This window comes from Haliea sp. (assembly GCF_040222615.1).
Lineage (GTDB): Bacteria > Pseudomonadota > Gammaproteobacteria > Pseudomonadales > Halieaceae > Haliea.
Genome location: NZ_JAVKCQ010000048.1, coordinates 1 through 43,979, shown reverse-complemented (window position 1 = coordinate 43,979; position 43,979 = coordinate 1). Strand labels below are relative to the sequence as shown.

Annotated in this window: 41 protein-coding genes and 3 tRNA genes; 16 read left to right on the top strand and 28 right to left on the bottom strand. The window is 62.2% G+C overall.

What is annotated here, in order from left to right:
* From RJQ10_RS04530 to RJQ10_RS04490, 9 genes are all read right to left on the bottom strand, one after another.
* Nucleotides 1–702 (bottom strand): amine dehydrogenase large subunit (locus RJQ10_RS04530; RefSeq protein WP_350144057.1); only part of this gene is annotated, 702 nt, incomplete at its 3' end.
* 16 nt (nucleotides 703–718) lie between these two features.
* On the bottom strand, nucleotides 719–2,140 hold the full coding sequence (locus RJQ10_RS04525; RefSeq protein ID WP_350144055.1) for an aldehyde dehydrogenase family protein: 1,422 nt from the start codon (nucleotides 2,138–2,140) through the stop codon (nucleotides 719–721).
* A 26-nt stretch (nucleotides 2,141–2,166) separates the two neighbouring features.
* The gene (locus RJQ10_RS04520) at nucleotides 2,167–4,362 is read right to left on the bottom strand and encodes a TonB-dependent receptor (protein WP_350144053.1); all 2,196 of its coding nucleotides are present in this window, start codon (nucleotides 4,360–4,362) and stop codon (nucleotides 2,167–2,169) included.
* A gap of 274 nt (nucleotides 4,363–4,636) precedes the next feature.
* Entirely contained in the window at nucleotides 4,637–5,593 is a 957-nt protein-coding gene (locus tag RJQ10_RS04515) for an AraC-like ligand-binding domain-containing protein (RefSeq protein ID WP_350144051.1), read from the bottom strand.
* Nucleotides 5,594–5,630: 37 nt separating this feature from the next.
* Nucleotides 5,631–7,199: a sodium:solute symporter family transporter gene (locus RJQ10_RS04510; protein WP_350144049.1), complete on the bottom strand. Its 1,569-nt coding sequence runs from the start codon at nucleotides 7,197–7,199 to the stop codon at nucleotides 5,631–5,633.
* Entirely contained in the window at nucleotides 7,200–7,460 is a 261-nt protein-coding gene (locus tag RJQ10_RS04505) for a DUF485 domain-containing protein (RefSeq protein ID WP_350144047.1), read from the bottom strand.
* 98 nt (nucleotides 7,461–7,558) lie between these two features.
* Entirely contained in the window at nucleotides 7,559–9,007 is a 1,449-nt protein-coding gene (locus RJQ10_RS04500) for a coniferyl aldehyde dehydrogenase (protein ID WP_350144045.1), read from the bottom strand.
* A complete protein-coding gene (locus RJQ10_RS04495) occupies nucleotides 9,004–10,668 on the bottom strand; it encodes a GMC family oxidoreductase (protein ID WP_350144043.1) in 1,665 nt (554 codons plus the stop codon). Before RJQ10_RS04495 ends, RJQ10_RS04500 begins: the two co-directional genes overlap by 4 nt.
* 4 nt (nucleotides 10,669–10,672) lie before the next feature.
* The gene (locus tag RJQ10_RS04490; RefSeq protein ID WP_350144041.1) at nucleotides 10,673–11,911 is read right to left on the bottom strand and encodes a cytochrome P450; all 1,239 of its coding nucleotides are present in this window, start codon (nucleotides 11,909–11,911) and stop codon (nucleotides 10,673–10,675) included.
* A 181-nt stretch (nucleotides 11,912–12,092) separates the two neighbouring features.
* On the opposite strand from RJQ10_RS04490, the gene RJQ10_RS04485 reads away from it, so the two are divergent.
* Entirely contained in the window at nucleotides 12,093–14,066 is a 1,974-nt protein-coding gene (locus tag RJQ10_RS04485; protein ID WP_350144039.1) for an LTA synthase family protein, read from the top strand.
* 64 nt (nucleotides 14,067–14,130) lie between these two features.
* Here the strand turns inward: RJQ10_RS04485 and RJQ10_RS04480 are convergent, their stop codons facing one another.
* The gene (locus RJQ10_RS04480) at nucleotides 14,131–14,670 is read right to left on the bottom strand and encodes a manganese efflux pump MntP (RefSeq protein WP_350144037.1); all 540 of its coding nucleotides are present in this window, start codon (nucleotides 14,668–14,670) and stop codon (nucleotides 14,131–14,133) included.
* A gap of 103 nt (nucleotides 14,671–14,773) precedes the next feature.
* Between RJQ10_RS04480 and RJQ10_RS04475 the strand changes: the two genes are divergently transcribed.
* On the top strand, nucleotides 14,774–15,718 hold the full coding sequence (locus RJQ10_RS04475; protein WP_350144036.1) for a DUF1853 family protein: 945 nt from the start codon (nucleotides 14,774–14,776) through the stop codon (nucleotides 15,716–15,718).
* Here RJQ10_RS04475 and RJQ10_RS04470 read toward each other — a convergent pair.
* The 6 genes from RJQ10_RS04470 to RJQ10_RS04445 all read right to left on the bottom strand — a co-directional run bounded on the left by RJQ10_RS04470 (nucleotide 15,715) and on the right by RJQ10_RS04445 (nucleotide 22,161).
* Nucleotides 15,715–17,196: an FAD-dependent oxidoreductase gene (locus RJQ10_RS04470; RefSeq protein WP_350144034.1), complete on the bottom strand. Its 1,482-nt coding sequence runs from the start codon at nucleotides 17,194–17,196 to the stop codon at nucleotides 15,715–15,717. The genes RJQ10_RS04475 and RJQ10_RS04470 overlap by 4 nt on opposite strands.
* 124 nt (nucleotides 17,197–17,320) lie before the next feature.
* The gene (locus RJQ10_RS04465) at nucleotides 17,321–18,256 is read right to left on the bottom strand and encodes a histone deacetylase family protein (RefSeq protein WP_350144032.1); all 936 of its coding nucleotides are present in this window, start codon (nucleotides 18,254–18,256) and stop codon (nucleotides 17,321–17,323) included.
* Nucleotides 18,253–20,103, bottom strand: a complete 1,851-nt coding sequence (locus RJQ10_RS04460; protein WP_350144030.1) for a hypothetical protein — start codon at nucleotides 20,101–20,103, stop codon at nucleotides 18,253–18,255. Before RJQ10_RS04460 ends, RJQ10_RS04465 begins: the two co-directional genes overlap by 4 nt.
* Entirely contained in the window at nucleotides 20,096–20,260 is a 165-nt protein-coding gene (locus RJQ10_RS04455) for a hypothetical protein (RefSeq protein WP_350144028.1), read from the bottom strand. The genes RJQ10_RS04460 and RJQ10_RS04455 overlap by 8 nt, the downstream gene beginning before the upstream one ends.
* Before the next feature lie 108 nt (nucleotides 20,261–20,368).
* Nucleotides 20,369–21,196 carry a M90 family metallopeptidase gene (locus RJQ10_RS04450; RefSeq protein WP_350144026.1) on the bottom strand — a complete coding sequence of 276 codons (828 nt, stop codon included), beginning with the start codon at nucleotides 21,194–21,196 and terminating at the stop codon, nucleotides 20,369–20,371.
* Between the two features lie 32 nt (nucleotides 21,197–21,228).
* Nucleotides 21,229–22,161 (bottom strand): NAD(P)-dependent oxidoreductase, encoded by a 933-nt coding sequence (locus tag RJQ10_RS04445; protein WP_350144024.1) that lies wholly within the window; start codon nucleotides 22,159–22,161, stop codon nucleotides 21,229–21,231.
* A 134-nt stretch (nucleotides 22,162–22,295) separates the two neighbouring features.
* On the opposite strand from RJQ10_RS04445, the gene RJQ10_RS04440 reads away from it, so the two are divergent.
* Genes RJQ10_RS04440 through trxC form a run of 5 tightly spaced genes read left to right on the top strand, consistent with a single transcriptional unit; the run spans nucleotide 22,296 to nucleotide 26,150 of the window.
* Nucleotides 22,296–23,972 carry a M20/M25/M40 family metallo-hydrolase gene (locus RJQ10_RS04440; protein ID WP_350144022.1) on the top strand — a complete coding sequence of 559 codons (1,677 nt, stop codon included), beginning with the start codon at nucleotides 22,296–22,298 and terminating at the stop codon, nucleotides 23,970–23,972.
* Between the two features lie 5 nt (nucleotides 23,973–23,977).
* Nucleotides 23,978–24,376 carry a DUF1761 domain-containing protein gene (locus tag RJQ10_RS04435; RefSeq protein ID WP_350144020.1) on the top strand — a complete coding sequence of 133 codons (399 nt, stop codon included), beginning with the start codon at nucleotides 23,978–23,980 and terminating at the stop codon, nucleotides 24,374–24,376.
* On the top strand, nucleotides 24,373–25,143 hold the full coding sequence (locus RJQ10_RS04430) for an SDR family NAD(P)-dependent oxidoreductase (RefSeq protein WP_350144018.1): 771 nt from the start codon (nucleotides 24,373–24,375) through the stop codon (nucleotides 25,141–25,143). The genes RJQ10_RS04435 and RJQ10_RS04430 overlap by 4 nt, the downstream gene beginning before the upstream one ends.
* A gap of 29 nt (nucleotides 25,144–25,172) precedes the next feature.
* Nucleotides 25,173–25,658 carry a nitroreductase family deazaflavin-dependent oxidoreductase gene (locus RJQ10_RS04425; protein ID WP_350144016.1) on the top strand — a complete coding sequence of 162 codons (486 nt, stop codon included), beginning with the start codon at nucleotides 25,173–25,175 and terminating at the stop codon, nucleotides 25,656–25,658.
* A 42-nt stretch (nucleotides 25,659–25,700) separates the two neighbouring features.
* Nucleotides 25,701–26,150, top strand: a complete 450-nt coding sequence (gene trxC, locus RJQ10_RS04420) for a thioredoxin TrxC (protein ID WP_350144014.1) — start codon at nucleotides 25,701–25,703, stop codon at nucleotides 26,148–26,150.
* A gap of 16 nt (nucleotides 26,151–26,166) precedes the next feature.
* Here trxC and RJQ10_RS04415 read toward each other — a convergent pair whose 3' ends face one another.
* The gene (locus tag RJQ10_RS04415) at nucleotides 26,167–26,421 is read right to left on the bottom strand and encodes a DUF167 domain-containing protein (protein ID WP_350144013.1); all 255 of its coding nucleotides are present in this window, start codon (nucleotides 26,419–26,421) and stop codon (nucleotides 26,167–26,169) included.
* A gap of 204 nt (nucleotides 26,422–26,625) precedes the next feature.
* Between RJQ10_RS04415 and modA the strand changes: the two genes are divergently transcribed.
* The 3 genes from modA to modC are packed head-to-tail and all read left to right on the top strand — an operon-like array spanning nucleotide 26,626 to nucleotide 29,198.
* Nucleotides 26,626–27,381 (top strand): molybdate ABC transporter substrate-binding protein, encoded by a 756-nt coding sequence (gene modA / locus RJQ10_RS04410; protein ID WP_350144011.1) that lies wholly within the window; start codon nucleotides 26,626–26,628, stop codon nucleotides 27,379–27,381.
* Between the two features lie 9 nt (nucleotides 27,382–27,390).
* Nucleotides 27,391–28,074 (top strand): molybdate ABC transporter permease subunit, encoded by a 684-nt coding sequence (gene modB / locus RJQ10_RS04405; RefSeq protein ID WP_350144009.1) that lies wholly within the window; start codon nucleotides 27,391–27,393, stop codon nucleotides 28,072–28,074.
* Nucleotides 28,059–29,198 (top strand): molybdenum ABC transporter ATP-binding protein, encoded by a 1,140-nt coding sequence (modC, locus tag RJQ10_RS04400; protein WP_350144007.1) that lies wholly within the window; start codon nucleotides 28,059–28,061, stop codon nucleotides 29,196–29,198. Before modB ends, modC begins: the two co-directional genes overlap by 16 nt.
* Before the next feature lie 30 nt (nucleotides 29,199–29,228).
* Here the strand turns inward: modC and RJQ10_RS04395 are convergent, their stop codons facing one another.
* The 4 genes from RJQ10_RS04395 to RJQ10_RS04380 are packed head-to-tail and all read right to left on the bottom strand — an operon-like array spanning nucleotide 29,229 to nucleotide 34,020.
* A complete protein-coding gene (locus RJQ10_RS04395) occupies nucleotides 29,229–30,479 on the bottom strand; it encodes a valine--pyruvate transaminase (RefSeq protein ID WP_350144005.1) in 1,251 nt (416 codons plus the stop codon).
* A 23-nt stretch (nucleotides 30,480–30,502) separates the two neighbouring features.
* Complete coding sequence (locus RJQ10_RS04390; protein WP_350144003.1) at nucleotides 30,503–31,732, bottom strand: dihydrolipoamide acetyltransferase family protein; 1,230 nt, start codon at nucleotides 31,730–31,732, stop codon at nucleotides 30,503–30,505.
* 9 nt (nucleotides 31,733–31,741) lie between these two features.
* Nucleotides 31,742–32,764, bottom strand: a complete 1,023-nt coding sequence (locus tag RJQ10_RS04385) for an alpha-ketoacid dehydrogenase subunit beta (protein ID WP_350144001.1) — start codon at nucleotides 32,762–32,764, stop codon at nucleotides 31,742–31,744.
* The gene (locus RJQ10_RS04380; protein ID WP_350143999.1) at nucleotides 32,761–34,020 is read right to left on the bottom strand and encodes a thiamine pyrophosphate-dependent enzyme; all 1,260 of its coding nucleotides are present in this window, start codon (nucleotides 34,018–34,020) and stop codon (nucleotides 32,761–32,763) included. Before RJQ10_RS04380 ends, RJQ10_RS04385 begins: the two co-directional genes overlap by 4 nt.
* A 264-nt stretch (nucleotides 34,021–34,284) precedes the next feature.
* Here RJQ10_RS04380 and RJQ10_RS04375 point away from each other — a divergent pair, with 264 nt between their 5' ends.
* Together RJQ10_RS04375 and RJQ10_RS04370 are read left to right on the top strand one after the other, a co-directional pair.
* Entirely contained in the window at nucleotides 34,285–34,764 is a 480-nt protein-coding gene (locus tag RJQ10_RS04375) for an Lrp/AsnC family transcriptional regulator (protein ID WP_350143997.1), read from the top strand.
* A 977-nt stretch (nucleotides 34,765–35,741) separates the two neighbouring features.
* Nucleotides 35,742–36,920 carry a hypothetical protein gene (locus RJQ10_RS04370; RefSeq protein ID WP_350143995.1) on the top strand — a complete coding sequence of 393 codons (1,179 nt, stop codon included), beginning with the start codon at nucleotides 35,742–35,744 and terminating at the stop codon, nucleotides 36,918–36,920.
* Nucleotides 36,921–36,943: 23 nt separating this feature from the next.
* On the opposite strand, the gene RJQ10_RS04365 is transcribed toward RJQ10_RS04370, so the two are convergent.
* Nucleotides 36,944–38,149 (bottom strand): IS256 family transposase, encoded by a 1,206-nt coding sequence (locus RJQ10_RS04365; protein ID WP_350143993.1) that lies wholly within the window; start codon nucleotides 38,147–38,149, stop codon nucleotides 36,944–36,946.
* A gap of 443 nt (nucleotides 38,150–38,592) precedes the next feature.
* Here RJQ10_RS04365 and RJQ10_RS04360 point away from each other — a divergent pair, with 443 nt between their 5' ends.
* On the top strand, nucleotides 38,593–39,222 hold the full coding sequence (locus tag RJQ10_RS04360; protein WP_350143991.1) for a hypothetical protein: 630 nt from the start codon (nucleotides 38,593–38,595) through the stop codon (nucleotides 39,220–39,222).
* A 254-nt stretch (nucleotides 39,223–39,476) separates the two neighbouring features.
* On the opposite strand, the gene RJQ10_RS04355 is transcribed toward RJQ10_RS04360, so the two are convergent.
* The 6 genes from RJQ10_RS04355 to RJQ10_RS04330 all read right to left on the bottom strand — a co-directional run bounded on the left by RJQ10_RS04355 (nucleotide 39,477) and on the right by RJQ10_RS04330 (nucleotide 43,149).
* Nucleotides 39,477–39,905, bottom strand: coding sequence for a type II toxin-antitoxin system VapC family toxin (locus tag RJQ10_RS04355; RefSeq protein ID WP_350143989.1), 429 nt, complete (start codon nucleotides 39,903–39,905; stop codon nucleotides 39,477–39,479).
* Nucleotides 39,902–40,150, bottom strand: a complete 249-nt coding sequence (locus RJQ10_RS04350; RefSeq protein WP_350143987.1) for a FitA-like ribbon-helix-helix domain-containing protein — start codon at nucleotides 40,148–40,150, stop codon at nucleotides 39,902–39,904. The genes RJQ10_RS04355 and RJQ10_RS04350 overlap by 4 nt, the downstream gene beginning before the upstream one ends.
* A gap of 324 nt (nucleotides 40,151–40,474) precedes the next feature.
* A tRNA-Ser gene (locus RJQ10_RS04345) sits at nucleotides 40,475–40,562 on the bottom strand.
* Between the two features lie 74 nt (nucleotides 40,563–40,636).
* Entirely contained in the window at nucleotides 40,637–41,452 is an 816-nt protein-coding gene (gene queF / locus RJQ10_RS04340) for an NADPH-dependent 7-cyano-7-deazaguanine reductase QueF (protein ID WP_350143985.1), read from the bottom strand.
* 9 nt (nucleotides 41,453–41,461) lie between these two features.
* Nucleotides 41,462–42,235 carry an ABC transporter permease gene (locus tag RJQ10_RS04335; protein WP_350143983.1) on the bottom strand — a complete coding sequence of 258 codons (774 nt, stop codon included), beginning with the start codon at nucleotides 42,233–42,235 and terminating at the stop codon, nucleotides 41,462–41,464.
* Nucleotides 42,232–43,149 carry an ABC transporter ATP-binding protein gene (locus RJQ10_RS04330; protein ID WP_350143981.1) on the bottom strand — a complete coding sequence of 306 codons (918 nt, stop codon included), beginning with the start codon at nucleotides 43,147–43,149 and terminating at the stop codon, nucleotides 42,232–42,234. Before RJQ10_RS04330 ends, RJQ10_RS04335 begins: the two co-directional genes overlap by 4 nt.
* 71 nt (nucleotides 43,150–43,220) lie before the next feature.
* On the opposite strand from RJQ10_RS04330, the gene RJQ10_RS04325 reads away from it, so the two are divergent.
* The 3 genes from RJQ10_RS04325 to RJQ10_RS04315 all read left to right on the top strand — a co-directional run bounded on the left by RJQ10_RS04325 (nucleotide 43,221) and on the right by RJQ10_RS04315 (nucleotide 43,953).
* Complete coding sequence (locus tag RJQ10_RS04325) at nucleotides 43,221–43,598, top strand: PA2817 family protein (protein ID WP_350143979.1); 378 nt, start codon at nucleotides 43,221–43,223, stop codon at nucleotides 43,596–43,598.
* Between the two features lie 82 nt (nucleotides 43,599–43,680).
* Nucleotides 43,681–43,756, top strand: a tRNA-Glu gene (locus RJQ10_RS04320).
* A 121-nt stretch (nucleotides 43,757–43,877) separates the two neighbouring features.
* Nucleotides 43,878–43,953: transfer RNA gene (locus RJQ10_RS04315), tRNA-Gly, on the top strand.
* Nucleotides 43,954–43,979: the final 26 nt, after the last annotated feature.

Here is a 43,979-nt window from a genome sequence, read left to right as displayed (position 1 = left end):
GGAATCGAAAAACGCCTCGGTGCGCACCTGCGCCACCACACTGCCATCCGCCGCCAGTTCCGTGCTCAGGAAGCGACCGTCGGCGCAGAGGGAACTGAAACCGCGCTTGCCGGCTGGGTAGGTCAGGACACAGCCCGGTGTGGCGACTTCACCAATGATCCTGCGCTCCTCCAGGTCCACCAGGGTCACCGACGCAGCCGGGCTGAAGTTGGCAACCGCCAGCCAGCGCTGCTCGTTCAACAATAGCAGCGCATCGCGCTCCGGCAGCCCCATGAAGCGCTTGCCCGGAGGCAGCACCACCTCGGCCACCGCGCTCAGGTTCTCCTGGTCCCAGATGGTCAGGACATCGATACGCGCGCCGCGGGTGCCGCGAGGCTGAAAGGTTTCCGTGGCATAGATCTCGGCGCGACTGGCAGACTGTTTGGTATTGCCGATCATCGACACATTGAAGCTGCCCTTGACCTGCTCCGCCAGTTTATCCTCTGCCGTATCCAGCACCCACACCTTGCCATCAGACATATGGTAGAAGGCGGCGTCGTGGACGAAAAACCAGCTCTCGGGGTACTCCCGCGGGAGGGTCTCCACGACCCCGATGGGCTCCACCGGCAGCGGCGGCGGTTGGTCACTGGCTATTGATGGCAACGCCACCATCAGGCCGGAAAACACAGCGGCGAGCACGCGCATTTCAGGTCCTTTCCACATAGTCGCTTGTCCTGTTTCAGGTTTTGCTGATATAGACCGTCTGGATGTTAGTGTACTCCTCCAGACCGTAGCGTCCGAACTCCACGCCGATGCCGGATTCCTTGGAACCACCGAAAGGCGTGTCGGGCTGGATCATGGCATGGCTGTTGACCCAGGCTGTGCCACATTCCAGGCGACTGGCCAATGCCGCCGCTTTCTGGGGGTCGCCTGACCACACCGAGCCGCCGAGGCCGCTGGGGCTGTCATTGGCGCGACGCAGGGCATCTTCCACATCGCTGAACTTCATCACCGGAAGAATTGGCCCGAAGGGTTCTTCCCGCACCAGTCGGGTATCGTCACCGACATCCGCCACAATGGTAACCGGATAGAAATAACCGGGACCGGGCATCGGCTCACCGCCGGTGAGGAACCGGGCCCCGCTCGCCCTGGCTTCCTCGGCGATAGCACAGACCTTGGCGAACTGGACCTTGTTCTGGACCGGGCCAAAATCGGGATCGGTGCTGCCATCGCCGGTCCTGACACTGTTGGCGATCGCCACCAGTGCGTCGCACATCTGCTCGTAGATATCTTCGTGCACATACAGGCGCTTCAGCGCAGCGCAGGTCTGACCGTTATTGAACATTGCGGTAGCGAAGATCTTCGGTGCAATCGCCGCCACGTCAACGTCGGGCAGGACGATCGCCGCGTCATTGCCACCGAGCTCCAGAGTCAGGCGCTTGAGGTTGCAGGAGGCGTTCTGCATGATTTTCTTGCCGGTCGGTGTGGAACCGGTAAAGACGATCTTGTTGATATCCGGGTGGGTGGTCATCGCGGCACCGAGACCGCCGTCGCCGGTCACCACGTTGAACACGCCCGGAGGCAGCAGGTCGTTGACGATTTCGGCAAACCGCAGGGTCGTCAGCGGCGTGTACTCCGAGGGCTTCAGAACCACGGTGTTGCCGCTGCGCAGGGCTGGCATGATATGCCAGATGGCGATCATGAGCGGGTAGTTCCAGGGCGTGATCGAGCCGACCACGCCCAGCGGCTTCCGGTGCACTTCGATTCGCGCTTCGTCGTTGTCCTGGATCACGTCCACCGGCAGTTCCAGATCGGCCGCGGCGTGGCACCAGGCCAGCGTGCCCCCGATCTCAAACGCCGCACCCATGCCCGCAAACCCGGTAGCGGGCTTGCCCTGCTCCAGGGTCAGCAGGGTCACCAGTTCCGCCTGATGCTCCTCGATCGCCTGGCCGATCTGGTGAATGATGGCCCCGCGTTCCGCGCCGGGCCGGGCGCTCCAGGCCGGAAACGCGGCCCGGGCAGCGGCCACTGCCTGGTCGAGGTGGTCTTCAGTCGCCTTGGGGCACTGGGCTGCCACCTGCTCGGTGGCAGGGTTGATGACCGGGAAGGTGGCTGTGGAAGCCACCTTCTTGCCGTTGATAATCATGTGGTACTCGCTCATGCGGACTCCGTCAATTCTTATCAGTGCTAGAAGTTATAGGTCAGGGTAGCGCCATACCAGCGTGGCGGCGCGAAGACCTCCTCGCTGATCCCCAGCAGACCGAGGTCGAGGTTGTACAGGCGGTATTCCTCGTCACCCCCGTTTTTTACCCAGCCGGCCACTTCCCAGGTGTCGGCGGCACTGGCCCAGGACAGGCGCGCGTTCCAGACCAGGTAGGAATTCTCGGCGGAGATGTTGGAGTTGGTGGCCTCAATGAACTGCCGGTCGTTCCAGACCCCATCCACCTGCGCCGCCATCCGGCCGCCCGCCAGGCCCCACTCATAGCGCACCAGCGAGTTGAAGCTCCACTTCGGCGCGTTGGGGAATTCCGCCTCGACCGTACCACCAAAGACATCGGGCACCGCGTCCACGTTCGAATTGATATAGGCCGCACCGAACAGGAGGTCCAGCCCGGGCATGGGATTGATGGTCAGCTCCAGTTCGCCGCCGTTGGAATCCGCGTCCGAGTTGGTGACCTGGGGAGTCAGGCCGAGAATCGAGAATGCCTGGTAGTCATCGTAGTCGTAATAGTAGACCGCCGCGTTGAGTCGCGCAAAGTCGGTCAGTTCAGCCTTGACCCCCAGCTCCCAGGAGGTCAGGACCTCCTCGTTGTGCTTGAGGTTACCCGGTTCAATCGCCGCAACCGTGCCCAGTGGATCTATGGACCAGTTGCCGCCCTTGATGCCGCGGCTCCAGGAGCCGTAGAACAGGGCGCCGTTTTCGGTCATGAAATTGAGCTGTACCCGGGCGGCGAAGTCGTCATATTCGATTTCATCCAGGCCGGCAATCGGCACTGCGGAGATATCGAAGACCTGCGTCAGGGGAATCCCGGCGTCGGGCTCCGCATAGCTCTGCAGGAAATCCAGGTCCTTGGTGTCATCGGACCAGCGCAGGCCGGTAATCAGGGTCAGCTGCTGGGTGAAGTCGTATTCCATCTGGCCAAACACCGACCAGTTGCGGGAATCGAGCTTGTAGTCCGTGAACTGTACCGCGGAGTCGGAGACCGCCCCGGACCCCTCGAGGATGGCCGCGCCACGCACGCTGGAGTTGTTGTCGGTGGTCATGTCCAGGTAATACCAGCCCGTCTGCCAGCGCAGGCGGTCGCTGTCGCCGGAGAGACGGACTTCCTGGGAGAACGTGTCGAAGTCGGAGTTGTTTTCATAGGGGAAGAAGAACAGGCCGCCGCCGGCATCTTCCAGGTACTCTTTTTCCAGGTCCATGTAATTGGTAATGGACACCAGCTCCATGTCCGGGCCGAGGTCCCAGGTCAGGGTCGCTGTGACATTGGTGGAGTCGCGGCTGTAGCTTCCCTCTATGGACGAGGCGTGCTCGAGCCCGCCGGTAAGACGCCCCGGGACGTCGACACCCAGGCCGGTCTCGGGGTCGAAGTCGGCAAAGTTGATGGAGTAGGTGCCAGAGGGTACATCGTCGTCCTTGGACCGGGTCACCCGCAGGTCCAACAGCACATCATCACTGATATCAAACTGCAGCGAGCCACGCAGGGTGTAGCCATCGGCGCCATGGGCATCGCGAATACCTGGAACCACGGACTCAGTGTAACCGTCATTTTCCTCCCAACGGCCCGCCAGGCGCCCGCGAACCGTGTCACTGAAGCCGCCGCCGACGGCGCCCTCCACGGCGCGCATGCCGAACTCACCGCCCTGGACACGCATATAGCCGTTTAACTCCTGGTCCCTCGCCCCGTTCGTCAGGTAGTGCACCAGCCCGCCGGTGGTATTGCGCCCGAACAGGGTCCCCTGGGGGCCCCGCAGCACTTCTACCCGGTCGACATCAAACAGCTGGCCGTTGATCGCGTTCATGCTGGGAACATAGGCCCCATCGACATAAACCGCTACCGGTGCCTCAAGATTGTCCTGGAAATTGTTCTGCGAAATACCGCGCAAATTGATGATGGTAAACGCGGGAGTGAACGTCTGCAGCTGCATGGCGGGAACCTGCTGGGTTATATCCACCGAGCTGGTCATCCCCAGCGCATCCAGCTGATTGCCGCTGAAGGCCGTGACGGAAATACCCACATCCTGCAGGTTCTGCTCCCGCTTCTGCGCAGTGACAGTCACTTCCTCAAGCACCTGCGCCTGTACCGTACCGGCCAGCAGGCAGATGGCGGAGCCACCGGCAATGCGAGTCAGGGCGGTTGCAATGGGGCGTCTGGCATTAGTCATACGATACCTCTCCACGTGATTGTTATGCATTCCCGTAACACATCATTTAAACAGACCTGCCGGGAAAGCGTTTGCGCGCCAGCGAACTCACGGCTTGACTGTGAGCGAAGCGGCCTTGGCCGGACGCCGAGCGACAGACCCCGAGCCCGGCGCATGCGCCCACCTGGAACACCAACATATAGCAGCACAACCGTGGTTAATCAATCGCAGGCAGCAAGCAAACGCCAGCAGCGTCGGGGTAGTTAAATGCAGGGCTGGCTGCGGGTAACGACGATCATTGATCGGTGAGGCCGGCGCCATGCTCACGCCGGTATTGAACCGGAGTCATGCCGAATTCAGCTTTGAACGCGCGGCTGAAGTGGGAGGCATCCTTGAAGCCGAAGTGGTATGCGACCTCGGCCACGGTAAACCGGGCAAAGGCACTGTCCGCCAGTGCCTGGCCGCAGGCCTGCAGGCGCAGCTGCTGGATGTAGCGGCAGATCGACACACTCTCCGTTTCGAACAGCATGTGCAGGTAACGGGTTGAAATATTGTGAGCGGCCGCGATCCAGTCCGGGTTCAGACGTTGGTCACCGAGATGCTTGCGAACGAACTGCCGGACCCGATTGAGATACTCCTGCCTTACGCCATTGCAAAGCAGGTCACGACGCTGATTCTCCCCGGCATAGCTGAGGGTCGTGGCCAGCAGGTCAATGACATTGGCCTCCAGCCGCTGGGCCAGGACACCGTCCATGTCGTCCAGTCTCTGCACGATGGAGGTCACAAACTGGGAAAACAGGCCATTGGCCCCGGCCTCGGCGGCCATGCGCACGCCCATGTGCCGCTCGGGCTGGTGCACGCACTCCTCCATCAGGGGGGACGGGATGGCCAGCACCACCTGGGAATAATCGCTGGCGAAATGCAGCTCGTAGGGTTCCGAGCTGAGACACAGGGTGAAGTCCCCGGGCGTCAGGTGGGCCTCGCGGCCGCGCTGGATAATCTGGCTCTCACCGGCCACCTGGACCTTGACCAGATAGATGGAGTCGGTCACCTTGCCGATGTGGCTGCGGCGCCGGTAAACATCCAGAGGAGTGCTCTTGACTGCGGCAAATCCCAGTTGACCCAGCTGGCGGGAATTCAGGAGGCCGTGAAACTCGCCCGGGTAATCACGCGCCAGTTCGCAGTCCATGGGAAAAAAGGTTGCGCTGACCTGGTCATCGAACCGTTCCAGAGATGCGGTAGTCTTCAGCATTGTGCCTGTGACCCTCGACTCGCTCCCCGCCGCCGGATCAGTGGCGCGCCACCGGTGGGGGCCGGCCCGACTCGCCAAACTCCGAGCGCACCAGCAGTGAATGATAATTCCTCCGATCCACAGCTGCCCGGTCGGAGTTGTCCAGCCACGATACTACAGACATCACCAGTACTGCCAGCGGCAGGGTAAACAGGGCGGGGTAGTCGTAGGGGAACAGGGCCCGCTCGAAACCCAGCACCGACACCCACACCTGGGGCCCAACCACGATCAGCGACACCGACGACACCAGGCCCACCAGGGCACCGGCAATAGCCCCCCGGGTGGTCAACCCCGACCAGTACAGGGAAAGAAAGAGAATGGGAAAATTGACCGAGGCAGCGACTACCATGGGCATGGTGGCGATGAAGGCCACATTCTCGTTCTGGAACAGGATGCCCAGCACCACCGCAATGACCCCGATAACGACCGTGGTGAGCCGGGTGAGTTGCAGTTCCCGGCGCGCGTCCGGAGCGCCCTTGCACAGGACCTCCGCGTACAGGTCGTGGGAGATTGCCGCTGCCCCTGAGACAGTGAGCCCGGCGACAACCGCCAGAATGGTGGCGAAAGTCACCGCCGACATGAAGCCGGTCAGCAGGTTGCCGCCCACTGCCGTCGCCAGGTGAATCGCGGCCATGTTGCTGCCGCCGATCAACTGGCCCTCCGCGGTAAAGAACGCGGGGTTGCCGTAGACAAACGCCACCGCACCAAAGCCCACGATGACCAGTGCCAGGTAGAAATAGCCCATGAACAGCGAGGCGTAGAACGCCGATTTCTTGGCTTCGTGCATGTCCGGCACGGTGAACAGGCGCATCAGGATATGCGGCAAGCCGAGGGTGCCGAACAGCATGGAAACGAGGATGGTAGCCACCTGCACCGGCGAATCGAACAGTACGCCCGGGGCCAGGATTCTCTCCCCCCGGGGGTGCTGGACCACTGCGGTTGCCAGCAGGTTCTCCAGGCTGAAGCTACTCAGGTACATGACCATGAACGCCGTGATCGTCACGCCCGTCAGCAGCAGAATCGCCTTGATGATCTGGACCCAGGTGGTGGCCAGCATGCCACCAAAAGTCACGTAGGCCAGCACCAGCACACTGATGGCGACGACCGCCACTTCGTAGGGCAGCCCGAACAGCAGCTGGATCAACTTGCCGGCGCCCACCATCTGCGCAATCAGGTACAGCACCACCACCACGATAGTGCCCCCCGCCGCCACCACCCGGATCCGGGTTCGCTCCAGCCGCTGGGAGACTACGTCGACGAAGGTACAGCTGCCCAGGTTGCGCACCCGGCGCGCGAGCAAAAAGAGCAGCAGCGGCCAGGCCGCGAACGCGCCCAGCGCGAGCACGAGGCCGTCAAACCCACCCAGGAACATGAGTCCGGTGATGCCCAGGAACGAGGCGGCCGACATGAAGTCACCGGCGATGGCGGTGCCGTTCTGGAGCCCGGTGATCTGCCCCCCCGCGGTATAGAAATCCTGGCTGCTGAGGGTGCGCCGGGATGCCCAGTAGCTGATGGCGAGCGTGGCCAGCACGAAAACCAGGAACATGCTGATGGCGACGGCATCCACTTAGGGCTCCTCCCCGGAACGGGTCGTCGCCCGGTTGAGAAGCAGGAACACCAGCTCCAGCAGGATAAAAGTGACGATCAGTACGGCAAACATCAGTAGCGAGCCGGTGACATGCGACATCCCCAGCCGGCCGGCAAGGCTGTCGCCGGAGGCGGTCCAGTTGAGGATAAAGGAAAAATACAGCAGCAGGGTAATCAGGGTAAACACGAAGCGACGTCGTGTTCGGGCCCTGATCACCGAGAGTTTGGCGGCATTGTCCATCTGGCTCCCCGGGAAATTATTGCTTTTGGGCTGGGTTCGCGACGGAATATAACAGCCCGGAGCCCACCGGCGCCAACGATTCGCGGCGCGGCTCCCGCTCAGCGCTTGATCTGCCCCTCCAGCATTTTCGCAATCTTCTCGCCGTAGGGCGGCAGGGTGCCGGCCAGCTTGGCAATATTCACCCAGCCCTCCTCGTAGACACCCCGGGCGTGGCTGAAGGTGCGAAAGCCGTCGCGGCCGCGGTAATTGCCCATGCCGCTGTGGCCGATGCCGCCGAATGGCAGGTCGTCACAGCCGACATGGTTGGCAATCGCGTTCACGGCGACGCCGCCGGAGCTGGTCCGGCCCAGGACCCGCTCCTTTTCTGCCTTGTCCGTGCCGAAGTAGTACAGGGCAAGCGGCTTGTCCCGGGCATTGATGTAGTCGATCACCTCGTCAATCGCGCTGTAGGTCTTGATGCACAGCAGGGGCCCGAAAATCTCCTGGGTCATGCAGGCCAGTTCGTCCGCGGGGTCGATCAGCAGGTGCAGGGCAATCTTGTGTGCCTCGGGGTCGGAGAGCTCCTCGCCCGGCGCGCACAGCGCCACCACCCGCACGCCCCGTTCGCGCGCTTCCTCGATATAGCTGCGGATCCGGCCGTAATGGCGCTCGTTGACGCAGGCGACAAAATCCGGATTGCCCTGGACCGTGGGAAACATTCCGGCGATCACCGCCTGGCATTCGCGCACAAAGGCTTCAAGCTGATGCCGCGGCACAAAGCAGTAGTCCGGACTGACACAGAGTTGGCCGCCGTTCATCGCCTTGCCGGTAATGATCGTCTCCGCGGCCTTGCGCAGATCCGCCCGGGCCGAGAGGATGACCGGTGACTTGCCCCCCAGTTCCAGGGTCACCGGCACCAGGTTTTCCGCGGCGGCGCGCATGACATGGCGGCCAATACCGGTGGCGCCGGTAAAGATCAGGTGGTCGAAACGCAGGCTGCTGAAGGCGGCGCCAACCTCGGGGCCACCCGTCACCAGGCATATCTCGGAGGGCTCAAAATAGCTGGCAAACAGGCGCTGCATTAATTCGGCAGTGGCTGGTGTGAACTCCGACGGCTTGATCATGGCGCGGTTCCCGGCAGCCAACACGTCTGCCAACGGGCTGAAGATCATGTTGATCGGCACATTCCAGGGGGTCATGATCCCGACCACGCCCTTCGGCTGGTACTGCACATAGGCTTTGGCACCGAGAAAGTTCATCGGCATCATTGGCGTGCGGCGCTCGGGCTTCATCCATTTTTTCAGGTGTTTCTTCGCGTGCTTGAGGCTGCCGACGGAATTCATCACATCCATCATCAACGTGACATAGCGCGAGCGGCAGCCGAAGTCCTGTTCCACCGCCGCGCAGATCTCATCCTTGTGATCCACCAGCAGTGCGATGCAGCGGTCGAGGCGGTCGATCCGGGTTGCGGCTGCCACCTCGCCCTCGGCGCTGAACGCCGCGCGTTGATTGTCCAGCAGGGCGGCCAGCGGCGCGGCAACGGGTTTCGGGGCTATGGCCTGGTTCATGATATGGCTTCCTCACTGACAGCGGTTTGAACACGGGTGAGCACCCCGGCGTCCTCCAGAATCATGTCCGCGGCTTTCTCCGCGATCATGATCGTGGGGGCATTGGTGTTGCCGGAGACAATGCTGGGCATGATCGACGCGTCTACCACCCGCAGACCATCAACGCCGCGCACTCGCAGGCGGTGGTCCACTACCGCCAGGGGATCATCGCCCATTTTGCAGGTCCCCACCGGGTGGTAGACGGATTCGGCGATCTCGGCAATATAGGCGAGAATCTCGGCGTCTGACTGCACCCGCTCGCCGGGCAGGTATTCCCGGTCGCGGTAACCGTCAAAGGTAGCGGCGGCGAAAATGTCCCGCACTCTCCGCACTGCGGCAACGATGGCCTGGCGATCGTGTTCCGTGTCCAGATAGCGCGCAATGATCGCCGGCGCCATTTCCGGCAGGCCGCTGCGGACGTGCACGCTGCCGCGGCTGGTCGGGCGCAGATGACAAACTGTGGCCGTGGTACCGGGGCAGGTTTTCATTACCCCGTTGGCATCGGTTTCCCCCGCGGCGGGAGTAAAATGAATCTGGGCGTCCGGGCGCTGCTGGGCGTCCGAGGTGCGGAAAAAGGCGCCGACCTGGGACGCGGGGTGGGCCAGCAGGCCCCGGCCAGATGCCAGGTACCTGGCGATATTGCCGAGCAGCGCCAGCGGGCGGCTCTCCTCGTAGAACGTCCGCACCCCGTGCAAGCCCTGGATCACGTTGACGGTTAGGTGGTCCTGCAGATTCTCCCCTACTCCGGGCAAATCCTTTACCACCTTGATATTGAGCGCATCCAGGCGTTCGCCGTTACCGATGCCGGACAGCTCCAGCAACTGCGGACTGTTGATGACGCCGCCGCAGAGCAGCACTTCCCGGCGACTGCGCGCGCGATGGCTTTGCTCCTTTTTTCGCTGCCGGGTCACATACTCCACCCCCACAGCACGGCCGTCTTCGATCAGCACCCGCTGCACCTGGGCGCCGGTCACCAGGGTCAGGTTCGGCCGCGAGCGGCACAGGGCCAGGTAGGTCTTGCTGGTACTCTGCCGGCGCCCGTTGCGGGTGTTGAGCTGATAGAAACCGACACCTTCCTGCTGCGCCCCGTTGAAGTCGGGATTGAAGGGCAGGCCGGTTTCCATCGCCGCCTGCACGAACATATCCGCCGGCAACATCTTTTCCGCCGCCGCAACTTCCTCCACCCACAGCGGCCCTCCTGTGCCGTGCAACGCGTTGCCGCCCTCGGCCTTGTGCTCGGCGCGACGGAAATACGGCAGCACACTGTCGAAGTCCCAGCCCTCGCAGCCGGCATCCGCCCAACCGTCGTAATCCTCGCGCTGGCCGCGCACATAGATCATGCCATTGATGGAACTGGTACCACCCAGGACCTTGCCGCGGGGCCAGGCGATGCGACGGTTGCCAAGCTGCGGCTCCGGATCGGTCTGGTAGCACCAGTTCAGCGACGGGTTCTTCATCAGGAAGGCGAAGCCCAGCGGGACATGGATCATGGGATTGCGGTCCGCGCCGCCGGCTTCCAGCAGCAGCACCTTGCGACTGGCTTCCCGGGACAGGCGCCAGGCCAGGGCGCAGCCCGCGGACCCCGCGCCGACGATGATGTAGTCGTACTGCTCTGCCGTCACCGCTTCAGACCTCCGGATCAAAGCGAATGTGCATGTCTTTCATGCCATTCACGAAAAAGGACTGCACGTAGCGTGGCGACCCAACAAAACGGGGGTTACGCAGGCGCGGAATGATTTCCTCCAGCATGATGCGCAGCTCCAGCCGAGCCAGATGCGAACCGATACAGAAGTGCTGGCCGATACCGAAGGAGCGCAGCTGGTTGGACAGGTCGGGCTGGCGCTCGATGCGGCGCACATCAAAGCGTGTGGCGTCGGCGCCGAACACGTCCTCATCATGATTGATGGTGTGGTAGTGGAGCACCAGCTTGTCACCCTTGCGCACCTGCTGGCCGCCGATCTCCACGTCCTCCATGGCGGTGCGGCGCATGGCGGTAAAAGCGGTGTTGTAGCGGAGGATTTCCTCACAGGCATCCGGAATCCGCTCGGGGTTGTCAACCAGGTACTGCAGCTGCTCAGGGTGCTCCATCAACAGGCGCATGCCGTGGGAAAGTACGGTACGGGTGGACTCGTTGCCACCCACCAGGATGAGAATGAACATCCAGCCGAACTCTTCCTCGGTAATCGTGCGCCCTTTCACTTCGCCTTCCAGCAGGTCCTGCAGGAGCCCCGGCTTTGGATTCGCCCGGTGCTTTTCCGCCAGCTGCATGGCATAGCCAATCACCTCCGCGGAGGCGATCTGGCCGGCTTCCTCGGATACCGACATCTCCGGGTCATCGGCAAAAATCATGGTGTTGGTCCAGGTGAAAAACTGCTTGCGATCCTCGATGGGGACACCCAGCAGTTCCAGGATCGCAATCAGCGGCAGCTCGGCGGCGACCTCCTCCACGAACTCGCACTCGCCGCGGCTTGCGACCGCATCGACGATACGTCTGGCGTGGGCGCGCAGACTAGGCTCGTGGGCGGCGATCTTGGCCGGGGTAAAGGCGGCCCGCACAATACGGCGCACGATCTGGTGCTCAGGCGGGTCCATGCCGATGATGGTGCGGCGGTGCACCGCCTCGACCAGCCAGTCGTCATATTCGGTGGGGAAAGGGCTTCGCTCGGCGGAAGAAAAGCGCTGCGGATTCTTGCAGATCTCGTCCAGTTCCCGCTGCCGGGTCACTACCCAGTAGGGCACCCCGGTGAGCGGGTCATCCAGCTTCACCAGGGGCCCGGCCTCGCGAATCCTGGCCAGTTCGGCGTAGGGCATCCCCTCTACGTAGGTGGTGGGGTCGAGCAAGTTGGAAAAGGGGCAGCCTGACATAGGGCTCTCCGTTCAAGTACAGGGGTTCGCAACGAGACAATGCGATAAAATTGCACATTTGTATAGTCTTTCAGGGTGAATCGCTTGTCAAATCGGACCGTTAAGCGTCCGTTAAGCTGCCAGGTCTACTCTCCTTCGCAGCTGATTCCCAATTGGAGAGACGATGCTGCCCGCGCCCCGTATGCCCGCTGTACGCCTACTGCTCAGTGCCTTCGTACTGGGCCTGGCGCTGCTGCTGTTGTCGCGCCTCGGCCTGGTGTTGTGGCAGCTGGACCGCGTCAGCGCCGCAGGCCTGCTGCCGCAGGTGTTCCTGTACGGGTTGCGGGCGGACAGCATCATGATGAGCCTGGTGGCGCTGCCACCGGCGCTCCTGCTGCCGCTGGCCTGGTGGCAACGAAGCTGGCCGGTGTGGCGCCTGCTGACAGTCAGCTGGCTGGCGCTCTGCGGCCTGACCCTGGTCTTCATGGAAGCCTCGACACCGGCCTTCCTGGGGCAGTACGAAGCCCGTCCCAACCGCCTGTTCTTCGAATACCTGGAGTGGCCGGGGGAAACGCTGCGCATGCTCTGGGGCGGCTTCAGGTTGCAGTTGCTGGCCAGCGTTGCGCTAGTGGCCGGTACTGCGCTTATTCTGGGCTGGTGGCTGCGCCGAGCCCTGACGACGCTGCAATTCCGAGCTCCTGGCTGGTTGAATATTGCCGCCTGGCCAGTGCTGCTGCTGGCACTCGCCCTTGGAGTGCGCTCGACGCTTGAGCACCGTCCGCTCAACCCGTCCTGGTTTGCCTTTGCCGGCGACAACCTGGTAAACCAGTTGATGCTGAATTCCACCTGGTCGCTGGCACACGCGGTTTACAACCTGCGCCATGAATCCCGGTCAGGTGCTCGCTACGGCGAGATGCCGGTTGCTGACATGGTGGACGAAGTCAGGGAAACCGCAGGTCGCTACGGCGTGGGCAACTTTGCCGGCAACCCCGAGCTACCAACACTGCACTACCAGGCCAGCAACCGGGGCGATCAGCGGCGACTGAACCTGGTCATAATCCTGGAAGAGAGCCTGGGCGCGACCTATGTCGGCGCACTCGGCGGCGTTCCCGGGCTGACACCGCAACTGGAGCGTCTGGCCAGAGAGGGCTGGTGGTTCGAGCAACTCTACGCCACCGGCACCCGCTCAGTGCGGGGAATTGAGGCCGTCACCACGGGCTTCCTGCCGACGCCGGCCCGGGCGGTGGTCAAACTGCTCGGATCCCAGGGCGGCTTCTTTTCCCTGGCAGAGCTGCTGGGGCGCGAGGGCTACCACAGCGAGTTCATCTACGGCGGCGAGGGGCATTTTGACAATATGGCGAGCTTTTTCCTGGCCAATGGTTTCGACCAGGTTGTCGATGAACGGGACTATGAAAGTCCCGCTTTCCGCGGCAGCTGGGGCGTGTCCGACGAAGACCTGTTTACCAAGGCCGACGAGCGCCTGCAGCAGCACCACGCCGCGGGTCAACCGACCTTCACGCTGGTGTTCAGCTCCTCCAACCATACTCCCTTCGACTACCCCAAGGGCCGGATCCAACACTACGACGAGCCGGCCGCCACGGAGAACAACGCCATTCGCTACGCGGACTACGCGCTGGGAGAGTTTTTCGCCAGGGCCCGCGGCCGGGACTACTGGCAGGACACGGTGTTCATCGTCGTGGCGGACCACGACAATCAGGTCGTGGGCGAGAATGTGGTACCGGTGGAGCGGTTCCACATTCCCGCGCTGATTCTGGGCGCAGACATAGCGCCGCGCCGGATTGAGACCGTAGCCAGCCAGATTGACCTGCCTACCACCGCCCTGTCGCTGATCGGCGTCAGTGCCGATCACCCCATGCTGGGCCGCGATTTCAGCGCCGTTGGGGATCATGCGGACGGGCGCGCGATCATGCAGTTCGGTGATCGTTTTGCCTGGATGGAAAACAGTGAACTGGTGATCCTGACGCCGGAGCAGCCGCCGGTGTTTGCACACTTTGACGCGGCCAGAAAGCAACTGACGCCGGTGTCCGGCTTCCAGCCCGCTGCACACCGGCGCGCCCTGGCCCACGCCCTGCTGCCCTCCTGGCTGTACCGCACCGGACGCTACAGCCTGGAACACGCGCCCCGACCCGCTCCGAGCAAACACGGCACCGGTTGAGCGGCACCTCCTGTGCCCCTCGCCGGTTGCCTGTGGCAGCGACCAGCGCGGTGAGCAATGGTAATTACTGCAAGAGAATTCGCAGCCCGATCAGCAGCAGCACCACGCCGCCCAAGAGCTCCGCCTTGCTTTCCAGCCAGGTGCCGCTACGCAGACCGATATACACCCCGGACCAGCTGAACAGCGCGGTGGCCGCGGCGATCATCAGACAGGCCACAAGCGGGCTTACCTCCAGCAAGGTGAGGGCGAAGCCCGCGGCCATGGAATCGATACTGGTCGCGAGCGCCAGCACCAGCAACAGCCGCTGGCTGATGTGAGTAACCGCCTCCTCGACACTTTCGCTGAAGGACTCGACGATCATCTTGCCGCCAATGACAGCCAGGAGCAGGAAAGCGATCCAGGGCGCGTACACTTCCACCCAGCCCAGCACACTGGTGCCGGCAAGGTAACCGAACAGCGGCATCAGCCCCTGGAATGCGCCGAAATAGAGCGCACAGAGCATTGCCAGGCGCCGCGGACTGCGGTGGGGTTTCGAGCCGAGACCGATGGACACGGCGAAGGCGTCCATGCTGAGGGCGACAGCGAGAGATATTACTTCGATCACGACAATTTCCAGCGCGGTTGGAGCGGGGGGCATTGTAAGCAGCCCGCGCCTGGCGTCAACACCGTGGCGACCGCTATCATGCGGCCAACCAGGATAAACCACCGTGGCCCTGCACATGCCCGTCCCCTGCCCAGCATTGACTGCGCTGAATCTGGCGCAACCCCAGTTGCGCGACCTGGCGTGGGCCTGTCTTGGACCGCCCCTGTTGCATCTGGAGACACTTCAACCCGGGAACGGCGTCACCGATGCCAGGCTGCCGCTCACAGCCGCCCGGGCGGCCTGGCTGCAAGAACTGGACCGGCAACCGCAGCCGCTCATCGACTGGCTGACGGCACAGCAGGCCACGCGCCTGGGCCTGTATTTTGAGCGCTTATGGTACTTTTTCCTGACCCACGACAGTGAAACCGAACTGCTCGCCCACAACCTGCCGGTACGCAGCGGAGGCCAGACCCTGGGAGAATTTGATTGCCTGTACTACTGTCGAGCCCGCGAGCAACCGGTGCATCTGGAGCTCGCGGTGAAGTTTTACCTTGGCTGGCGCCGCACTACCACGGGCGCAGAACAGAGTAGCGCCGCAGAGTGGCTGGGGCCCAACCCGGTGGACCGCCTCGACCTCAAACTGCAGCGCCTGCTGCAGCACCAGAGCCGACTCTCCCTGGATCCTGTCGGCAGCGCGTTGCTGGCGAGCCGGGGGCTGGCGCAGCCGCTGCGCGAGATCGCCCTGCGCGGCAGCCTGTTCCAGCCGGCCCATGACCGTCTGTCGCCACCGGCCGGCTACAACCCCGCCCTGCCTCTGCCGCACTGGTACACCTTGACCGACTGGCGCGCCCAGGCCGGGGCAGAGGAACGCTTCCTTGTCCTGCCGCGCCTGCGCTGGCTGTCCCCGCTGCTTCACAGCGCCGACACCCTGTCCCCGGAGGCGCTGTTTACACAGTTGCAGGAACGCTTTACCCGGGGCGGACGGCCCGCACTGGTGGTGCAGGTGAACGACCAGGGCGATGAGAGCCGGCGGTTTTTTCTCGCCGGCAACGACTGGCCCAGGGGCTAGTCTGGCTGCACCGGCAACCCCGCGACGCGGCGTCCCGCGAGGCGTCCGAAGAAGCTGCCATCACCCAGCGATATTCCGGAGCAGTAGCCCTCGCCCCAGCGCGGCAAACCACAGCTGGTACGCCCAGCCGCAAACAGGCCCGGCACCGGCTCGCCATCGGCATTCAGGACTTCGCCGCTGGGTCGTGTGAGCAGCCCGCCCAAGGTAAACCCGGTGGCGGGGTAATCATCGGCGCCAAAACTCAGGGCGGCAAAAGGCGGCTCGACCAGGGGTCGCATCCATTTTGCGTCCTTGTGCAGTACGGGATCCTCGCCGGCGGCGGCGTAGCGATTGTAGGACTCCACCGTATGCACCAGCTCGCCAGGCGGCAGACCCAGTTCCGCCTCCACCTCGGCCCAGGTTTCCCCCACCGCCGCGATGCGGATATCCGGGTTGAAGTCGGGCCGGGCGAAAATCCCGTTATCCATCAGCAGCCAGGCGCGGCCGTTGGGCTGGCGCATGACGTAGCGGGTGGCCCGGCCGTGGTAGACATCCTCGTTGATGAAGCGCTGGCCGCGCTCGTTGACGAAGATACCGAAGACCATGTTGTCGGGCGGGAAGGATGGCTTGGTGGCGAAGAATTCTTCCATGTGGCTCACCGCGCCGCCCACCGACATGCCCATGCGAATGCCGGAGCCGTCGTCATTGCCGCCGGAGGTCGGCTGCCCCGCCGCTTCCAGGGCCGCAGGCGCAAAACGCTGCAGCATCTCCCTGTTGCATATAAAGCCGCCCGCGCACAGGATCACGCCCTTGCGCGCGCGCAGATAGCGCACCTCGCCGTCGATGCGCGCGACTACACCGTGCACGGCGTCGACCCCATCCGCCACCAGGCACAGGGTGCGGGCGTTGTAGTGCGCTTCGGCGCCGGCCTCCAGCGCCCGGGCGGCGAAGGCGTCCATAACGATGCGGCCGGCACCCATGCCCTCCATCTGCGCCGCATGGGCTCGCGGCGCGGGTATGGCCGCGGACGAGAATGGCCAGGCAGCCTCGCTGCCGGACCAGATCAGGGTATCGTCCGTGACCGGCTCCAGCCATTTACCCGGCAGGAAAGTCCCCTTGAACGGTATGCCCTGGGCGCGGATCCACTCGAAGTGGTCGACCGCGCCATCGGCATACAGCCGTACTTTCTCCGGGTCCGCGCCCGGGCCACCGCTCAGCAGCAGGTACTTGAAGAGTTCATCCGGGCTGTCGTCGAAGCCGGCGGCGCGTTGCACAGAGGTACCCCCGCCGAGGTAGAACTCTCCGCCTGACAGGGCGGCGCTGCCGCCGTAGGTCCCGGCTACTTCGAGAATGGCAACCTGCGCCCCTGCGCTGGCCGCCTCAATCGCGGCGCAGGCCCCGGCGAGGCCGAAGCCAACCACAATAACATCGGTTTCACTGTCCCATTGCGGTACCTGGTCCAGGCGGCAGGGAGTGGCGGCGGAGAATCGGGGAGACACAGGCGGATTCCTCTCGTTACAGGCAGGTTGGCTACGGCAATATGTCGGTATCGGCCCGGTTTTGCAAAGTCCGGGCGGAACTGCCCGGCACCGGTTCAATATGTGATTCCAGCGAGCGCTTGTGCTACGGCGACCGGTCTGCCGCGAGCAGGGCTTCGAGGTGGGCCTGCGCACTTTCCGCCAGCGCCGCCAGGTCGTAGCCGCCCTCAAGCGAGGACAGCACCCGGCCACCGGCGCTAAGCGCAGCCTGCTCCGCAAGCTGGGCCGTTACCCAGGAGAAATCTTCCGCGACAAGTGCCATCCCCGCCAGCGGATCTGCCCGGTGGGCATCAAACCCCGCGGAAACCAGCACCAGTTCGGGAGCAAACGCCCTCAGCCGGGGCAGGCACTGTTCCCGGACCACGGCGCGGAACTGCGCACCATCACAGCCCGCCGGTAGCGGCAGATTGATGACATTGGGCGCGGCAGGGCCAGTACCTGAATACGGATACAGCGGGTGCTGGAAAGTGGAACAGAACAGGATGCGTTCGTCGCCCGCCACCACGTCTTCGGTACCGTTGCCGTGATGGACGTCGAAGTCGACGATGGCCACCCGCTGCAGGCCCCGGTGTTCCAGCGCATACAGGGCGGCAATGGCAATTGAACTGAACAGGCAAAAACCCATGGCCCGTTGCCGCTCGGCGTGATGCCCCGGCGGGCGCACGGCGCAGAAAGCCGCGCTGGCCTCGCCACCCAGCAACAGGTCCACCCCCAACACCGCCGCCCCGGCGGCCCGCCGGGCGGCGGCCAGGGAATGCGGGTTCATGCGGGTATCGGCGTCCAGCGGATAACTGCCCGTAGCGGGGCTGCTGGCCTGCAGACGGCGCAAATAGCTCTCGGGATGGGCGAGGCGCAGCTGGGCATCGGTGGCCAGCGGGGCCGCATGCTGCTGCAGCCGGGCAAGCAGCCCGCTTTGTTCCAGCCGGGCGTGAATGGCACGCAGGCGCGCAGGCTGTTCGGGGTGACCATCCCCCATGTCGTGTAGCAGGCAGTCGGGGTGGGATATGTACGCTATTGTCAAATAGACACTCTCCCGCCGTCACGGTAAAGGTTGAAGACGTCTCCCTGGCGGCGCTCGATGTCGCTGAATATCCGGGCGGCGAGTTGGCCGTAGTATCTCGTCAGTTCTGACTTGAGGGCGTTTTTTTCGGCCTCGATCGCAGCCAGCAGTTCCGCGCGCATGCGGGCGCGGTTGAGCGCCTCGTCGACCTCATTGACGGCCAGGTCAGTGGCCAGCCAGGCCGTACCGACCAGCGCCGGAATACAGGCCCAGGCCATGGGGCCACAGAGTGCCCCGGAGCCGCTGGCCTGGCCGGCGGTCGCCGCCTTGGCGCCCGTCCGCGCCGCCACTCCCGCGAGCAGCCGACGCATCCCCACGCGGCTGACCACAGCTGCTCCGAGTCCCGCAGCAACCCGCCTGCCAACGATTCCGGCGGCAGCCCCACCGCCTCCCCACGCGATTGGCGCCAGCCCTGCCAGGGATGTCTCAGGCGGTGGCAGGGCCAGACAATCCGCCCCGGCCAGCCAGTCCCGGACAAAGGCCTCCTGACCCGCGTAAGCTGCATGCACGCGGTCCTCGAGTTCCGTTGCCATACCGGGGCCAACCACACTGAGCGCGGGCGCTACCAGCCCGTGAACCTGTCGATCCACTTGCAGCCCGACCCTTTCCGACAGGGGAACCTCGGTCACCCCGGCGCCCAGTACCCAGGCCAGCTGCTGATATTGACCCCTGAGGCTGAAATTCCAGTCGAGGAAATCCTCGACGCCCTGACCGGCTAGCGCGTAGGCGGCGTCGATACGCTCTTCAACCATGCTGCTCATGGCCAGGTTAAAACCCTGTTCCTCGGCATGCAGGCGTTGCCGGGCAGCGGTGACCAGCCTGGCGTGCTCCTCACCGGCCAGAGTCCGGCAGGGATCGACGGCAGCTGCCGAAGGGCCCAGCTCAATACGGGTAACTGCCAGGTAGACAATGCCGGTGGTCGCCACCACCAGCGCAAACGCCAGCAGGGTGGCGCTGTCAGCGGCAGCCTGCCGGGGCCGCGTATCACGCCGCCCCGCCAGGGTGGTCGCCCCCAGCAGCACCATCCACACGGCACTCACCTTGAGCGCACTCCAGAGCAATACAGCTGTCCAGGCGGCCAGGTAAGCCCAGCGGCTGGTGCCGGACGCTGTAGTGGTCACCTGCATGAGGTGCCAGACCCCGGCGTCGAGGGCGTGGGCAACACCCAGCGCCTGGCCCAGCAGCGGTATCGGGGTTGTCGCCGCGCCGCGCTCGAAGCCACCGCGCAGCACGCCAGTCAAGTCCAAATCCCGCGTTGCCGGCACCTCCAGCCAGTACAGCTGCCACAAGGCCAGCCCCACAACCAAGAGCACAATGGTGGCGCGGCAGGCCCAGCGCAGTGCCAGCGGATAGTGGTACTGGGGGACCAGCTGGCTGCGCAACAGAGCGGAGGCGAGCGCAAACATCACCGCGAACAGAGGCACACTGGCCAACACCATAAGCCACTCTTCAGGCCTGATGGTAGCCACGTACAGCAGGGCAACAGCGGCCGCAGCCAGCGCCGTAACCACCAGCTTCAGGCGCAGCAGAAACCCCTGCCAGAACACCCGCCTGACCCAGCTTTCCCGCCGTGTCAGTGCGTTCAGATACGCGTGCCTCTGCAACAGGCGCAGCGGCTCCAGATACTGATAGATCACCCAGCCCAGCACCAACAGCACCAGCGGCAGGGTCAGCACGGTCATTTTCTGCAGCGGATAGGTATAGAGCACGGTGAGGGCAATGGCCATGCCCAGCAGCGCTGGTAGCGACAGCGTGTAGCCCCCGGCGGAGCCGGTTGCTTGACTGGCGGGGTGCCTCAGCTCAGCCACACAGCTCATCCGCCAGAGCCCGTGGCTCCCGATCGGCCAGAAACTGGTTGAAGGAACATCCCCCCGCTGCTGGCAGAGTTGCCGGGGTATTGATGCGGTAAATGCCGGACGCGATTTCATACACATTGGTACCGCTCTGGCTGTTGGTGATGTTCATGCCGTCGCTCCCGTTAAAGAACCATACCTTGGTTGATGAGCCTGCCCCAACAATAGTCAAGCCCGGCTGCCTGCGCTAACCTCACCACGAGGGGGCCGGCGAGCACGCTCACCCCGCAGTCAATGCACGGTACCAGACCGCCGGATCCACCCGATAATACTCCTTCAGCAGTGTGAACAGCTCGGGATGCCGTTCCCTCAGTTGATCCGGCAGCTCGAAAAAAGTTTCCGTCACCACCGCAAAGAACTCCGCCGGAGCGGTGGCGCCGTAGGGGTCCAGCAAGGTCTCCTCCCCGCGCTCGGCGGCGGCGACAAGGGACTCGTACTCCCGTGTCATTACCCGCACCCAGTGTTCCGACTCCGCGCGGGAAAGCACCGGTGTGCCGTTCTCGCTGCCGCTCTCGCTGTCGAGCTGGTGGGCGAATTCGTGGAGTACCACATTGAAGCCATCGTCGAAGTGGGCGAGGTCGCGATCGACGTCCTCCCAGGACAGTATGACCTTGCCCGCATCCCAGGACTCGCCCAGCAGTTCGCTGCTGACGACGCTGACCGTACCGTCCTCGTGCCACTCCTCGCCCTCGCGCACGAAGGCGCCGGGATAGACCAAAATATGATGCAGATGCGGGAAGCCCTCCGTATGCCGATTCAGCAGGAGAAGGCAAGCCTGGGCGGCGATGCACACCCGCATTTCCTCGCTGACATCCAGCCCACCACAACCGTGGAAGCGCTTGCTGGCGAGAAACAGGCGCAGCAGATCCTGCAACTGTCGGCGTTCCCGGTCGGCAAGACCGGCATAGGGTTCCAGTCGCCGCCGCAGCAGGGCATCCCAGGCGTCGGGGAAAGGCGCGGCCAACGCGCGGCGACGCCGCCGGGCGGGCAGGATAAAGATCAACACCGTCGCCAGTGCCACAATGCCTGCCACTGCCCACAGGGTCATGCCGCCGCAGCCCCAGTCAATTCCCCGTCCGCTCAGTAGCCGGCGTCGACGTCGACGCCACCCGCCAGTGGCTCACCGCGCATGAAACATTCCAGGTTGGCGAGGAACAGGGACAGCACTCTCTCGAGCGCCGCCGGCTCGCACCAGGAGATGTGCGGACTCAAGCTGACTCCAGGATGGGTGTACAACCAGTGAGCCGCAGGCACAGGCTCGGGTTCCGCGGTATCCAGATAGGCGTGGGCGACGATGCCCTCGTCGAGCGCCCAGCGCAGCGCATCGTGGTCAACCAGGCTGCCACGGGCAACATTGACCAGCCGCAATCCTGGCCTGGCGATGGCGAGCCGTCTGCGATCAAGCAGGTGGTGGGTAGATGCCGTGGCAGGTGCCGCCAACACCAGGTAATCACTGCTGGCCAACAGGGTTTCGATATCACCCGCACGCTGTATGCCCTCTGCCAGGGACCTGGGCGAGCGCACCAGGGCACTGACCGACATGTCAAACGCCAGCGCCCGCCGGGCCACGGCGCTACCTATAGCACCGAGACCCACCAGGCCCAGTTGCTTGCCCGCCAGGACATCGAGCGAGGCGAAATACCAGTGCGCGGGAGGGCTGGTTACCCAGCTCGCGGGCAGCTGCTTGGCGTCTGCCAGCAACATTGCCAGCACCCATTCGGCGATCGCGGTTGCGGTGGAACCGCGGGAGCAGGTCAGCGCGCGATCACCCACAAGATGCAGGGGAAAGCCGTCCACACCGGTGCCGTAGAGGTGAATCCAGCGAACACCCACCGCCGGCGCCAGCAGTGCCTCAAGGTGGGGACCCGGGATCCCAGTAGTGAACAGGGCATCGCCGGTCATTCCTTCCGGCACCCCACTCTCGTTGTCAACCTGCACCAGCTCCACACCCGGCACAGTGGCTGCAATCCGGGCCTGCAACTCCGGCAGCTGCAGATCTGTCAGCAATCGCATGAATCTTGTTTCTCCTTCCCTTGACTGGGCACCAGTGTAGCCCAAGCCGCCCGCCCGGTGGCGACTCGTCAGCAGACAGCGCGAGTGCTAAGGTTAATCCACTGTCAGCCACCACATGCACTGAGGGAACGCCGGTGAAACATTGTCTGTCGCAGCTCACACTGCTAGCCGGGGTGCTGCTGGTCACGGCCTGTGCAGAGAAACCAGCGCCGCCAGAAGAGCCGGCCGCCATTTCTGCCCAGCAGTTGTCCGAACACGTCAGGGTGCTGGCGTCGGATGAATTCGGCGGCCGGGCGCCCGGCACCCCGGGCGAGGAGAGGACGGTCGCCTATCTGATTGAGCAGTTTCAGACCATGGGTATCGAACCCGGCGGTCCCGGTGGCAGCTGGACCCAGACGGTACCGATGATTCACACCCTGCTCGACGAACAGGGCAGCCTGATGGTCCACCACGGGGAAGACAGCTACCCGCTGCTGCAGGCCGAGGACATTGAGGTCAGCACGGTGCGCGCGGACCCTGCGCTGTTGGTCGAGCGGGCACCGCTGGTATTTGTCGGCTTTGGCGTGTCGGCACCGGAGCGTGACTGGGATGACTTCGGCGACATCGATCTCACCGGCAAGATCGCCCTGTTCCTGGTCAACGACCCGGACTTCGCCGCGACCGCGGAGGAACCGGTTGCAGGCCGCTTCGGCAACCGCCGCATGACCTACTACGGCCGCTGGGCCTACAAGTTCGAGGAAGCGGCCCGACGCGGCGCGCTGGGCGCACTGGTCATCCATGAAACCAGGGCTGCCGGCTATGGCTGGAGCGTGGCCGCCTCGTCCCCGGGAGAGAACTATGCACTCGCGAACGTGGGCGAGACACCTGTGGCCTTGCAGGGCTGGATCCACGGTGATGCCGCCGCACGCCTGCTGGCCACTGCCGGCCATGACCTGGACCAGCTGAGGGTCGTCGCGCGCCACCCCGACTTTAGCGCCTTTGAACTGGAGGACACGAGTTTCAGCGCCGACTTCCAGGTGCAGGTCAGGCAAATCGACAGTGAAAACGTGCTCGGGCTACTGCCCGGCAGTACCCATCCCGGGGAGATCCTGATGGTGGCCGCACACTGGGACTCCTACGGCCAGGGAGTACCGGACGCCGACGGCCGCACCGTGCGCCCGGGCGCCAACGACGATGCGCTGGGTACCGCCGGGGTGCTGGAACTGGCCAGGGTTCTCAAGGCGGGGCCGCCGCTGCAGCGCAGCGTGGTGTTCGCCCTGTGGACTGCGGAGGAAAGCGGCCTGCTTGGGTCCAGGGCCTACGCCGAAGATCCCGTCTATCCGCTGGCAACCACCGTGGCCAATTTCACCCTCGACATCCTGCAAACTGCCGGTCTCGCCCGGGACGTCATTCTGGTGGGTGAAGGCCAGAGCGAACTGGAGGACGACCTGGCGCGGGTGGCCGCCAGCCAGGACCGTGTCGTCACGCCGGAAAATCTGCCAGAGAACGGCCTGTTTTACCGCGCCGACCACTTTTCAATGGCACGGGGCGGTGTGCCGGTATTGCTGATCATGGCCATCGCCGGCGGCAATGACCTGGTGGATGGCGGTCGAGCGGCGGGCGACCAGTGGGTCGCCGATTACGTCGGCAACTGCTATCACCAGACCTGCGACGCCTGGGATCCGGACTGGAACCTGGCCGGCGCAATCCAGGACATCGAACTGTTCCAGCTGCTGATTGAGGACCTGGGCGACTCCCGGCGCTGGCCGGAGTGGAAACCCGGGTCCGAGTTCAAAGCCGTACGGGACGCCAGTAGCACTGCCAGGAGATAGCCAACATGAACGCAATTGATCACTTCGCCGTCATTGTCGCCGCCCTGTCGGCATTCCTTGTCGGCGGCCTCTGGTACTCGCCGCTGCTGTTCGCAAGGCCCTGGATGGCCGCCGCGGGTATCACTGAAGAGCAAACCCGCCAGGCGAATATGGCCAGGGTCTTTGGAATATCCTTTGTGTGGGTCCTCCTGGGGGCCTACGTGTTCGCCATGTTCCTGGGGCCGGCGCCATCGCTGGCACTGGGAGCGGGCGCCGGCCTCGCCGTGGGACTGTTCTGGGTGGCCGGCTCCTTCGCCGTGAACTACCAGTTCGAGCAGCGTCCGCTAAAGCTGCTGTTAATCAATGGCGGCTACCATACCGTGCAGTACGCGGTGATTGGGCTGGTGCTGGCGGCCTGGCCGTGAAGTCGACCCCCAGCGGCGTGCAGTATGCCGACATGCGCGGCAAAATTGCCCTGGTCACCGGCGCGGCCTCCGGTATTGGCGAAGCCTGCAGCCGCCAGTTCGCCGCCCAGGGATGCCGCCTGCTGCTGCTGGACCGGGACGTTGACAGGCTGAAGATGCTGGCGGCGGAGCTGGACGCCAGAGTCGTCGCCGGTGATGTCACCGACGAAGACACCGTGGAACGCGCCGTGGCTGCCTGCCAGGCTCATCTCGGCGGTCTGGACTATGCGGTCAACAGCGCCGGGGTGGCGGGCAGGCCTGCCGCACTTGACGACACCACACTGGAAGAGTGGCAGCGGGTGACAGGTATCAACCTCACCGGCGTATTCCTTTGTCTGAAACACCAGCTGCGAACGATGAAGGCGGCAGGTAAAGGCGCAATTGTCAGCATTGCCTCGGGGGCGGGCCTTATCGGAACGCCCTACCTGGCTCCCTATTGCGCCAGCAAGCACGCGGTTCTGGGCCTGACCAAGACCGCTGCGATGGAGGTGGCGAGCAGCGGCGTGCGGGTTAACGCGGTGCTGCCCGGCTCCACCCGCACCCCGATGCTGGAGGACTCCATGCGCCAGGGCCCCGAGCTGGAGGCGATGATTCTCAACAGTATTCCCTGTGGCCGGCTGGGGACCGCGGATGAAATTGCAGCGGCCGCACTGTGGCTCTGCAGCGCGCAGGCGTCCTATGTCAACGGCCATTCCCTGGTAGTGGATGGCGCCACCATTGCCCGTTGAATTGTACCAACCCACTCCAAGGAGCTCCCGTGACCCAGTTCGACTATGTGAAGACCCGCCGCGAGGACGTAGACCCGATTCCCAACCAGTCACTGGTAAAGGTCTTCATGCGCTGGTTTACGCGCCTCAATGTCTGGGTGTTCAAACTCAGCCGGGGCAGGCTGATGAAAAATTTCCCGGGCGGCCACCCCATCTGCGTGGTCGGCACCACCGGCCGCAAATCAGGAAAGCGCCGCGAGATCGCCCTGATTCACCTGCCCTGGAGGGACGGCATCCTGCTGGTGGCATCACAGGGCGGGATGGAGACCAACCCGGTGTGGTACTACAATATCAAGGCTAACCCGGACATTGATGTCATGGTCGGCGGTCAGCATCGGCACATGGTCGCGCGCCAGGCCAGCGAAGAAGAAAAGCGGGAACTGTGGCCGCACCTGCTGAGCCTGTACCCCGACTTTGATGAATACCAGGCGCGGACCGATCGCGATATCCCGGTTTTCATTTGCATGCCACGATAGACACTATTGGCCAGCTGGTTACCGCGCTCAGGAGAAATGCACATGAATACCCAGGCAAGCACCCTGCAGACCGTGTGCCCCCATTGCGGCACCATCAATCGCATTGAGCAAACCCGACTGGTCCAGAAACCAAACTGTGGGCGCTGCCATCAGGCACTTTTTAGCGGCGCGCCACTGGCTGCGGATGACGCCCTGTTCAGCCGCTTGCTGGCCAAGGAGGAGCTGCCACTGGTGGTGGATTTCTGGGCCGCGTGGTGCGGCCCGTGCAAGATGATGGCCCCGATCTTTGCCGCAACCGCGGCCAGCCTGGAGCCCCGGGCCAGGTTCGTGAAAGTGGACACAGAGGTGGCACAGCAGACCGCGGCCGCGTTCAATATTCGCAGCATCCCCACACTGGCAATCTTTCATCGCGGCAAACAGCTAGTCCAACAGGCGGGCGCCCTGCCCCAGCAGCAGTTCAGCGCGTGGGTCCTGCAGAACCTGCCGCGCTGACATCAGCGCCACAACATCACACACTGTCCAGCCGTCCACGCAATTCCGCGTCGTCCACCCCGGTTACCTCAACGACCTTGTGCTGCGAAGTACTTCCCGAGACCACTTTCACCGAACCGGCGGGCAGGTTTATGGCTGCGCAGAGCAACGCCTCGACTGCCGCGTTGGCCCTGCCTTTCTCGGGAGGCTGGGAGACCCTGACCTTGAGGCAGTCGCCTAGCCAGCCAGCAATCCCGGTTCGGGACGCGCCCGGCACAACTTTAATCTTCAATCTCGCTGTTACAGCGCGGGGGCTTTTCATGGCTGCCTGTGTCCCTTCAGTGGAGTGTAGAGAGGGCTATTCCAGTCGTGCCGGAGTATTTTATGATGATTACAACTCTATTGCCCGGATTCGCTATATAACTCACCATGGGGCGCAAACGGCACAGTATCTTACCGGAATGCAGCACCCGCCAGCAGCGATGAGGACCAGCCCATGCGAGTAGTGAACGGATTCATCGCCGTCGCACTGTGTTGCCTGCTGTCCGGCCCCGCCCTCGCCGCCAGGATCCATGTCGCCGTTGCGGCGAATTTCAGCGCTGCGATGCGAGACATTGCGCCTCAGTTTGAGCAATCAACCGGGCATGAGCTGCTACTGTCTTTCGGCTCGTCGGGGAAGATTTTTGCCCAGATTCAACACGGCGCACCGTTTCAGGTATTCCTGTCGGCTGACCAGGAGAAGCCAGAGGCGCTGGAACAGGCGGGCCTGGGCGTGCCCGGGAGCCGCTTCACCTACGCGGTCGGCGCCCTCGCGCTCTGGTCAGCCACCCCCGGCTTCGTCGACGATACCCCAACCCGCCTGATCAGCGGCAACTTCAATAAACTGGCCCTGGCCAATCCGAAACTGGCACCTTACGGTGTAGCCGCGGTGGAAGTACTGGCAGCACTGCAGCTGAAACAGGTCACGGAGCCCAGCTGGGTGATGGGAGAAAATGTTGCCCAGACCTACCAGTTTGTGGCCACCGGTAACGCCGACCTTGGATTTGTCGCGCTGTCGCAAATCATGCACCGGGGCCGGATCAAAAAAGGTTCCAGCTGGCTCGTGCCTCCTGAACTCTACAGCCCGATTCGCCAGGACGCCGTGCTGTTACAAAACGCCGCTGACAGCGAGGCGGCCAAAGCCCTGCTGGATTACCTGCGCAGCGATGAAATCCGGGGCATCATTCATGCACACGGCTACGCCACCAAGTAAGGCGCGAACATGATCTCCGAAGCAGACCTTGCGGCTATCTGGCTGACGCTCAAACTGGCGACCACCGTGACGATACTGCTGTTGCTTATCGGCACACCCATCGCCTGGTGGCTGGCGCGCACACGCTCCTGGTGGAAAGGCCCTGTGGGCGCGGTCGTTGCGCTGCCACTGGTACTGCCGCCGACCGTGCTCGGGTTTTATCTGTTGGTTGCGATGGGGCCCAACGGCTTCGTCGGCGAGCTGACCCAGAGCCTGGGCCTCGGGACACTGCCCTTTACCTTCTGGGGCCTGGTGGTGGGATCCCTGTTCTATTCGCTGCCGTTCGTGGTGCAGCCGATTCAAAACGCGATGGAAGCGCTGGGCCAGCGACCACTGGAGGTAGCGGCAACGCTGCGCGCCGGTCCCTGGGATCGCTTTTTCACCGTGGTGTTGCCGCTGGCGAGACCGGGCTTTGTCACCGCCGCCGTGCTGGGCTTTGCCCACACCGTCGGCGAGTTCGGCGTGGTGTTGATGATCGGGGGCAACATTCCGGGAGAAACCCGGGTTGTGTCGGTGCAGATCTATGACCATGTGGAGGCCCTGGAGTATGCCCAGGCCCACGTACTCGCCGGCGGCATGCTGGCCTTTTCATTTTTCGTGCTACTCGGGCTCTACGGGTTTCAGCGCAAATACCCAGCATGGGGTTTGCGCTAGTGAGCACCACGGCGGGTTGTCCGGTGAACGGGGGCGCGAGTGACCTGCAGGCGCAATTCCGGCTGCGCCACCCCGGCGCGCACTCCTCCACTTTTACGCTGGACGTTGACCTGACCCTGCCGGGCAAGGGCATCACGGCCATTTTCGGCCACTCGGGTTCCGGCAAGACCACGCTGCTGCGCTGCGTCGCCGGCTTGGAACGCCCCGAACAGGGCCGCCTGACGGTCAATGGCGAAACCTGGCAGGACAAGGGGCTGTTTTTGCCGACCCACAGACGGCCGCTGGGTTACGTCTTCCAGGAGTCCAGCCTGTTTCCCCACCTGACGGCGCAAGGGAACCTGGATTACGCCACCGCTCGCTGCCGCGCTGCATGCTCGAAGAGTTTGTATGACCAGGTGATCGCGCTGATGGGTATCGAGGGAATCCTGCACCGCCATCCCGCCCAACTGTCCGGCGGCGAGCGACAGCGGGTTTCTATCGCCAGGGCCCTGTTGATTCAACCCCGCCTGTTGCTGATGGACGAGCCGTTGGCTTCGCTCGATTTCGCCAGAAAACAGGAAATTCTCCCCTATCTGGAAAAACTGAAATCCACCTTTGATATGCCAATCCTCTACGTCAGCCACTCCCTGGACGAAGTGGCGCGCCTCGCCGACCAGGTGGTGCTGCTGGAGCAGGGTCGGGCCATCGCCCAGGGTGCCGCTGCCGAGCTCTTTTCCCGCATCGATTTACCCTGGCCCAGTGGCAACGAGTTCGGCGTGGTCTGGCAGGGCGAAGTGGTGGAACGCAATGAACAGTGGCATCTGGCCCGGCTGGTCTGCCAGGGTAGCGAGCTGTGGGTGCGGGACGCCGGCGAAGCGCTGGGCCAGCAGGTCAGGGTACGAATACTGGCCCGCGATGTCAGCCTGGCCCTGGCCTGCCACGAGGACTCCAGCATTCTCAACCGGCTCCCCGTGACCGTCGAGGACATCGCCCCGGACAGGGATGACGCCATGGCGCTGGTGCGTTTACGCGCCGGCAGCAACCATGTGATTGCCCGCATCACCTACCGGTCCATCGATCATTTACAGCTCCTGCCGGGAAAGCAGCTCTGGGCGCAAATCAAGTCCGTGGCCATTGTGCGCTAGCTGGCTGCGCAGCCGTTGAGGTGAATGCTGTCAGGCTTCATAAGCCAGCCGCACTTCACGGGCGATCAGCTCCACGCCTCGCTTCACCGCTTCTGCGTCCTGTGCATAGGACACTCGCAGGCACTCATGCTTGTGTGCCCATTCGTCGATGCCGACAAAGAAGTTGTGACCCGGCACAACCAGAACGCCCCGCTGCTTGAGCCGCTGATACAGTTCCTGGCTGGAAATCGGCAGCCCCTCGAACCAGAGCCAGAGGAATATTGCACCTTCCGGCTTGTGGATACGGTAGGGCAGCCCCGCCAGCGCACTGCGGAACCACTGTACCGTCTGCGCCGAGCGCTGGCGATAAAACGGCGTGACGTAGTCCCGGGTGAGCGACAGGATCTCGCCAGTCTCAAACAGGGCTTTTGCCAAGGCCGGGCCCAGCGTGCCACAGGCGAGGCTGACGATGGTATTGGCATTGGTATAAGCCTGGATGATCTCTTCGCGCGCCACGATAATCCCGGTGCGCACGCCGGGCAGTCCCAGCTTGGACAGGCTCAGCGCCAGGATCGTGTTGTTATTCCAGTGCGGCTGGGCCGCCTCGAACAGGATATTCGGAAACGGCAGGCCATAGGCGCCGTCAATGATCAGGGGAATACCTTGCGCCGCCGCGATCTCGTCCAGGTGCGCAATCTCGCCGTCCGTCAACACATTGCCGGTCGGGTTGGTTGGCCTCGATACACACAGCGCACCGACATCGTCTTCCGGCTTCAACCGGGAAAAGTCGACGTGATACTTGAACAAATGGTCGTCCAGGAGTTCGATCGCCGGCCGGGTAGCGCTGAAAAAATCTTCGCTAAGGCCAATGTCGGCATAACCGATATATTCCGGGGCCAGGGGCAGGTGGATGCGCCGATGACTGCCGTCGGGCATGGTGCCGGCAAACAGATTGTAGAGCACAAAGAACGCCGACTGGCTGCCATTGCTGACGGCGATATTCTGCTCGCCCAGGTCCCAGCCGAATTGCCTGTTCAGGAACGCCGCCACCTGCTGGCGAAACCCGCGATCCCCCTGGGGGGACTGGTAAATACCAAACAGGCTGTGGCGCCGGGCCGGGTCAGACATGATCTGCTCCAGCCGCTGCTGGAAAATGGCCTCGACTTCCGGCAGCCGACCGGGGTTGCCGCCGCCCATGAAAATCATCTCGGGATTCTCGTTCAGGGCCTCACCGAGATCCGTCATCAGTTCGACAATGCCTGATTGCCCTGCGAACTTCTCGCCAAAAGCCGATAACTGCATGCCTGTTCTCCCTAAGCTGGCATTCACACGAAGATCGCGCCAGGATTCTCCAACTTGCCTTTGAGTGCCTGCACCAGGCGGGCTCCGTCATAACCGTCCACGATGCGGTGGTCGAACGACGCGGACACATTCATCATGGTACGGGCTACCACCTGGCCGCTGCGGATAACCGGCCGTTCCTGCATCTTGTTGATACCGATGATACTGGTCTCGGGCGCGTTGATGACCGGAGTGGTGGCAATACCCCCGATCGCACCAAGACTGGTGATGGTGATGGTTGAACCCGAGAGTTCCCCCGGTGCTGCCCTGCCCTCCCGGGCCAGCCTGGACAGGCGCCCAAGCTCTGTCGCAGCCTGCCACAGGTCGAGGCCTTCACAGTGCCTGACGACAGGGACCATCAGCCCGGCCTCCGTCATGGTGGCGACACCAACATGCACCGCAGCGTACTGAGCCAGCGTCTCTGTATCAGCATCGAAGCGGGCATTGCAGTGCGGAAAGGACGGCAATACCCTGACCAGCGCCAGCATCAGGAACGGTAGCAGTGTCAGCTTGGGCTGACTGTCTTCCCGATTGGCGTTCAGGTGCACGCGCAGGGCCTCGAGTTCGGTCACATCCACCTCCTCGATATAGGAGTAGTGGGGGATATTGCGCTTTGACTCGAGCATCTTGCGCGCGATTACCCGGCGCATGCCGCTGAGCTTGACCTCCGTGCTGCCCTGCCCCGGCGCCCCGCCCCGCACCGCCAGTTCACCTCCGGCGGCCAGGAATGCTTCGAAATCCCGGTGGCTGATGCGCCCCCGCGGACCGCTGCCCGGCACCTCCGCCAGATTGATGCCCGCTTCACGGGCGCGTTTGCGCAGCGACGGAGAGGCCAGCACCTGCTGAAATACCCGGTCGCTGGTCGAGCGCCGGACCGCCTGACTCTCAGGGGGCGGAACCCGAGAACTGGAAACAGTCTCTGGTGTACCGGTGGTCTCTTTGCCGGTATCAGCTGAATCTGCGCCTTCCCTGTCCTCTACATCGAAGCGCACCAGTTCGGCCCCGACGGCCAACATCTCCCCTGCCTTGCACCCCAGCGCCGCAATGGTACCGGCCACCGGCGAAGTCACTTCGACAATGGCCTTGTCCGTCTGCACGTCCGCCAGTGCCTGGTCCTCCTCCACCAGGTCGCCGACGCTCACGCGCCACGTGGTGACCTCGGATTCCACAATGCCCTCGCCAAGATCCGGGAGTTTGAACGAATAGGTTTCCATAGCCAATCCTCAATCGCAGGCCGCGGCGCGCCGCAGCGCATCGCTGATCCGCTCGTGACTGGGGAAGTATTCCCACTCGAAGGCGTGGGGATACGGGGTATCCCACCCGGTCACGCGCTCTATCGGCGCCTTCAGGTGCCAGAAGCACTCTTCCTGCACCTCGGCAACAAGCTCGGCACCAAAGCCGCTGGTGCGAGTCGCCTCGTGGATCACCACGCAGCGTCCGGTCTTCTTCACCGACTCGGCGACCGTGTCGATATCCAGCGGCAGCAGGGTTCGCAGATCAATCAACTCGGCGTCAACCCCGCTGTGCTCGATCGCCGCTTCAGCCACATGCACCATGGTGCCGTAGGACAGCACGGTAACCTCGGTGCCCTGTCGCAGCACATTGGCCTTGCCCAAAGGAATTGAATAGTGCCCCTCGGGCACCTCGCCCGCCGGATGCTCCGCCCAGGTCCTGGCCCTGCCACCACCGGCATTGTGGCCATAGAAGGGCCCGTTGTAGATTCGCTTGGGCTCGAAAAATATCACCGGGTCATCGTCTTCAATGGCGCTGATCAACAGACCCTTGGCGTCATAGGGATTGGAGGGCATCACGGTTTTCAGGCCGCAGACGTGGGTGAATATCCCCTCCGGACTCTGCGAGTGGGTTTGTCCGCCGCGAATACCGCCACCGCTGGGAGCGCGCACCACCACAGGCGCCCAGAACTCGCCGCCGCTGCGATGGCGCAGCCGGGCCAGCTCCGAAATGATCTGGTCGATGGCGGGATAGATATAGTCCGCAAACTGCATTTCCACCACCGGGCGCAAACCGTTAACCCCCATGCCGATAGCCGCCGCGACAATACCGCCCTCGGCGATCGGCGTGTCCAGCGCGCGCTGTGCTCCGTATTTCTGGTACAGACCCTCGGTGCAGCGGAATACGCCGCCGAAATAGCCAACGTCCTGCCCCATCACCAGCACATTGGGATCGCGCCCCATGGTGCAATCGAGGGCGGAATTGATGGCCTGGACCATGCTCATGGCGGTCATGACTTCGCCCTCACTTTCTCCTGCTGGCGCCGCAGGTGCTCGGGAATTTCCTTGAACACATCCTCGAACATGGATTCCACCGGCCAATGCGGGCCATCCTCCAGAGTGCCAAGCGCAATGGCCCGCTTCCAGTCACTGGCCACCGAAGCCTTCAGCTCCGCTGCCAGTGCCGTGTGCTGCTCATCGCTCCATTCACCCAGATTGACCAGATGCTGCTTGAGCCGCTCGACGGGGTCGCCCAGCGGCCAGGCCGCCGCCTCATCCCTGGACCGGTAGCCCTCGGGGTTATCGCTGGTGGAGTGCCCCTCTACGCGATAGGTGAACAGTTCGACAAAGGTCGGGCCATAACCTTCACGAGCCCGGGCCGCGGCCCACCGGGTGACCGCGTAGACGGCGAGAAAATCATTGCCATCCACCCGCAGGCTGGGAATGTTGAACCCCAGCCCCCGGGCGGCAAAGGTGGTGCCGGTCGAGGCAAAGCTCTGTGGGGTGGAAATGGCCCACTGATTGTTGACCACATTGAGCAGTACCGGCGCCCTGTAGGTCGCGGCAAACAGCATGGCGTTGTGCACATCCGCCTCTGCCGTGCTGCCGTCGCCCACCCAGGCCGCGGCGATATGGTCCTCGCCCTTGTAGGCCGAGGCCATGGCCCAACCGACCGCCTGGCTGTACTGGGTGGCGAGGTTGCCGGAGATGCTGAAGAAGTTGCCCTGCTTCCAGCTATAGAACACCGGCATCTGGCGCCCCTTCAGATTGTCACCGGCATTGGATATGCAGTGACACATCATGTCCACCAACGGGCGACCGCGCACGAACAACAGGCCCTGCTGGCGGTAGGTGGGAAACAGCATATCGCCGTCTTCCAGCGCCATGGCCTGGGCCACCGCAACCGCCTCCTCGCCGGTGCACTTCATGTAGAAGGACAGCTTGCCCTGGCGCTGCATACGGAACATGCGTTCATCGTAGGCCCGCACATGCAGCATATGGTGTAGCCCGGCGCGTAACTGCCGGGGCGTCAACTCTGGCGCCCAGGCGCCGACCGCCCGGCCCTCATCGTCGAGGACCCGCACCAGGCCGTGGGCGAGGTCGGCGGTATCCTGTGGCGAGACATCCAGCGGCGGTTGCCGCAGCGATCCGGCGGGGGGAATCGCCAGGGATTGAAAGTCGGAAGTTTCCCCCGGGCGTGATGATGCCCGGGGGATATGCAGCTTGCTCGCGTACGCCGGCACTGCGGCGCCATCAACCGAATTCGTCATGATCCTGTTCCCACCGTCGCCCCGCCGCTTCTGGCAGCCGGGATCGCTCTACTCGCAGTGCTCCCTCTTGGGGGCCCTGCCACCTTGCCGCTCGGGGGTCACCCGAACTGGCGCATACCGATACTGTAGACCAGGACAGCAGTAGAAGTTATGCCAAGCGGTCCGGCGAAAACCCGGTATTGGTATGTTTTATACCCGTAAGAATCTATTTTTATATTAGTTTGTGGATATAATTGTTTGTTAGGTATTCTTGAGAGCAGCCGCATGCAACTGGATAGAACCGACCGGAAAATCCTGGCCCTGCTGCAACGCGACGCCAGCATGTCCGCATCAGAAATCGCCGAGCGGGTAAATCTGTCGCAACCGCCCTGCTGGCGCCGGATCAAACGGCTGGAAGAAGCAGGTGTCATCCGGCGCCGGGTCGCGCTGCTGGACCAGCGAATGCTCGGCCTCAACGTGACCGTATTTGCGCGCATCAAGCTCTCCGCGCACGGCAAGAAATCCCTGCCGGAGTTCGAGGAACAGATTGATGAAATCCCCGAGGTGCTGGAGTGCCACACGGTGATGGGAGACTACGATTTCCTGCTGAAAATCGTCACCCGGGATATCGATACCTACGAGGCCCTGTTCCGGAAAAAGCTGTCGCAGATGCCGACAGTGCAGGAGATCCACTCCAACGCCGCCCTGTCGCGCATCAAGATCACCACAGAGCTGCCGCTGAACGTCGGTGAAATGACCACCTGATCACGCGTTGCAAGCTCACCGTGAAAGTTCGGCGGGAGATCGCAGCAGGTATTGGTGGGTAATCCAAGCGCCGGTCCGGTCATCCCGTGGCTATAGGTCGGGAACCTGGGCGTTCTCCAGCCTGGCTGCCCGAGCCTCTGCCTCTTTCTGATCAAGCCAACGATCGTTTCCCTTGCCTCTGCTACGCCAAGCGCGAAGTCCGTGAGCTTCATGTCGACGGATCGAACCGGATCAGTTTCGTTGAATGTCTGGATGTAAACCTGTAGCCAGGCAGCGCAGTCCGCCGGATCCGCTACGCCTCGCTCGCGGACTTTCTGGATCTGGTGGTCGAGCTGGCTGAAACCCACCCTACCGGTCATTTCAAGCACCAGGCCGGAATCTTTCTGTGGCTTTTCGCTGCAGCTTACCCGGCCCTCCGGGAAGTCCCAGCGCAGCGTGCCAACCAGCGAGCCCGCCTGGCCGCGATGACGAAAGCTGGGCTCGCCATAATTGTCCTCCAGCGCCGCCATAAACCTGTCGATCGGGGGCAGATTTGCTTCACTACCAAGCGTACGACTCATGTATACCAGCTTGCCCTCGCCCGGCGGGGCGGTGAAGTGGAACTCGTAGTACTCATCAGAAGCCGTCTCTGCCCGCACCCGTTCGAGGTACGGTTCGGTGCGCAGTTGCTCGGCACCATCGGAGTAGCTGAAGCTGGCAAGACGCTCGCTGATCTGCACTTCGGGATCGCGGTTCAACAGCATTGCCTTGACCTGATCCGGAGGCATGCCAACACAGATATCGACTATGGTCAGAGTGTCGTCAGGACATTCGTAACTGAAACCGTTTGTGACTTCCGTTGTGACGTTGGGCTGCTCCGCTACCGCTGGCTCCGTCGCGACTGCCCCGGATTGTTGCGACTGTGCTGGCTGCTTGGTACCGGAGTCATCGCCACAGGACGATATACACAGTATGCCGGAATTCATTGGGAACTAATAATGAGAAAAAATGCCAGTATGTTTCGATCGTTTTTCGCGCTTCTGCTGGTCGGAGTATTCTCCGCAGGTCTTTCGGGCTGCAAAATTGAGTTGACGATCCCCGAGGGCGGACAAGTTAGATCTGGTTCGGGTGCATATGTATGTACGGAAGGACAAAGATGTCAGATAAATGTCGATGATCTCGATTTCGACGAAACCTTTTACGCTGTTCCTAATCCGGGCTATGAATTTCAGGAGTGGCTGAAGAAGCACAGAAGCTTTTGTGGCGGGAAGAGGGAATCCTGCCGTCTTTTCACTTCGGGAGTTGCGGGCACTGATCTCGAGGCGTTCCTGTCACGCCCGGAAGATGTATTCTATCTTGAACCCATCTTTAGCAGGACCAACCGCCAGACTGCTGACGGTCGATATAATTTAGATACATCCTCAATGCGCCTAACGTGCTCAGATGGGAGTCAAAATACGGTGGCCACGAGCCACGCCACGTTTTACGTTGCAACGGCGGCCGGAAAAATCACACTGGCACCAGTTATAAGTTTAAAAACTCCGGGATTGACTCCGCTCTATGAGTCTGTTTTTTCTGGCCCAGTGTCTCCAGCCGGTCGCTTTACGGCTACAAAGAATGTTAAGGCTTATTCGTCTCTACTGGACACGGTTGTAGATCTCAGTTATCGCCTGGAAGGTGATGTAAGCGGGAGCGCTTGGAGCGGATCTTATAGCTTCTCGTTGTTAGCGCCGACCTTTGGTGAAAGATGTGAGGGACGGGCTCAGTTTTCAGGCACTAAACATTTACCGGGAATGCATCAGAGCCCTGAGGGAATCTGGCTGGGTGAGGTGCGTCTTGATGGTGCTTATGAGGAGGCTGTGGCTTTAGTCACCGCCGACGGAGAAATTCGCATGGTGGGCACAGATGGGCAGCAGCTAATTGGCACAATGACGGTAAACAATGACAAGTTTAAAGCCTCTCTACTGACCTATGCTCCCCCTGGATTCTATTTCACCGACACTGGCCTCACTTTCGCGTCAGGAAACGCAAGCGGTACGGTGGTGCAAAATTCAACATTTTATGGATCAAGCCATTTCAATACCGATCGCGCTCAGTTTAATTTCTCTGCGATGAGTGAATACAATCGATCCTCAAGCTTCGCAGCAATCTCGGTAGTGTCCCGTCAAGTGGTGTAATTCCGGTCTCCAGATTTTTCATGTCAGGCAGCCTCAGGTCGGTCCAGTAGATTTGCCTGGTCCTCGGTACTCAGCACGCGCGCCAACGTCTCTTGGCTCATGTAGCGGCGCGTCACCTGCCATTCATCCGTTTGCTCAGCGAGTAGCGTTCCGACGAGCCGCATGATGGCCGCGTTGTTCGGGAAGATACCGACCACCCGCGAGCGGCGTTTGATTTCCTTGTTCAATCGCTCCAGGGAATTCGTCGACGCCAGCTGAGGCCAGTGCTCTTTCGGGAAGCTCATGAAGGCAAGCACGTCGTCCTCGGCGCTGTCCATGAGCTCCGCCACCTTGGCGAAGCGCTCTCGCAGCTTGTCAGCGGTTTCTCGCCACTGCTGGCGTGCCTCCTGCTGGTTCTCCTGCACGAAGGCCGTGCGGATCACGGCGGCCACCATGGAGTGCTGCTTGCGCGGGACATGGGCCAGCGCATTGCGCATGAAGTGCACACGGCAGCGTTGCCAGGTAGCTCCTATGACTTTGGCAATCGCCTGCTTCAGGCCCTCGTGGGCATCTGAGACCACCAGTCGCACGCCTGACAGGCCACGGCGCACCAGGCTGCGCAGGAACTCGGTCCAGAAGGCTTCAGTCTCGGCCGGACCCACAGCCATGCCCAAGGTTTCCCGGCGACCTTCGCTGCTGACGCCAACGGCAACGACCACCGCCTGGCTGCTGACAGCGCCACGCTCGCGCGATTTTAGGTAGGTCGCGTCCAGCCAGACATAGGCCCATGGGCCATCCAGCGGACGATTCAGGAAGGCCTCGACACGTTCATCCAGCTCCTCGCATAGCCGCGATACCTGGCTCTTGGAGATGCCGTTCATGCCCATTGCCTGCACCAGGTCATCGACCTTGCGGGTCGATATGCCCTTCACGTACGCCTCCTGCACAACAGCAACCAGAGCCTGCTCAGAGGCCTTGCGCGGCTCCAGGAAGCTCGGCAGATAACTGCCCGTGCGCAGCTTGGGAATCCGGAGGTCCATCGTTCCCAATCGCGTCTCCAGTGTGCGTTCGCGGTATCCATTGCGCTGATTGATACGGTCATCGCTACGCTCATGTCGGCCGGCACCGCAATGCTGCTCCGCCTCTGCATCCATCAGTCGCTGCAGGACCAGTTCGCCCAGCTCCCTCAGTAAATCACCGTCCGCATGCTTTTCAGCCAGCTCAATCAATGCCATCCTGTCCTCGGTCATCGTGGTGTCTCTCCGTGATTGGTGAAGGTTTCGCAACCTCCAGTTTACGGAGACCCACGGTGGCCGCCACCCCACCGTCAAGATTTACACCACTCATGGGGACACTACCGCAATCTCCGGCAACTATCTTGGCAATACGCGAGGAGTGGATACTTTTTCTATTAGCAGCAAGGGTGCCATTTCCGGGAGGTCCGGGGATGGCTGTACTTATACCGGCCAGGTAAGCCTTATCAATCCTGGAAAAAATCTCTACCGCATTAACGTGGAAATCGAACGCTGCTCAGATCTAAACGGAAATTACAGTGGACTTGCTGCTCTAGCGGACAATGGCCCCCGAAGGAATGCTATGTTGATAGTGATGATTTCCGGGACGGAATACGTTATCAGCGATGTTCTAGACAGACGATAATGTTCCAGCAATAGTGTGATGAAGGGGTGATAGTGTGAAGGGAAAAGCAAAATTTTCAGGTTTCTTGACGTATATCGTTCTTGCGGGAACAATTGCCATCGCTGGTTGTGCCGTAAATAAAGGAACGATAAATTCTCATAATGAGCCGTCATACCAACAGGGCTCGATTCTGAGTCTCGCGGTGCCAAGAATTCGTAATGCGAGGCTCGCGCCCTCGGAAAGTCAGAAAATAGGCAGGACAGTAAACCAAGCAATCATGCAGAAAAACCCCAACGTCATGCTTGTTTCTGCGAATAAGTTCAGCAATATTTTGAATGAGAAAGGTCTGGTAGATGACTACGCAGACTTTATTGAGGACTACATCACCAGCGGCATTGCAAACCAAAACTTTCTTAAAGCTCTGGCAGACGAAGGGATCGACGCCATTCTTATGAGCGAGTTATCAAACGCCTACCAACAAGACGGTGCGTACGCCATAAACAAAGCTCAAACACGAATTACAATTCATGCCACCATCATCGACACTCGCACAAATGACGTCGTCTGGACCGCCAGCGCCGATGGTATACGTGGAAGTGCAACGACTGTGTCTGAAGCGCCGCCTCTAGTTGAGGCTATAGATCTTGCAGTGAGGAAAATCATGGGGGCCCTTCCCACACTCTAGCATGGAGGGTGCAGTCTGGGTCATGCGAAATGACACCTTCACCGAGGGCGAGCGTGAGCTTGCAGGTCATTGTCAAACGCTGCCCTATGGGGTTCTAACGGCTGCTGACTGTGGCCGGGCGCCGTCATCCCTGCAAAGCTGTCTGCCGAGTACCTGGCTGATCCTGGAGGCAAGGACGCCGCCCGGATAACGAAATTGCAGATATTGCTTGGCAAGCTAGGCATGACGCCAATCCGCGCTTGTCCGGCGCTGGCTCAGTTACCTGCAAAAATCCAGGGGTTGATCAACTCAACACCGCAATCGTTAAAGTCTTTGCTATTTCTCGTGGCCAGGGTGGCGCCGCGCGACCGGGCAATGGCGGCAATCATGGCGTCAAACTGGCTTATGGGCTGCCCTGCCAGTTTGCGGAAGGCTGCAATTCCGGCAAAGACATCGGCGGCGGCACTGTCGAAGCTGAGCACCTGCCCGGCCAAATCGTGGTCGAAGATCCCTTGGATAGCAGATAAAAAACCGACTTTGCGCTGGCCATCAGGCAGAAGCTGCACACCGTAGAGCAGCTCGGCCCGGGTGATCGTCGTTGTAAACAGCGCACTACTGCGCTGACTGGCCAGCCATGCCATGACCTCTGGGGCTGGCGCAGGGCGCAGGGTTTCCGACAAAACGTTGGTGTCCAGCACAATCATACGTCGAATACCGCCGGTGGACGGATGGGCTCTCGTTCAGGCAGCTCCAGATCGATGCAGCCCAGAGGCTCCAAGCGCGCGCGAATTGCGGCCGCCAGCGAGGTGGGCCGGGCCGGCTCCAGGAAAAGCGCAGCTCGCAGGATGTCCCTGGCCTCGTCTTCCATGGAGCGGTTGTGCTGCGCGGCCTGCACCCGCAGTCGGGCTTTGAGCTGATCGTCGATATTGCGAATGGTCATGGTTGCCATTGCTGCCTCCCTCCACATCCGGAAGATTAGTCAATGACTGCATTTTATGCATTGACTAATGCATTGGCAATACTTGACGGAATACTATGTCTTGACCCGGACTGCCGCGATCACGCACGAAGAGCAACCGGCCATTACCTGCAAAGGCTGCGGCGACTTCTCTCTGGACGTAGCGGGCTTGAATGTTTTTGGTGCTGGATGGCTGACGCGTGACCGCCGTGGGCGCACAAGGTGCGTTGGACTTTTTTGGAAATAATACTGCCACTTGTTAGCAATTAACTTGAGGTTATGTATATACCTTTCTGATTTATCACTAATATTTAATGGCGGTGAGGGAGAGATTCGAACTCTCGAACGGTTGCCCGTTACACACTTTCCAGGCGTGCGCCTTCGACCACTCGGCCACCTCACCGTGAGGGCGCGAATATTACCACAACCGCGGCCTGTTACCAGTCCAGGGAGAGACTTTCGCCACTATTTTCCGGACTATTGCCGGGCCAGCCGCAACCACGGTGGCTGTCCGCCGCCGCTGCTGCGAAACGGGTTGATATCCAGGCCGCCGCGGCGGGTGTAGAAAGCCTGCAGGTGCAGGAATTCGGGCTGGCAGCACTGCTGGATGTCGCGGAAGATGCGCTCGACGCACTGCTCGTGGAATTCCTGGTGTTCCCGATAGGCCAGGATGTAGCTGAGCAGCGCGGCGTGATCAAGGGCCGGGCCGCGGTAGTGCAGCCACAGCGTGGCCCAATCGGGCTGGCCGGTTACCGGGCAGAGTGAGCGCAGCAGGTGGCTGTAGAGCTGCTCCTCGACCACCGAGGTCGGGTCACATGCCAGCATGGCAGCGTCGGGTTCGCGCCGTGGCCAGCGCCCGGCAGCGCTGTCGATGCACTCGCCGCTGGGCTGCCCGGGGGCGATGGCAGGGTCGTCAGGGTCAAACACTGCCAGCGCCACCTCGCCGCCGGCGGCCGCGCTGACATCGCGAATGATACAGGCCAGGGCCGCGGTATCATCGTCAAACACCAGGTTGTTGAGGGAGTTCAGGTAGAGTTTGAAAGACTTGGACTCCACCAGGTTCGGGGTACTGGCGGGGATACTGAAGCGCCCTACCCGCACCTGGGCCCGGTCATTGCCGTCCAGCCAGGACAATTCGTAGGCGTGCCAGATATCGACCCCCTCGAAGGGCGGCGGCTCGCCCAGGCCGAGGGCGTCACGGGCCTCCCGCCGGGGAATGGGAAACAGTAGCTCGGGGGCGTAGTGGTCTACCACCGGCACCTGCCTGCCCAGCAACAGGTCCTCCCTGTCCATGGCCAACTCCTACTGCCGCAGGCGCTTGCCGGTGTTCAGCAGGTGCATGCTGTAGAACCAGGCTATGGCGGTAAACAGGCCGATCATGCCGAAGGCCGCGCCCAGGCTGACATCGGAAACGCCCAACACGCCGTAGCGGAAAGCGTTGACCACATAAACCAGCGGATTGAGCTTGGAGACGTTGGCCCAGAACTCGGGCAGCAAATCCATGGAGTAGAACACGCCACCCAGGTAAATCAGCGGAGTCAGCACAAAGGTGGGAATGATGGAGATGTCATCAAAGTTGTTGGCATAGACGGCGTTGATAAAACCCGCCAGCGCGAACAGGATCGAGGTCATCAACACGATTACCACCACCACAAAAATGTTGTGCATGTGCAGCTGGGTAAAGAACAGCGACACGATGGTGACAATAATCGCCACCAGCAGGCCCCGGGTGACACCGCCGATGACATAGCCCAGCAGGATGATGTAGTTGGGGGTCGGCGATACCAGCAGCTCCTCGACACTGTGATTGAACTTGGAACCGAAGAAAGACGACACCACATTGGAATAGGAGTTGGTAACAATGGCCATCATGATCAGGCCCGGCACCACAAACTGCATGTAGGTAAAGCCACCCATGTCGCCGATGCGGGAGCCGATCAGCGAGCCGAAGATCACGAAGTACAGGGACATGGTGATGGCCGAGGGCAGCAGGGTCTGGGTCCATATCCGCAGGTAGCGCTTGATTTCCTTGCGCAGGATGGTCATCAGCGCAATGTACTGTTCACGCAGGGTCATGCGGCGCCCTCCACCAGATTCACAAACATTTCTTCCAGGCGATTGGCGCGGTTGCGCATGCTGCAGATGCGAATGTTGGCCTGATTGAGTCCCGCGAACACCTCATTGATGTGCTGGCCTTTCTCGACCTCGATTTCCAGAGTGTTGTCGTCCACGCGACGCACTTCAAAGCCCTCGACGGTCACCGTCTCGGGTAAGGCATCGACCGCATCGAAAATAAACACTTCCCGGTGCAGTCGCCGCAGCAGGTCGCGAATGGAGGTGTGTTCGACAATTTCCCCGTGATTGATGATGGCGATATTGCGGCACAGGGCCTCGGCCTCTTCCAGGTAGTGAGTGGTGAGGATAATGGTGGTCCCTTCGCGATTGAGTTTCTTGAGGAAATCCCACATGGAGCGGCGCATTTCGATATCGACACCGGCGGTGGGTTCGTCGAGGATCAGCAGCCGCGGCTGGTGCACCAGGGCGCGGGCAATCATCAGCCGCCGCTTCATGCCGCCGGACATCATCCGCGAGGGTACATCGCGCTTGTCCCACAGGCCCAGCTCCCGCAGGTACTTCTCGGCGCGCTGCACCGCCAGTTCCCGCGGCATACCATAGTAGCCGGCCTGATTGACGACAATGTCAAAGGCCTTCTCGAACATGTTGAAATTGAATTCCTGGGGCACGATGCCGATGTTTTTCTTGGCGCCGGCGAAGTCGACGTCGATATCCGTGCCGTACACCGCCACCCGGCCGCTGGTCTTGGACACCAGGGAGCAGATGATGCCGATAGTGGTGGACTTGCCCGCCCCGTTGGGCCCGAGAAGGGCAAAAAAGTCGCCCTGCTGCACTTCCAGACTGATGCCCTTCAGTGCCTTCAGGCCGCTACCGTATTCCTTGGAGAGATTTTCGATCGTCAGTGCTGGTATCATGCAGCCTCGTTGCAATTACGGGAGATGAAAAACCCGTTATTGTACCCGTTATCGACGCCGCGAACGAGACAATGGACGACACGCAATACCTGCACTACTGCCGCGGACTGTGGCAGGACTTCGCCGGCACCCTCGCCCGCCGCACCGCTGCCATGGACGAGGAGAACCCGCTGCGCCTGCTGGCGCAGGAGTTCCAGGCCGTTCCGGAGGCTGAGCTGTATCGCGACGGCAGCGCCCTGGCCATGCGCCTGTTCAGTCACCACCCCGAGTTTGCACCCACCTTTCCGCGCAGCCTGCTCTGGTTCCTGGGCGGAGACTGCCTGCACGTGATGACCGATGAGGAAATCGCCACCTTCCAGGCGCTCGACGAGGAGCGCCTGGACTCTGCGGAACGCGGCGAGGTCTTCGACTACCGGGCCCAAGCGAGCGCCCGCCTGCGGCTGACCTGATTTCGGCTAAAAAACTGGCGCCGGGTATTGACGCGCTTCGGCTCACTACCTAAAATGCGCGCCTCTTGATTGAGACCTTTGCGTCCCCTTCGTCTAGTGGCCTAGGACACTGCCCTTTCACGGCGGTAACAGGGGTTCGAACCCCCTAGGGGACGCCACTCAATCAAGTCGTTGCGGGAATAGCTCAGTTGGTAGAGCGCAATCTTGTTAAGGTTGAGGGGGGGCGCCCAGCCTCGCCGGTTCCGGCGACCAGTGCTAGAATCGTTACAGCATTACAAAGCGGGAATAGCTCAGTTGGTAGAGCGCAACCTTGCCAAGGTTGAGGTCGCCGGTTCGAACCCGGTTGCCCGCTCCATCTAGTCTCAACTGCCCATCCAACCC

Bases quoted from the DNA above. Each gene is read 5' to 3' on its own strand.
- RJQ10_RS04380 (WP_350143999.1), bottom strand. From the start codon at position 34,020: ATGACGAATTCGGTTGATGGCGCCGCAGTGCCGGCGTACGCGAGCAAG.
- RJQ10_RS04445 (WP_350144024.1), bottom strand. From the start codon at position 22,161: ATGCGATTGCTGACAGATCTGCAGCTGCCGGAGTTGCAGGCCCGGATT.
- modA (WP_350144011.1), top strand. From the start codon at position 26,626: ATGCGAGTAGTGAACGGATTCATCGCCGTCGCACTGTGTTGCCTGCTG.
- modC (WP_350144007.1), top strand. From the start codon at position 28,059: ATGGGGTTTGCGCTAGTGAGCACCACGGCGGGTTGTCCGGTGAACGGG.
- RJQ10_RS04325 (WP_350143979.1), top strand. From the start codon at position 43,221: ATGGACGACACGCAATACCTGCACTACTGCCGCGGACTGTGGCAGGAC.
- modB (WP_350144009.1), top strand. From the start codon at position 27,391: ATGATCTCCGAAGCAGACCTTGCGGCTATCTGGCTGACGCTCAAACTG.
- RJQ10_RS04450 (WP_350144026.1), bottom strand. From the start codon at position 21,196: ATGACCCTGTGGGCAGTGGCAGGCATTGTGGCACTGGCGACGGTGTTG.
- trxC (WP_350144014.1), top strand. From the start codon at position 25,701: ATGAATACCCAGGCAAGCACCCTGCAGACCGTGTGCCCCCATTGCGGC.
- RJQ10_RS04455 (WP_350144028.1), bottom strand. From the start codon at position 20,260: ATGAACATCACCAACAGCCAGAGCGGTACCAATGTGTATGAAATCGCG.
- RJQ10_RS04365 (WP_350143993.1), bottom strand. From the start codon at position 38,149: ATGACCGAGGACAGGATGGCATTGATTGAGCTGGCTGAAAAGCATGCG.
- RJQ10_RS04330 (WP_350143981.1), bottom strand. From the start codon at position 43,149: ATGATACCAGCACTGACGATCGAAAATCTCTCCAAGGAATACGGTAGC.
- RJQ10_RS04515 (WP_350144051.1), bottom strand. From the start codon at position 5,593: ATGCTGAAGACTACCGCATCTCTGGAACGGTTCGATGACCAGGTCAGC.
- RJQ10_RS04435 (WP_350144020.1), top strand. From the start codon at position 23,978: ATGAACGCAATTGATCACTTCGCCGTCATTGTCGCCGCCCTGTCGGCA.
- RJQ10_RS04390 (WP_350144003.1), bottom strand. From the start codon at position 31,732: ATGGAAACCTATTCGTTCAAACTCCCGGATCTTGGCGAGGGCATTGTG.
- RJQ10_RS04350 (WP_350143987.1), bottom strand. From the start codon at position 40,150: ATGGCAACCATGACCATTCGCAATATCGACGATCAGCTCAAAGCCCGA.
- RJQ10_RS04355 (WP_350143989.1), bottom strand. From the start codon at position 39,905: ATGATTGTGCTGGACACCAACGTTTTGTCGGAAACCCTGCGCCCTGCG.
- RJQ10_RS04490 (WP_350144041.1), bottom strand. From the start codon at position 11,911: ATGTCAGGCTGCCCCTTTTCCAACTTGCTCGACCCCACCACCTACGTA.
- RJQ10_RS04370 (WP_350143995.1), top strand. From the start codon at position 35,742: ATGAGAAAAAATGCCAGTATGTTTCGATCGTTTTTCGCGCTTCTGCTG.
- RJQ10_RS04385 (WP_350144001.1), bottom strand. From the start codon at position 32,764: ATGACCGCCATGAGCATGGTCCAGGCCATCAATTCCGCCCTCGATTGC.
- RJQ10_RS04375 (WP_350143997.1), top strand. From the start codon at position 34,285: ATGCAACTGGATAGAACCGACCGGAAAATCCTGGCCCTGCTGCAACGC.
- queF (WP_350143985.1), bottom strand. From the start codon at position 41,452: ATGGACAGGGAGGACCTGTTGCTGGGCAGGCAGGTGCCGGTGGTAGAC.
- RJQ10_RS04505 (WP_350144047.1), bottom strand. From the start codon at position 7,460: ATGGACAATGCCGCCAAACTCTCGGTGATCAGGGCCCGAACACGACGT.
- RJQ10_RS04525 (WP_350144055.1), bottom strand. From the start codon at position 2,140: ATGAGCGAGTACCACATGATTATCAACGGCAAGAAGGTGGCTTCCACA.
- RJQ10_RS04500 (WP_350144045.1), bottom strand. From the start codon at position 9,007: ATGAACCAGGCCATAGCCCCGAAACCCGTTGCCGCGCCGCTGGCCGCC.
- RJQ10_RS04520 (WP_350144053.1), bottom strand. From the start codon at position 4,362: ATGACTAATGCCAGACGCCCCATTGCAACCGCCCTGACTCGCATTGCC.
- RJQ10_RS04395 (WP_350144005.1), bottom strand. From the start codon at position 30,479: ATGCAGTTATCGGCTTTTGGCGAGAAGTTCGCAGGGCAATCAGGCATT.
- RJQ10_RS04485 (WP_350144039.1), top strand. From the start codon at position 12,093: ATGCCCGCTGTACGCCTACTGCTCAGTGCCTTCGTACTGGGCCTGGCG.
- RJQ10_RS04335 (WP_350143983.1), bottom strand. From the start codon at position 42,235: ATGACCCTGCGTGAACAGTACATTGCGCTGATGACCATCCTGCGCAAG.